Annotated in this window: 50 protein-coding genes (1 of these 50 only partly in view); 8 read left to right on the forward strand and 42 right to left on the reverse strand. The window is 44.0% G+C overall.

The window, feature by feature from the left end:
* Nucleotides 1–89: 89 nt before the first annotated feature.
* The 10 genes from EGM68_RS19240 to EGM68_RS19285 form a co-directional block, all read right to left on the reverse strand.
* Nucleotides 90–2,339: a methyl-accepting chemotaxis protein gene (locus EGM68_RS19240; protein ID WP_129549831.1), complete on the reverse strand. Its 2,250-nt coding sequence runs from the start codon at nt 2,337–2,339 to the stop codon at nt 90–92.
* Nucleotides 2,340–2,563: 224 nt separating this feature from the next.
* Nucleotides 2,564–3,895 carry a peptidase U32 family protein gene (locus EGM68_RS19245; protein WP_013372602.1) on the reverse strand — a complete coding sequence of 444 codons (1,332 nt, stop codon included), beginning with the start codon at nt 3,893–3,895 and terminating at the stop codon, nt 2,564–2,566.
* A gap of 32 nt (nt 3,896–3,927) precedes the next feature.
* Nucleotides 3,928–4,857 (reverse strand): peptidase U32 family protein, encoded by a 930-nt coding sequence (locus EGM68_RS19250; protein WP_129549832.1) that lies wholly within the window; start codon nt 4,855–4,857, stop codon nt 3,928–3,930.
* Between the two features lie 11 nt (nt 4,858–4,868).
* Nucleotides 4,869–5,897 (reverse strand): endolytic transglycosylase MltG, encoded by a 1,029-nt coding sequence (gene mltG, locus EGM68_RS19255; RefSeq protein ID WP_129550349.1) that lies wholly within the window; start codon nt 5,895–5,897, stop codon nt 4,869–4,871.
* A 94-nt stretch (nt 5,898–5,991) separates the two neighbouring features.
* Entirely contained in the window at nt 5,992–6,297 is a 306-nt protein-coding gene (locus EGM68_RS19260) for a DUF1292 domain-containing protein (protein ID WP_129549833.1), read from the reverse strand.
* Nucleotides 6,294–6,596, reverse strand: a complete 303-nt coding sequence (locus tag EGM68_RS19265; protein ID WP_013372606.1) for a DUF1292 domain-containing protein — start codon at nt 6,594–6,596, stop codon at nt 6,294–6,296. Before EGM68_RS19265 ends, EGM68_RS19260 begins: the two co-directional genes overlap by 4 nt.
* Nucleotides 6,597–6,609: 13 nt before the next feature.
* Nucleotides 6,610–7,026, reverse strand: coding sequence for a Holliday junction resolvase RuvX (gene ruvX, locus EGM68_RS19270; protein ID WP_016819084.1), 417 nt, complete (start codon nt 7,024–7,026; stop codon nt 6,610–6,612).
* A gap of 9 nt (nt 7,027–7,035) precedes the next feature.
* Nucleotides 7,036–7,296, reverse strand: a complete 261-nt coding sequence (locus EGM68_RS19275) for an IreB family regulatory phosphoprotein (RefSeq protein WP_007431624.1) — start codon at nt 7,294–7,296, stop codon at nt 7,036–7,038.
* A gap of 136 nt (nt 7,297–7,432) precedes the next feature.
* A complete protein-coding gene (gene alaS, locus EGM68_RS19280) occupies nt 7,433–10,066 on the reverse strand; it encodes an alanine--tRNA ligase (RefSeq protein ID WP_129549834.1) in 2,634 nt (877 codons plus the stop codon).
* A 350-nt stretch (nt 10,067–10,416) separates the two neighbouring features.
* On the reverse strand, nt 10,417–11,484 hold the full coding sequence (locus EGM68_RS19285) for an AI-2E family transporter (protein ID WP_129549835.1): 1,068 nt from the start codon (nt 11,482–11,484) through the stop codon (nt 10,417–10,419).
* Between the two features lie 211 nt (nt 11,485–11,695).
* Between EGM68_RS19285 and EGM68_RS19290 the strand changes: the two genes are divergently transcribed.
* Nucleotides 11,696–13,669: a methyl-accepting chemotaxis protein gene (locus tag EGM68_RS19290; protein ID WP_129549836.1), complete on the forward strand. Its 1,974-nt coding sequence runs from the start codon at nt 11,696–11,698 to the stop codon at nt 13,667–13,669.
* Between the two features lie 178 nt (nt 13,670–13,847).
* On the opposite strand, the gene EGM68_RS19295 is transcribed toward EGM68_RS19290, so the two are convergent.
* From EGM68_RS19295 to EGM68_RS19305, 3 genes are all read right to left on the reverse strand, one after another.
* Complete coding sequence (locus EGM68_RS19295; protein WP_013311529.1) at nt 13,848–14,060, reverse strand: hypothetical protein; 213 nt, start codon at nt 14,058–14,060, stop codon at nt 13,848–13,850.
* A gap of 10 nt (nt 14,061–14,070) precedes the next feature.
* Nucleotides 14,071–14,592: a PRC-barrel domain-containing protein gene (locus EGM68_RS19300; protein ID WP_013372611.1), complete on the reverse strand. Its 522-nt coding sequence runs from the start codon at nt 14,590–14,592 to the stop codon at nt 14,071–14,073.
* Between the two features lie 136 nt (nt 14,593–14,728).
* A complete protein-coding gene (locus EGM68_RS19305; protein ID WP_129549837.1) occupies nt 14,729–15,880 on the reverse strand; it encodes a cysteine desulfurase family protein in 1,152 nt (383 codons plus the stop codon).
* A 796-nt stretch (nt 15,881–16,676) separates the two neighbouring features.
* Here EGM68_RS19305 and EGM68_RS19315 point away from each other — a divergent pair.
* Together EGM68_RS19315 and EGM68_RS19320 are read left to right on the forward strand one after the other, a co-directional pair.
* Nucleotides 16,677–17,141, forward strand: coding sequence for a hypothetical protein (locus EGM68_RS19315; protein WP_058830116.1), 465 nt, complete (start codon nt 16,677–16,679; stop codon nt 17,139–17,141).
* 513 nt (nt 17,142–17,654) lie between these two features.
* Entirely contained in the window at nt 17,655–18,362 is a 708-nt protein-coding gene (locus EGM68_RS19320; protein WP_058830117.1) for a hypothetical protein, read from the forward strand.
* Between the two features lie 249 nt (nt 18,363–18,611).
* Here EGM68_RS19320 and cymR read toward each other — a convergent pair whose 3' ends face one another.
* Complete coding sequence (cymR, locus tag EGM68_RS19325; protein WP_013372613.1) at nt 18,612–19,031, reverse strand: cysteine metabolism transcriptional regulator CymR; 420 nt, start codon at nt 19,029–19,031, stop codon at nt 18,612–18,614.
* 304 nt (nt 19,032–19,335) lie between these two features.
* Between cymR and mnmA the strand changes: the two genes are divergently transcribed.
* On the forward strand, nt 19,336–20,457 hold the full coding sequence (gene mnmA, locus EGM68_RS19330) for a tRNA 2-thiouridine(34) synthase MnmA (protein ID WP_025676145.1): 1,122 nt from the start codon (nt 19,336–19,338) through the stop codon (nt 20,455–20,457).
* 92 nt (nt 20,458–20,549) lie between these two features.
* Here the strand turns inward: mnmA and EGM68_RS19335 are convergent.
* From EGM68_RS19335 to EGM68_RS19350, 4 genes are all read right to left on the reverse strand, one after another.
* Nucleotides 20,550–21,712 (reverse strand): IS3 family transposase gene (locus EGM68_RS19335; RefSeq protein ID WP_414056383.1). Its coding sequence is split into 2 segments (ribosomal slippage): nt 20,550–21,448 and nt 21,448–21,712, totalling 1,164 coding nucleotides; the frame shifts between segments, so codons are not numbered across the junction.
* Nucleotides 21,713–22,000: 288 nt separating this feature from the next.
* On the reverse strand, nt 22,001–22,330 hold the full coding sequence (locus EGM68_RS19340; protein ID WP_129549838.1) for a hypothetical protein: 330 nt from the start codon (nt 22,328–22,330) through the stop codon (nt 22,001–22,003).
* A complete protein-coding gene (locus EGM68_RS19345) occupies nt 22,331–23,590 on the reverse strand; it encodes a WXG100 family type VII secretion target (protein WP_129549839.1) in 1,260 nt (419 codons plus the stop codon).
* A 393-nt stretch (nt 23,591–23,983) separates the two neighbouring features.
* A complete protein-coding gene (locus tag EGM68_RS19350) occupies nt 23,984–24,538 on the reverse strand; it encodes a hypothetical protein (protein ID WP_129549840.1) in 555 nt (184 codons plus the stop codon).
* A 245-nt stretch (nt 24,539–24,783) separates the two neighbouring features.
* On the opposite strand from EGM68_RS19350, the gene EGM68_RS19355 reads away from it, so the two are divergent.
* A complete protein-coding gene (locus EGM68_RS19355; RefSeq protein WP_129549841.1) occupies nt 24,784–25,050 on the forward strand; it encodes a hypothetical protein in 267 nt (88 codons plus the stop codon).
* 159 nt (nt 25,051–25,209) lie between these two features.
* Here the strand turns inward: EGM68_RS19355 and EGM68_RS19360 are convergent, their stop codons facing one another.
* On the reverse strand, nt 25,210–25,527 hold the full coding sequence (locus tag EGM68_RS19360) for a contact-dependent growth inhibition system immunity protein (RefSeq protein ID WP_129549842.1): 318 nt from the start codon (nt 25,525–25,527) through the stop codon (nt 25,210–25,212).
* Between the two features lie 445 nt (nt 25,528–25,972).
* Here EGM68_RS19360 and EGM68_RS19365 point away from each other — a divergent pair, with 445 nt between their 5' ends.
* Nucleotides 25,973–26,632 carry a hypothetical protein gene (locus tag EGM68_RS19365; RefSeq protein ID WP_129549843.1) on the forward strand — a complete coding sequence of 220 codons (660 nt, stop codon included), beginning with the start codon at nt 25,973–25,975 and terminating at the stop codon, nt 26,630–26,632.
* Nucleotides 26,633–26,955: 323 nt separating this feature from the next.
* On the opposite strand, the gene EGM68_RS25805 is transcribed toward EGM68_RS19365, so the two are convergent.
* The 4 genes from EGM68_RS25805 to EGM68_RS19380 form a co-directional block, all read right to left on the reverse strand.
* Nucleotides 26,956–27,096 (reverse strand): hypothetical protein, encoded by a 141-nt coding sequence (locus tag EGM68_RS25805; RefSeq protein ID WP_165263977.1) that lies wholly within the window; start codon nt 27,094–27,096, stop codon nt 26,956–26,958.
* A gap of 207 nt (nt 27,097–27,303) precedes the next feature.
* Nucleotides 27,304–27,555, reverse strand: coding sequence for a hypothetical protein (locus EGM68_RS19370; RefSeq protein ID WP_129549844.1), 252 nt, complete (start codon nt 27,553–27,555; stop codon nt 27,304–27,306).
* 13 nt (nt 27,556–27,568) lie between these two features.
* On the reverse strand, nt 27,569–28,732 hold the full coding sequence (locus EGM68_RS19375; RefSeq protein WP_129549845.1) for a WXG100 family type VII secretion target: 1,164 nt from the start codon (nt 28,730–28,732) through the stop codon (nt 27,569–27,571).
* 495 nt (nt 28,733–29,227) lie between these two features.
* Nucleotides 29,228–30,646, reverse strand: a complete 1,419-nt coding sequence (locus EGM68_RS19380; RefSeq protein ID WP_129549846.1) for a helix-turn-helix domain-containing protein — start codon at nt 30,644–30,646, stop codon at nt 29,228–29,230.
* A gap of 705 nt (nt 30,647–31,351) precedes the next feature.
* Between EGM68_RS19380 and EGM68_RS19390 the strand changes: the two genes are divergently transcribed.
* Nucleotides 31,352–32,182: a PPK2 family polyphosphate kinase gene (locus tag EGM68_RS19390; protein ID WP_129549847.1), complete on the forward strand. Its 831-nt coding sequence runs from the start codon at nt 31,352–31,354 to the stop codon at nt 32,180–32,182.
* 106 nt (nt 32,183–32,288) lie between these two features.
* On the opposite strand, the gene crcB (EGM68_RS19395) is transcribed toward EGM68_RS19390, so the two are convergent.
* From crcB (EGM68_RS19395) to EGM68_RS19455, 14 genes are all read right to left on the reverse strand, one after another.
* Nucleotides 32,289–32,654, reverse strand: a complete 366-nt coding sequence (crcB, locus tag EGM68_RS19395; RefSeq protein WP_129549848.1) for a fluoride efflux transporter CrcB — start codon at nt 32,652–32,654, stop codon at nt 32,289–32,291.
* Nucleotides 32,651–33,052, reverse strand: coding sequence for a fluoride efflux transporter CrcB (gene crcB, locus EGM68_RS19400; RefSeq protein ID WP_129549849.1), 402 nt, complete (start codon nt 33,050–33,052; stop codon nt 32,651–32,653). Before crcB (EGM68_RS19400) ends, crcB (EGM68_RS19395) begins: the two co-directional genes overlap by 4 nt.
* 87 nt (nt 33,053–33,139) lie before the next feature.
* Nucleotides 33,140–34,450, reverse strand: coding sequence for a replication-associated recombination protein A (locus EGM68_RS19405; RefSeq protein WP_090738437.1), 1,311 nt, complete (start codon nt 34,448–34,450; stop codon nt 33,140–33,142).
* Nucleotides 34,451–34,729: 279 nt separating this feature from the next.
* Nucleotides 34,730–36,871, reverse strand: a complete 2,142-nt coding sequence (locus tag EGM68_RS19410) for a HelD family protein (RefSeq protein WP_129549850.1) — start codon at nt 36,869–36,871, stop codon at nt 34,730–34,732.
* Nucleotides 36,872–37,011: 140 nt separating this feature from the next.
* On the reverse strand, nt 37,012–38,829 hold the full coding sequence (locus EGM68_RS19415) for an ABC transporter ATP-binding protein (RefSeq protein ID WP_058710640.1): 1,818 nt from the start codon (nt 38,827–38,829) through the stop codon (nt 37,012–37,014).
* A gap of 98 nt (nt 38,830–38,927) precedes the next feature.
* Nucleotides 38,928–40,226 (reverse strand): NCS2 family permease, encoded by a 1,299-nt coding sequence (locus EGM68_RS19420; protein WP_013372625.1) that lies wholly within the window; start codon nt 40,224–40,226, stop codon nt 38,928–38,930.
* A 173-nt stretch (nt 40,227–40,399) separates the two neighbouring features.
* Nucleotides 40,400–41,149, reverse strand: a complete 750-nt coding sequence (locus tag EGM68_RS19425) for a tRNA threonylcarbamoyladenosine dehydratase (protein ID WP_013372626.1) — start codon at nt 41,147–41,149, stop codon at nt 40,400–40,402.
* Between the two features lie 152 nt (nt 41,150–41,301).
* Complete coding sequence (aspS, locus tag EGM68_RS19430) at nt 41,302–43,080, reverse strand: aspartate--tRNA ligase (protein ID WP_129549851.1); 1,779 nt, start codon at nt 43,078–43,080, stop codon at nt 41,302–41,304.
* An 85-nt stretch (nt 43,081–43,165) separates the two neighbouring features.
* On the reverse strand, nt 43,166–44,410 hold the full coding sequence (gene hisS, locus EGM68_RS19435; protein ID WP_013372628.1) for a histidine--tRNA ligase: 1,245 nt from the start codon (nt 44,408–44,410) through the stop codon (nt 43,166–43,168).
* A 691-nt stretch (nt 44,411–45,101) separates the two neighbouring features.
* Nucleotides 45,102–45,572, reverse strand: a complete 471-nt coding sequence (locus EGM68_RS19440) for a hypothetical protein (RefSeq protein ID WP_017427782.1) — start codon at nt 45,570–45,572, stop codon at nt 45,102–45,104.
* Nucleotides 45,573–45,633: 61 nt separating this feature from the next.
* Entirely contained in the window at nt 45,634–46,140 is a 507-nt protein-coding gene (locus EGM68_RS19445; RefSeq protein WP_019688324.1) for a type 1 glutamine amidotransferase domain-containing protein, read from the reverse strand.
* 229 nt (nt 46,141–46,369) lie between these two features.
* Nucleotides 46,370–46,531, reverse strand: coding sequence for a hypothetical protein (locus tag EGM68_RS25810; protein ID WP_013372632.1), 162 nt, complete (start codon nt 46,529–46,531; stop codon nt 46,370–46,372).
* A 130-nt stretch (nt 46,532–46,661) separates the two neighbouring features.
* Nucleotides 46,662–47,108 carry a D-aminoacyl-tRNA deacylase gene (gene dtd, locus EGM68_RS19450; protein ID WP_013372633.1) on the reverse strand — a complete coding sequence of 149 codons (447 nt, stop codon included), beginning with the start codon at nt 47,106–47,108 and terminating at the stop codon, nt 46,662–46,664.
* Nucleotides 47,109–47,244: 136 nt separating this feature from the next.
* Nucleotides 47,245–49,422 (reverse strand): RelA/SpoT family protein, encoded by a 2,178-nt coding sequence (locus EGM68_RS19455; protein WP_013372634.1) that lies wholly within the window; start codon nt 49,420–49,422, stop codon nt 47,245–47,247.
* 269 nt (nt 49,423–49,691) lie between these two features.
* On the opposite strand from EGM68_RS19455, the gene uraA reads away from it, so the two are divergent.
* A complete protein-coding gene (gene uraA / locus EGM68_RS19460) occupies nt 49,692–51,002 on the forward strand; it encodes a uracil permease (protein ID WP_058830125.1) in 1,311 nt (436 codons plus the stop codon).
* A 137-nt stretch (nt 51,003–51,139) separates the two neighbouring features.
* Here uraA and EGM68_RS19465 read toward each other — a convergent pair whose 3' ends face one another.
* From EGM68_RS19465 to secF, 5 genes are all read right to left on the reverse strand, one after another.
* Nucleotides 51,140–53,188, reverse strand: a complete 2,049-nt coding sequence (locus EGM68_RS19465) for a methyl-accepting chemotaxis protein (protein WP_129549852.1) — start codon at nt 53,186–53,188, stop codon at nt 51,140–51,142.
* Nucleotides 53,189–53,420: 232 nt separating this feature from the next.
* Nucleotides 53,421–53,933 carry an adenine phosphoribosyltransferase gene (locus tag EGM68_RS19470; RefSeq protein WP_013372637.1) on the reverse strand — a complete coding sequence of 171 codons (513 nt, stop codon included), beginning with the start codon at nt 53,931–53,933 and terminating at the stop codon, nt 53,421–53,423.
* A gap of 65 nt (nt 53,934–53,998) precedes the next feature.
* Nucleotides 53,999–56,395: a single-stranded-DNA-specific exonuclease RecJ gene (gene recJ, locus EGM68_RS19475; RefSeq protein ID WP_129549853.1), complete on the reverse strand. Its 2,397-nt coding sequence runs from the start codon at nt 56,393–56,395 to the stop codon at nt 53,999–54,001.
* Nucleotides 56,396–56,428: 33 nt separating this feature from the next.
* Nucleotides 56,429–57,385 (reverse strand): cation diffusion facilitator family transporter, encoded by a 957-nt coding sequence (locus tag EGM68_RS19480; protein ID WP_129549854.1) that lies wholly within the window; start codon nt 57,383–57,385, stop codon nt 56,429–56,431.
* Nucleotides 57,386–57,584: 199 nt separating this feature from the next.
* Nucleotides 57,585–57,671, reverse strand: the 3' end of a protein-coding gene (secF, locus tag EGM68_RS19485; protein WP_129549855.1) for a protein translocase subunit SecF. Its footprint extends 828 nt past the window's final position; only the last 87 of its 915 coding nucleotides appear in the window; the start codon falls outside the window, past its right edge; the stop codon is at nt 57,585–57,587.

Genomic DNA, 57,671 nt, shown 5'->3' on the forward strand with positions numbered 1-57,671 from the left:
TATAAAAATAGTAATGGCTAGAACCGCCCAAGCCAACTTTGTGTTTGTATTAATAATTTGCGCTCCTGATATCCCTGATTTTAGAACACCTACACTGTAAACCTCGAAAGCTGTTCTTTCAAATTCACCGATACTCCTTCCAGCTTATCAGACAAGCCTACCAGCTGATTACCGATATTGGCCTGCTCATTACTGAGAGAAGCAACTTCCTGCGAAGTAGCCGAGGATTGCTCAGCTACCGCACTTACATTGGTCATTGCCTCGGACAAAGTAGTCTGCGATTCACTCAGATGATGAATAGATGCGGTGACTGTTCCCAACCGAAGCGCGAACTCTCCCATTTGCTGCTGCACCGATTGGAAAATGTCCGTCGTTTCTTGTACGGCTCCCATCTGCTCCCGGAACAGCGGGTACACTTCAGATAACGCCTGTACCGTTTCATTCATCTCATTGACGATATTATTGGTAATACCTGTAGCCGTACGAATGGCTTGACGTGATTGCTCTGCCAACTGACGAACCTCATTGGCAACCACCATAAAACCACGCCCGGCTGTCCCAGCTCGTGCCGCTTCAATCGTCGCATTCAGTGATAGAATGTTCGTTTGTTTAGCAATATCCTGTAATACGTCCAGCACCTTAAAGACATCGGAAGTTGTCTGCTTCAGTTCATCTACTTTGCCTACCAAAGCATGCGTAGTTTCTTCCGTAACCTTAGTTTTGCTCAATAAATTTCTCAGCTGAACTGTCCCTTTTTCACTGGACTGTTCAACTTCTTGTGCGACCAGACTCATTTCATGATTAGAAGTCATAACCGTATCCATTTGCTGGGATATATTCCCGGTTAACCCGCTGCCACGTTCCGCCTCTGTTGCCAAACTGGTGGCACCATGAGCAATCTCTTCCGTTGCGGCTGCAATTTCTTTGGCTGAAACGGCTGTCTTCTTCGAGGCATCACTCAGTTCCGTCGCTGTATTCAGTACCTCCTGTGCTGATGCATTCGTCTGTTCTACCAGCAGTGTAATTTGTTCCATCATCGTATCAAAACTTTCAGACAACTGTCCAATCTCATCCTGTGCCTTATACTTCGTTCGGATTTGCAAGTTGCCTTTGGCGCCTTCAATCATTAAATCCTTCAGGTGTGTCAATGGACGAGCCACAAGACGTACCATCCACAGACCAATGAACAATGCAATGAGTGCCGCTACCGCAGCAAATACCCAGGTTGTGGTAAGTATTCCCCTGGCGTCTCTCACCAGTTCAGATACAGGCACTACACCCACGAGAATCCATTTGGAAGTTCCCAGTGTATTATGAACCGCAAGCACACTTTGCTCTTTTCCATCTGCTACCTGCTCCATAATTTGATTCCCTTCGATCCCTTCAAGCTTGGAAACGTAATCCAGCTTTGTCTTTCCTCCTGCCAAACTCTCATTGTTAGAGCCTACAAACTCACCCTTATCTGTCACAAGGCTAATCATACTGCCTGAGCCCAAATTAACACCTTTCAACTCGTCCTCCACCGCACTGGCCTTTAAATCCATAACCAGAACATAAGTCCCTCCCAACCCGGACATGCTGTTCATGGAGCGTGCCAGACGAAAGGTCTTGCTGCCATTGTCATTCACCTGCGTAGGTAGCCAAACCATTCCCTTGTTTTTCAAAATATCCTTAAACCATGCTTCCTGCCGTACATCCTTTTGTGTTCCGGTACCCATTGCAGCTAAACTGGTTTCTTCCGGGTATAGGTACAATGAATCAATCGCTTTATTTGTAAAAGCAATATTCGTTAATTTCTTGTTTACTTCGCCCATAGCAACAAAAGATGCAAAGGGATTTTTATCTTGCTTTACAGCCTTTTGCAACTGATCACTTAATTCAGTATCGAAAAATACCTGTGTCGATGTGTCTTGAAAGCGCTCTAAAATAATATCAAGCTTTTCCGAAGTTTGCTGAACTGTTTGTTGATACGCTGTAGCTGCATTTTGTTCAATCGTACTTTTAGCTTTGTAGTACGAGAGCATCCCCAGGCTGACCACGAATAACATAATGGCTGCAAAAAAGATCAGAAACAACTTCATTCCAACCGAACGGATCGGATTATAGTTTTTGACCAAATGCATAAAATCCTTACTGTATCTTTCAGGCTTAAGTAAACGCTTTAAATTGTATGTGCATTTACGTAAGGCCTTAGCTACCCAGGGAGTATCTTTCGAAGACATCACAACCGTCTCCTCCCCTTTATCCGTTGTTACTTTACTTCCTTTCAAGCCTTTCATTGGATCCGTTTTCTTAGGTTGCCTTTTTGCTGCATTTCTCTCTTTTTTCCGAAAACCCATTCCTCTCACCTACCACCATATAATTAGTTTCTTATTCCACGTCATCCTTTATGTATCTATTATCTATATAATCTCTATCGGAACTATTCGACAAGGAATGTAGCTTTCCTTTGAGTATCAACTAAATTTTGTGAAACTTTTTTCCTAGAAAACTATTCAAAAAAAAGCCTCTCCAACCGATAGGAGAGGCTTTTGAATCTTTTCACCTGTGACTTAAGGCTTATTTACTTCTTTTTACGCATCATATCAAAATACGATACAGGCTGATCTACCTTCATTTTGATTCGTTGAAGCGGATGACGTGCAGCATCTAATTCGTTGCCTTCCTCATCCCAGATCGTTCCGACCGTTTGCTTGAAAAACGTTCCGTTCGGCCCGAAAAATTCAATTTCATGCCCTGGTTTAAAATGGTTACGTTGTTGAATCGTTGCGATGCCACTTGCGGCATCGTAATCCATGACTAGTCCGGCAAAATCATAAGGGACTGCTTTTTCTTCCGGCTCATAAATATGATCCTCATGATCCGGTGTATCATAGAAGAATCCTGTATTTAACGGACGATTGGCTGCCTTGTTAATTTCTTCAATCCATTCTGGTTTGAGTACATAATTTTCCGGATCAGCCATATAAGAATCAATCGCTTGACGGTAGACATTCACGACCGTAGCTACATAGTGGATGGACTTCATACGTCCCTCCACTTTAAAGCTGTCTACACCCACATCAATCAGATCAGGAATATTTTCAATCATACACAGATCCTTGGAACCCATAGAAAAAGCATTATCGCTTTCTTCAAACAATGGAAGTTGGTTAACGCCAAGCTGGAACTGTTTTAGTACATTGTTGTCCTGTGCCTCTTCCTCAGATATCCAAACCTCACCTGGACGGGCATCCTCAAACAAATCATATTTCCAGCGGCAAGACTGACAACATCCTCCACGATTAGAATCGCGGTCTGTAAAATGATTGGATAACACGCAGCGACCGGAAAATGAAGAGCACATCGCACCATGGACAAAAGCTTCGATTTCGATGTCCACATGCTTTTTAATTTCTTCGATTTCCTCCAAGCTGGTTTCACGTCCAAGTACCACACGCGGCAGTCCCTCGTCTTTCCAGAACTTTACCGCTTGCCAATTCAGCGTGGACTGCTGTGTGCTCAAATGCACTTCCAATCCGGGAACTGCCCGCAATGCCACGGATACAATGGCCGGATCAGCGACGATAACGGCATGAATTCCTACTTCATACAGATTGCGCAAGTATTCCTCAATTCCGGCAATATCTTCATTGTGAGCATAGATATTAGTCGCCACAAGCACCTTAGCACCGTACTTGTTGGCGAATTCCACACCTTCACGCATTTCTTCAAAACTAAAATTATCGGCGTTAGAACGCAGACCGTATTTTTGTCCACCAATATATACAGCATCTGCGCCATAGTGAACGGCAAACTTCAGCTTTTCTAGATTTCCGGCAGGAGCCAACAGCTCTGGCTTATCCAGACGATTCCGTTTACCTGTATATTTTCTCGTTTTGGTGATCGTTCCCATGACGTTCCCCCCTCTGTAAATTCATTTTGTAATTAATAAACCTGCTCTTTGTAGAAAAATCCGAAGGAGAGTTCCCGTTCAGGGTCTTGAAGACGGCGGACCTCATCCAGCCAGCTTTCATCATAAACATAAGCATCTGGGTCGGCTGTATAACTGTCTATTGCTTTACGATAAGCACGGACAACTGCCTCATTGTAAGCGGTGGGTTTCAACAAGCCCTCGATCTTAAAGCTGTGCACACCCGCCTCCATCAGAATATGCAGGTCCTCCATGATACAAAAATCATCCGAACTCATAATATGTGTCCCGTTGATATCTTCGTAAATGGGGAACTTCTCTTCCTTCCGCTCTGCTTCAATCAGAAACAAGCCACGCCCTCTGCCGAGATCGCCTTCTACCGTGCGACCTTGGTGCAGCATATAGCTTTGAACAAGCTTACGCTTGGAGTGATAAATATTGGTCATTCCATGTACCTGAACCTGTGCTTCTATATTCAACTTTGGAATCATTTCCGTAATTTCATCCATACTGAGCTCACGAGCCAAGATGACACGTGACGCCCCTTTTTCACCCCAGTAGTTGGCGGTTGCGAAGTTGGTAGAAATCATCTCTCCGTTCCAGAAGAGTTTCAGATGAGGTGCATACTCCTTCACAGCCATAAGCACTGCTGGATCATTAAACTCAATGGCGTCTACGCCGCGTCCAGCTAGTGTCTGCACATATTCGGGAAGAAGTGGCAATAGCTCATTCGTCATCAAATTCGTCATAGATATATATACCTGCGCCGCATGCTTCCGTGCCTCTTCCACAACCTCACGGATTTGGTCCGGTGTAAAATGTCCTGGCAGTCGCATGCCAAAGCGGTCATCTCCAATAAGCAATGCAGTAGCTCCAGCCTCCAGCATATGGCGGGCATCCTCCGGAGAGCTGGCAGTTGCCAGCAGTTCGGGTTTGTAAGCCATAGGCTCACCTCCTAATTTGTCTTACGGTTACTTACCTGAATGTTATGCAAATGATCTTTATACGTTTTGGCAAACAAATGTTTATGTGTTCCATCTTTTTTGGTCACATAAAATAAATAATCTGTAGATTTCGGCTGTAGAGCCGCCACTACTGATTTCAGACTGGGACTTGCAATCGGTCCTGGTGGAAGTCCTTGATGTATATACGTATTATAAGGACTTTCTACAGCCAAATCCTTGTAATACAGTCGTTCCTTTTGCTTGTCCAGCATATATTGAACTGTAGCATCAATTTCCAGCTTTTTATCCTGTTGAAGACGGTTATAAATAACGCCAGCTACGATAGGCCGCTCATCGTCTACAACCACCTCACGCTCTACCAGAGAGGCAACTGTCAGCAGCTGATGCAGTGTTTCACTGCGTTGCTGCAGCCCGGCATCCAGGTCAGAAATGGTATCCAGACGTTTTTGCGTCTGCTCCAGCATCGTCTGAATGATATCCTTGGTTGTGCTTCCCTTTTTCAGTTCATAAGTTTCCGGGAAAAGATAGCCTTCCAGCGCATAGCGAAGCCCCGTCTGCTTTGGTATGTCCCGTACCAGCGGGACGTCAAAAGCGGACGGATCGTTGGCTAGCTGCAAAAATTGCTGCCGGTCTGCCAGTCCTTCCTTTTGCAGCTTCTCAGCCATCTGTCTAATCGTAAAACCCTCCGGGATTGTAAAACGGATCATTTCCTCTTTGACTACGTCCCCAGCCGATAGCTTGGCAATCAGCTGATCAAAGGTTGCGCCAGGCTGCGCTTCATATTTTCCAGCCTGAAATGCGTTTCCTTGCTGTTTGAATTTTACATAAGCCTTAAACACGAGCGCATTACGTATAAGTCCCTTTTGCTCAAGCGTATCTGCAATAGCCGATGTTCCCGTACCCCTTACCACCGTAAAAGCAACGGGTTGTGTTTTCGGCTGAACAGGCTGCATGGCATTCCATATATAGAGGATTGCACCTCCCGCTATACAAACAAGCACGAGAAGCAACGTAAGCATCCTTGTCCTTCGCTTCACATCCACCCAACTCCTTCACAGCCAAAAAGGGCGGACTGGTCCGCCCTTTCAGGTTTGATCTGCTCGTTATCCAGACTTACAGCTCTTCCGGCAACGTACATTCGTCGTACAGCTCAGAAATATCTTCCCACTCATCATCATCTTCAATGGTGGTGATGGAGATTTCGCCGTCTGTGGATGAGCTTACATGATATAATTCATGTTCGCCAGCAGCAGCACCAGGTCTACGCAATACGGCGTACCGTTGCCCGCCTACCTTGAACTCTGCTTCCAACTCCATGCGTATCGCATGACCCTGTTCATCCTGCAACTCTACATCGCCGTCAAATGCTTCCTTCAAATCAGAGGTCCAGCTCAGGTCTTCACGTGAGTAGCTCGTCATTTCCCGTCTTCCTCTTCTTCTTCCTCTACAAATGTATTAAAGGTCTCTTCGACGATTTCCCATTCGGCATCGTCTTGGATCACAAACAATTTAATATCATCGCCTTCTTCTTCGTAGCGGAAGGCGTACACATCGGACTCATCAGCTTCAGGGTCCACTGGCGCAACCATCATGTACTTTGCTTCGGAACCATCTACCTCAAACTTCATAATGACCTCGAACTCTTCCTCGTTGCCCTCGTCATCGGCAATATAAATAATTTCCGGCTCTTCTTCCATACCCAATTGATTTTCAGCCATTACGAAATCCCCCTCACCTTGTACTGTGTGCGTCCAAATAATTTTGCAAGATCAGGCTTGCGGCCAGTTTATCTACCACCTGCTTGCGTTTTTTGCGGCTGACGTCGGCCTCCAGAAGCGCACGCTCTGCCGAACGCGTCGTCAGCCGTTCATCCCAAAGGTGAACGGGTAAACCCAGTAACTCCTTGAGCCGGTTCGCAAACTCAATGCAAATCTCACCGCGTGGACCCACGGTTCCGTTCATATTTTTCGGCAAGCCTACAACAACCTCACCAATTTCATGTTCACGAACCAAATTTGCAATTTTACCGAACTCGCTGTCGTCACCGCGTCGTTCTATGACTTCCAATCCTTGGGCGGTCCAGCCGAAGGCATCACTTACGGCGACCCCAATTCGGCGATCCCCGTAATCCAATCCCATTACTTTCATGCCTGTCTCCTAACGATGCTTAGCGAGATAGAAACGAACCAGCTCTTCAATCAATTCATCGCGTTCTTTTTTACGCACCAGGCTTCTAGCATTATTATGCCGCGGCACATAAGCCGGATCACCGGATAGCAAATACCCGACGATTTGATTGATCGGATTGTATTCTTTTTCTACCAACGCATCATATACGGTCAACAAAATCTCCTGAGCAGAAGCTTCCTTCTCATCCGCCTTGACATTAAATTTGACCGTTTTGTCCATGGAATCCATTGTTGACACCTCGCTTCCACAAAACATGTGTACATGTTTATGCCAGCTTATTCTTTTATATCATACCATAAGCAAAGCCCTTCAAGGAAATGTCTAAGTCCGTTTTTTTCCAAAAATCCGCAAAAATTATCGAACTTTATCCTTGTGAGGCTGCTGACACCAATTCATGCGCACGTTGAAGTGCTTCGTCCAGCTTGCTGGCATCCTTACCCCCGGCTTGCGCCATGTCAGGTCGTCCGCCGCCACCGCCGCCGCATACGGCCGCAATTTCTTTCACGAGCTTACCTGCATGAAGTCCTGTCTTGGTAAGTTCAGCCGGGACAGCAACGACAAAATTAACTTTGTCGTCCATTGCAGCGCCTAGCGCCAGCACAGCTGCAGGGAGCTTACTTTTCAGCTCATCAGCAATCGCACGCAGCGCATCCATGCTGGAGGCCTGCACGCGTGCAGCCAACAACTGCACTCCGCCAGCTTGCACGACTTGATCAGTCAGCTGACCCGCCTCAATAGCGCTCAGCTTGCTTTGCAGTGATTCATTTTCACGACTGAGGTCTTTAATTTGTTGCTGCAAAGATTCGATGCGTTTTGGCACCTCGGACAGCTTGGATTTAACAAGCCCAGCCGACACCTTCAACAGCTCTAATTGACCTTCCATATACTCAAAACCAAAACGTCCGGTCACTGCTTCAATACGACGTACACCTGACCCGATGCCGCTCTCGCTGACAAGCTTGAACAAACCAATTTGCGAAGTATTGCTGACATGACATCCTCCGCACAGTTCGATGCTGTAATCGCCAACCTTAACGACCCGTACGATATCACCATATTTCTCACCAAACAGTGCCATCGCTCCAAGAGCTTTGGCTTCGTCAATCGGTTTCAGTTCAATCGTCACATTCAGTTGGCTCCAGATGGCACGGTTAACCCGCAGTTCAATATCCGCCAGCTCTTCTGGGGTAATGCTACCAAAATGGGAGAAGTCAAAACGCAGACGCCCAGGTTCTACCAAGGAACCCGCCTGATTGACATGGTCACCCAGCACTTCTTTAAGCGCTTTGTGAAGCAAATGCGTAGCTGTATGGTTTTTCTCAATTTCTCCACGTGAAGCTTGATCTACTTCAGCTTTTACCGTATCGCCTACGTTCAGCTCACCAGCCTCTACAACGACTTGATGCACATGCTGACCTTGCGGCGCCTTGAACAGCCCTTCAACCTTCGCGGTTACTGTTCCGCCACGCAGTAAGCCATGGTCACTGACTTGCCCGCCGCTTTCGGCATAGAAAGGAGTCACATCCAGCACGACCTGACAGGACTGTCCTTCACTAACACTCTCCACCAGCATATCATCATATACAATTGCCACAATTTTGGACTCAGTTACGAGGTCATTATATCCAACAAAATCACTTTTAACCGCCAGATCAGACAAAGCTCCGCCCTGAATCTTCATGCTGGCATTATCTTGATGAGCATCGCGCGCACGTTGACGCTGTTCCTGCATCGCTTCATCAAAGCCTTCACGGTCTACTTTCAAGCCCTGCTCGTCCGCATAATCCTCTGTGAGGTCGAATGGGAACCCGTACGTATCATACAGCTTGAAAGCATCTGCTCCGCTAATAACGTTGCGGCCTTCGGCCTTTGCCTGAGCACTGATATCAGCCAAAATAGCTAATCCGTCAGTCAATGTTTCATGGAAACGCTCTTCTTCTGTTTTAATCACCTTGATGATGAAATCACGCTTGTCTACGACCTCAGGATAGTATACGCCCATGATATCCCCAACGGTTTCCACCAGTTCAAACATAAATGGACGGTTCATGCCCAGCATTTTTCCATAACGAACAGCCCGGCGCAGCAAACGGCGAATGACGTAACCCCGTCCTTCATTGGAAGGAAGTACACCGTCACCAATCGCGAAAGCAACAGTACGAACATGGTCAGCAATGACCTTGAGAGCCACATCACTGTCCACATTGTCGTTATATTTAACGCCTGCCATCGCAGCCGTTTTCTGGATTAGTGGCTGGAAGATATCCGTATCAAAGTTGGAATCCACATTTTGTAAAATGGATGCGAAACGTTCCAAGCCAGCCCCTGTATCAATATTTTTATTAGGAAGCGGCGTGTAGCTACCATCTTTGTTATGGTTGAATTGCGAGAATACGAGGTTCCACACTTCCAGATAACGCTCATTTTCTCCGCCTGGATACATTTCAGGGTCCGTCATGTCGCTGCCGTAGGCTTCGCCACGATCATAAAAAATTTCCGTACAAGGTCCGCAAGGGCCTTCACCGATATCCCAGAAGTTATCTTCCAGTTTGATGATACGTTCAGCCGGAAGTCCAACTTTTTCGTTCCACAGCTTGTACGCTTCCTCATCCTCAGGATATACCGTTACAGCCAGACGTTCTGGATCAAAGCCGATCCATTGTGGGTCTGTCAGAAACTCCCATGCCCATGTGATGACTTCTTCCTTAAAATAGTCGCCAATGGAAAAGTTGCCGAGCATTTCGAAAAACGTGTGATGACGGCGGGTTTTACCGACATTTTCAATGTCGTTCGTCCGAATACATTTTTGCGAATTAGCGATACGTGGATTTTCTGGTTTTACACGTCCGTCAAAATAAGGCTTAAGCGGCGCCATACCCGCATTAATCCACAGCAGGGAAGGATCTTTATGCGGAACAAGCGGTGCGCTTGGTTCAATCACATGTCCTTTGCTTTCAAAAAACTCCAGCCATTTGGAGCGGATTTCACTAGCTTTCATATAAGTAGCCTCCTAATTATGGTGTCACTGGTTTCTGGCACAGGCCATAAAAAATAGAAAAACGCCCCTGAACGGATCAGGGACGATTGTATCGCGGTACCACCCTGGTTATCGCCGTCCCTTCTGTACGAAATGCTACATGTGCAAGCGCACACCAACATCTGCTTAACGGACGATCGATCGCCTTGTTTTCACTGGTAACGGGAGCATCCCGGCGGGTTCAGCCCGCACTCCGAAATGAGCTTTCCCTACTGGATAAACACATTTAAACATACTCAATTCAGTATATCCGTGTCATTTAGCCGTGTCAACGCGATTTCAGACAGCATGCAGCCGGGATATAGACGAAATCAGATCGTTTTTCGCTTCACGTAATATGCAAAAAAATGCTGAAGCCCTACCTTCAAAACAGCCATCACTGGAACTGCCAAGATCAAGCCAGCAATTCCCGCAATTTCCCCACCGACTAGCAGAGCGAAAATAATGGCTAGCGGATGCAGATGCAGCGTTCGTCCCACCACCTGAGGAGAGATTACATTACTTTCTAACACTTGAATACAGGCATTAACGACTACCACTAAAAGCACCATTTTTAAAGAAACCGTAGAAGCCATAATTACTGCCGGTGCAGCGCCCAAAAAGGGGCCCAAATATGGAACAATATTAAAAAGAGCCACAACTCCGGCCAGCAACAGCGCATAAGGCATGCCAATCAGCATATATCCAATATACGCCATTACGCCAATAATGACGCACACCAGCAATTGGCCCCTGACATAGTTGCCAAGCGCCTGATCAATTTCCTTAAGCACCGATACAATCGCCTTACGACGAGAACGCGGGAGATAAGAAACAATCGTCCGTTCAAACACGTCAAAATCCTTTAAAATATAAAAAATGAGAAAAGGTACGATGAACACATTGAACAGCATGTTGATCATCCCACCGATGTTGTCCATAAAGGTAGAAATCCCAGTAGCCATCCGATTCTCCAGTTGGAAAAACCATTGATTCATCCCCGTACGCACCCCTTGGGGTAAAATACCACTGTCCATATTCGTCATTAGTCCCTGTGCATGCATGGTCAGCTCTGGCAGATGCTCATTCAGCTCATCCAGTTGTTCAATGAACATCGGAATCAGATTCATCAGGATCACAATAAGACTGGCCAAAAACACAGCGTAAATAAGCAGTACAGCTACACTACGAGGCACCTTTCGACCGCCCAGCATACTCACTACAGGATTAAGTACATAGGAGATGATCATCGCTACCGCAAACGGAGCAATGATTGTTTTCAGAAATTCATACAAATGAAAAAACAAAGGTCTCAGCAGCCAGATAAAATATAGAATGACAAGTCCCAGCAGCGTCCATATGCCGTACCGGAACAGTCTACTTTTCGTTAATTGGTCCATTTTGTGCCCCCTTACCGGACTAGCCTCCTTTAAGTATATGCCTGTACCTCTAGTTTAATCCTTCCCGCCAGTCTAAGGTGTTCCATAAATAACCATTGTGAAAAATTGATGAAAATGGATGAAAACAATAAACAAAGTCATTCGATCTGACGATATAAGTACAAAGCACTATCCTAAGCTTTCACATTTCTGAAACATCGGGGGTCGTTACATGAACTTAAAAATGAAGCTTATTCTTCTTTTCACTTGCATTGTAATCGTTGCAGCCGGGCCTTTATCCGTCATTAGCATGACAAGCGTTAAAAATCAGGCCAATCATGATATCCAAGAGCTTATGAACAGCAAAGCTTCCGAAACCGTGAATCAGCTCAACGGATGGACAGGCGGCAAAGCTGAAATTATCGAAACATTAGCTGCGAGTCTGGAATCCAGTGATATTTCATCAGATGCCAAAATAGCATCTCTGAAAGCAGCTTTCCAAAACTATAAGGATCAAAATATTTCCAACATTTATGCAGGCTATGAGGATGGTTCTTACTGGGATGGATCTGGCTGGTTTGAAGCAAATTATGATCCTCGCGCTCGCCCGTGGTACAAGGATGCCAAAACCAAGGGAGAAATGTATTATTCATCACCTTACACTGACGCAGGCAGTAATGACTTCACCATTTCCATCGCTAAACCGCTCAAGGATGCGAACGGCTCTATCACCGGGGTAGTCAGCGAAGATATTATGCTCAACGATATGACAAGAATGATTCAAAGCATAAATCTGAACGGATTGGGCTACGCATTTCTGATTGACCAAAAGGGAGTCGTAATCGCGCATCCAGATAACAAGCTGGCTGGCAAAAACCTCAAGGAAACCCCCGAGTTAGGATCATCGACCGCGACCCTGCTCAGCGCAGCTTCGGGAAAAACAGACTATAGCTACAATGGCAGTGACCGTCAGCTTTATTTTAAAAAAATGCCTAGCACAGGCTGGATTGTAGGCCTATCTATTTCTAAAGATATTGCTTTTCAGGAATATTACTCCACTCGTAATCAGTTAATTATTACTGTTGCTATCATTTTAGTTGCTGCTATGCTGCTGGCGATCTGGGCGGCAAACAACTTTATCAAGCCGATTCGCAGACTCCAAGCAAATGTCAAACGGATAGCTGAAGGCGATATGACCGCTCGTGTGGATATTAAGGGTAAAGATGAAATTGCCAGTCTGGGGACAGATTTTAACCTCATGTCAGACAATCTCTCTCACCTGTTGCGCAAGGTATCAGATACAGCTAGCGATGTCAGTTCCGCTTCCCATGATATGCATCAACACGCCAAAGATACAGGAACCATTGCCTCACAAATCTCCAGTGCAGTACAGGAGCTGGCTCAAGGAGCGAGCGACCAAGCTGAGGCCGTATATTCCGGTTCTGAGAAGCTGACACATATGACAGGATCCATCAACCAGATTGGCGAAAGTGTCAAACGGACCCAAACTGCTGTATTCGAAACAGATTCTGCCGTGCTGGCCGGGTATGAAACAGCAGAGCGTCAAGCGAAACTCGCAGCCGAGTCCAGACAAACGACCACTGCGGCAGGAGAAGCAGTAGATTCACTCACGCTGAAAACCCAGGATATTGGACGGCTGGCTGGGGCCATCCACGATATCGCCGCACAAACAAACCTACTAGCCCTCAATGCATCCATCGAAGCGGCACGGGCCGGGGAACACGGACGAGGTTTTGCCGTCGTCGCGGGAGAAGTGAGAAAGCTGGCCGAACAAGCGGGCAACTCCAGTGACAGTATCATGAGTAAGCTGGAGGAAATTAAAATTGCGGGAGTACAAAGCGCAGAGGAAATGAAGAAGGCTCTTGCTGTAACTGTAGAACAGGAGCATGCTGCCATTGCAACGAGACAGGCGTTTGAATCCATACGTGGCGCTTCTCAGCATATGCTTGCCCAAATTGAGGATGTTTCCGCCGCCGCAGATCATCTCCGTGTGAATGCCGGACATATTTCCGATGTCATCTCCAGCGTTGTTGCTGTCTCTGAGCAAAGTGCAGCATCTACTGAGGAAGTAGCTTCCTCAGTACAAGAACAAGGTCATGCTATGAACAATATTGCCAACCTTTCTGCCAAACTTGATTCTCATGCAGATCTTCTATTGGAAGAGGTCAAACGCTTTAAATTGTAGAACTAGCCATCTTCACAAAATAGGATATACAAAAGAGGGTGCCCCCAGGCCAAAAGGCCTTTCGGGACACCCTCTCCATTTTTTATTAAGCATGATCCAACCCACTAAGCTGTATTTTAAGCAATAGGTGGGAGATCACACCTCTTCGTAAACAGCCTGTCCACTTTCCGAATCAAGCTTAGGAAGAAGCGTGAATTTGCGGCAAGTCCTGTTGTGCCATCTCATCTCCAAAGAATAAGTCGTCCAGCGAACTGAGCGTTCCATCCTCTTCCACTTGGTAGACAGACATTTTTTCACCATTCACTTGAAGTTCGATAAAGCATCCCCAGCAATAAAATTGATGGGAGCCAATTTTTCCGATATCTTTGGAATTACAATTCGGACATCTCAATAAACTCACCCTATCCATTAACAGAATATATGGCTTTTTCCAGACGCTGCTCGCTTAACGGGGGAACCATAACAGCATTTTCCCCGATGGACATATCTTCGGTGCAGGGCAGCCATTTCCGCCCTTCTATAATATCCGATACAAAACCATCGCTGATTTCCAAGCCTATTATGTTATTGCCCATTTCCTGGTCAAAATAAACATCCGAGATGTGTCCGAGCATAAGCCCTTCCTCTGTTAGCACGGATAAATCCTTCAGTTTACCGGGTCCAAGCAAGTACGTATGTTGTATATCATGGGCCTCTGTTTTACGGACGGCCTGCTGATTGCGAATCATGATCGCATCCTCACCATAGGCAACGATGTCATCCCAAGCCACCATTTTGACATGAGATGAAAAAAGCCCTTTACCTTCTAGCTCAATCCCTGTAATTCGCCAATCAGCTGTCAACATAAAGTCATGTATTTTACCAATCTGCTTCCCGTCCTCGACATCGAAAACAGCAAGTCCGATCATGTCTTGAAGCTTCATATATCGGGTCCCTCCTCATTCTGCAATCCGAACGAAGGTGCGGTCCTTTTCCTACATGCCTGTCAGACCTTGCTTTTCGTTCATGCAATGAAATGGAAAACCGCCCCTCCCTTCTTACTAAAATGCGGAGAAATCCCTAGTTCCTAGTACGCAGCCGCTTCCATATGGTTTCAATTTTCTTGGCCGTGTATTCCATTTCTTCCGTAGTATTACCCAAACCGAAGCTAAACCGAATCGCTGAATTCAAAACATCTTCAGGCAGATCCATCGCCTGCAATACATGCGATAGCTCTAGAGACCCCGAAGTGCAGGCTGATCCACTGGCCGCTGCGATTCCTTCCATATCGAGATTCATCAGCATGGTCTCTGTACCAATGGCCGGAAAGCTAATATTTAGCACATTAGGCACAAAATATTCAGGATCACCGTTAATTATAAACTCATGGCTACCCAGAGAGCCTTCCAACGCTTTTAGCAACGTTTGGCGAAGAGCCATATCGTGTGCTCCTCGCTCCTCAATGGAAGCATTGGCAAGAGTTGCGGCTTTAGCCAGCCCAGCAATGCCGGCGATATTTTCTGTTCCGGCACGCCGCTTCTTCTCCTGAAGTCCCCCATGCATTAGCGGCTGAATGCGTGTACCCTGACGGATATACAATGCACCCACCCCTTGTGGACCGTTAATCTTATGGCCAGACACACTAAGTAAGTCAATCGGGAGATTCTTGCAGTCGATGGATATATGCCCGAAGGCTTGAACTGCGTCTACATGAAATATAATTCCATTCTCTCTCGCAATCTGTCCTACTTCTTGAACCGGCTGAATGACGCCCACCTCATTGTTGGCATACATCATGCTGATCAAAAAAGTATCCGGGCGAATAGCTGCCTCAATATCCGCAGGATTCACACGCCCAAAACCATTGACCGGGACATAGGTTACCTGGTATCCCGCTTTTTCCAGCTCATCGCAAGCATGAAGCACGGCATGATGTTCAATCGCGGTTGTAATAATATGGCCGGAAGTACGACCATCTGCCGTAGCCGTCCCAAACAGGGCCAGATTATCACTCTCTGTCCCTCCGCTCGTAAATATAATTTCTTCAGGCTTGCAGCCCAAAGAGGCCGCAACGGCATCCCGCGCTGCGCTGACGGTGCGCTTGGCATCACGGCCAAAGGCATGAACGCTCGAAGCGTTGCCGAATTGACCGGTCATGATGTCCATCATAGTCTGCGCAACCTCAGGATGCATAGGAGTCGATGCGGCATGATCCAGATAAATTCTGTTCATGTTATCCACCTCAAATATAAAACATCTTGTTTTTAGTATTTGCCGAAGTTCCATTATATACTTCTTTCTTAACATAATGCACTGTAAAAGTTTTTGTAAGAGCATTTCAATCGCAGAAGTTTGTGAGTATTCGCCGAAATTGTAATTTTTTGTGATTCAAATGCCTTGTCCCACATACAAATCGGTCCCATCAAACAATTTCCTTACAATTGTATACCAAGGTGTACTGAGTAGCAACGATGCCCTCATTAGCTTCTAATATTCCCTATCGTTCTCCATCAACCAACTGTTTCGATGTATTTACCTAACTTAGCATATGTATCTGATATCAGCACCTGCGCCACCTTCTGCACACTTTGCCATAGGCCACTATCGGCTTACACCACGTGTTGGACCATCTTTAAGAGAGAGCTCACAGTTCATAATAATGTTCATACTGCCGATTTTCCGACTGCTGCAGGGTGTCACATGCTAATAAAGTTTCCTGTTGAATTCACATAACAATATAATAACTAGGTATTTTTCCCTATATAAATTTTACATTTTATTCTTCATAATTACAAATGTAGTTATAATAAATCAGAAGGTGGGATTTCTAATGAGGAATTAATGAGTTAGTGTTTAATAGCTGTTTAATAGCATAATTAGTAACCGTCGAGACACTGATTTGCCGTTTAAGACAGTGAAGTCTACTTATTTGTTCAGTTACGACGATTTAACCCGGTTGATAAACAGACACTTTTTTTAAAAACAACTAGATATCTATAATCGGGAACAACTTGAGAGGATGAATATAATGAGAAATAAATGGTTTTCAATTTTATTAATGGCACTCATTACTGTAGTCACCATTCTTCCTAGTTATCCTGAAACAGTTTCGGCAGATACCTACCATATTGGCCAAGTATGGGAAGCTAAAGCTGGAGGCATGTCTTACACCTTTGATCTGGGGGATCCTGGAGTTCCGCGAAGTATGTATAGCATTAAGAGTGTATTCAATGCAAAAACAGAAAATAGAGGAGACGATGCTGAGTGGGTTTCCCTGTACTATTCTCAGGATGGAGTAAAATGGTATTTAGAAGATTCAACACCGTTGCATTATGATAGATATGATGGTGTTTACACTATTCCTTGGACAATATTTAAGAGTAGAAACCCAGAAGTGAGCCATATCCGGTACGTTAAGGTAGAATCTACCCATACGCAGGTGTCTATTAGTAACGTTCGCTTAGAAGTAGTTGACAGATCTTCAGCTCACTAGTATTCAACATTGAGAAAAGATAGAAATACAGGTAGCCTAACAATCGAATAATAAAAAAATATAAATATAAAGCGCCTCTTTAATTCACTATGTAATGATCAGGAGGCGCTATATTTGCAAGGAAGCTTGCCCTCTGATATTAAATTAGGCAATTTACTAATTCTACTAATGGTTAAGAAAATTCAAGCTCGTCAGTGCCCGTAATTCCAACCGAATTCCCTTCCACACAAACCCTCTACCAAGATGTTCGAAGTCACCGCCTCCAATCTCCCAATTAGACCAGTTCTAGTTGCTTGGATTCTCATATTTGCTATCCGCTCCGAAAAAGTGAGCACAGCAGGTGCTCCACAATTCAGATGCTGCTGATCTGTTCTTGTTGTTTTTATTTCATGATAGAACAGCATGTAACAACCTACAGGTATTACAAATTTATTGTCAGTTTTCGATAATAAAATTAACAAGATAAAATAAGCAAATTCCCAGCCGATGGGGCATAAAAGGATGTAAAGAAAAATGTTTTATACATTTTTAGTTTTAATGACTTGCTTTGTGCTTTTTCTCCTTTGGGAAATATTCTTCTCATTTAGGCTCACTAAAAAGGCTAAGTGGAACTTTCTAATCTCACTTTTCAGCCTAGTAATACTTTGTATGGTTGCAACTAGCGATCAGTCTAGATCAGTATCCAAGGAAAGCTTTCCTCAAGAGCAAACTGATGTAGCTCCTAATGAAAGCAACGAAGGTGATGAGAGCACACCTTCATATAGTGACGCTGATAAGAAAAACGCTCTTCAAATTGAGAGTATCTTTAATAAATATGAAAAAGAAATGACTCCCTATGAGCAACAAGGCAATGGGGTTTTTGACATGTTGAAGGCTGATAAAATCGATAAGCCTGCCATTTGTGAGGAAATCCATCAAGTCAATGAGAAATATAAAGAAACAATCAAAAAAATTAATTCAATAGTAATTCCTGAGGAGTTACATAATGACCTAAAATACGATTTGGAGAACATGTTAAGAAGTTCAACTGGATACTATACTTCTCGCTTTATAGCATATGAACATTTATTAAAATACATTAAGGAGTCAGATGAAACACACATAGATACATTTAATCAGAAAATGATGAATGCAAAGGATTTTTCCCGAGAATATACAATATATGTGAATATGCTATTTAGAAAAACAGGCTTACCTGATGACATGAAAGACAAAGAATAAGAAGTATGCCACTTCCTACATATTCCGACATTCTAGTGAGTAGGATACTCTAAAATTATTCACAAACGTACAAAAAAATGCAGGAGAAACGCTGACCAGAAGAACAAAACCCATTTCCAACGTGTTCAAGTTCAGGTTTCTGCCGGAAATGTGAATTTTAATGTGTTTTATACAGCATAAAAGCCCCATAAAATGGGGCTTTTACGTTGGTACAACAAGTTTCTTTCTTGTTATAAGTAATATTGGAATTTAGATGTAAAACATGTAGTTATCCAATTCATCATGTTCTTGGTATGTGATCAAGTCCTTAAGTGTTGTAGAATCCAGCACTTCAGCAATGCTGTCACGAATTCGCAGCCAAAGCTGGCGTTTTGCCGGATCATCTTCTTCCGTGAAATCGACTGGAGAAATCGGACCTTCCAGCACACGAATGATGTCTCCTGCTGTTACGCCTGACGGTTCATTCGCCAAAATATAACCGCCATAAGCACCACGGATACTTTTTACCAAACCTGCATTACGCAAAGGCGCAATGAGCTGTTCCAGATAATGCTCTGATAGCTGATTTTTTTCGGCAATACTTTTCAAAGAAGTTGGACCTTCGCCAAACCTGGCTGCAAGCTCCATCATAATGGTCAGGCCGTAACGGCCTTTCGTTGATATTTTCAATTGTGGCACCTCGCTTATAGTAACAATTCCGTTAAACACGCGGAATAATTGGAGTTGTAAACCTCTCTATTCCGATCCTAACCCTCAGCTTATGTTAACATATTAGGGCAGGTAAAGGGAAACATTACGGTAACAATCTTAAAAAAAGTTGCTTTCGAGCGATTAGGAACAGATTTAGCCCGTTTTATGTAGCTTTCTTGCATCGTTCGCCGTGTCATTTGTTCGTCCAAACATCGTAACTTATTATCGTTTATGTTACAATAGGTGGGTTCTACAACAATATTGAAAGAATTGGGTGATGACCATGGCTAAAGCCAATCATGAAACCCGTGTCGTCGTCGGCATGTCCGGTGGCGTCGACTCATCCGTTACCGCGCTGCTGCTAAAGGAGCAGGGCTATGACGTAATCGGCATCTTCATGAAAAATTGGGATGACACGGATGAATTTGGCCGTTGTACGGCTGAAGAGGATGCGGAGGATGTGCGCCGCGTCTGTGAACAGATCGACATTCCTTACTATACAGTCAATTTTGAAAAAGAATACTTCGATAAAGTATTCTCCTATTTTCTTGATGAATATAAAGCTGGACGCACACCCAATCCGGATGTCATGTGCAACCGTGAAATTAAATTCGGCGAGTTTCTGAACAAAGCGCTGGATTTGGGAGCAGATTATGTTGCTACTGGACATTATGCACGGGTTGTGGAAGAAGACGGCCGCTTTACTTTGCTGCGAGGTGTGGACAGCAACAAGGATCAGACTTATTTCCTGAATGCATTAAGCCAAGCACAGTTGTCGCGCACCATGTTCCCGATCGGCCATCTGCCGAAACCAGAAGTACGCAAAATTGCAGAAGCTGCGGGACTTTATACAGCCAAGAAAAAAGACAGCACAGGTGTATGTTTTATCGGCGAACGCAATTTCAAGGAGTTTCTGAGTGGGTATCTGCCTGCAAAAGGTGGAGATATGGTGGATATCGCTACGGGTGAAGTCAAAGGACGTCACGATGGTCTGATGTACTATACACTGGGCCAACGACAAGGCTTGGGCATTGGCGGCTCAGGTTCAGGCGAACCATGGTTCGTAGCAGATAAAGATTTGGAGAAGAATATCCTGTATGTGGTACAAGGTGATCGTCACCACAGCCTGTATTCTACCAGCCTGATTGCCACGGATGTAAACTGGATTGAAGGCGCAGATGCACGTCCATCCGGCGAATTCCGCTGCACAGCCAAGTTCCGTTACCGCCAGCCTGATCAGCAAGTAACTTTACAATGGCTTCCGGATGGAACCGTGCATGTCGTATTCGATGTACATCAAAAGGCCATTACCCCTGGACAAGCTGTTGTATTTTATGACGGGGAACGTTGTCTGGGCGGCGGAACCATTGATAAGGTTGAAAAACTTCAGCCTGAAACAGTTTAAATAATGACCATTTTGCATTGATATAGCAGGAAATAAAAAAGTCGTCTCTCTGGTCATACCCCTGTCAAGTAGACAGAACTAAAAAGACATCTTTAAGCAGCAACCGTTTCTCGGTATTCAATCGGGGAACGGTTGTTTAATTTTTTCTGAAATCTATTTTCATTATAAAAAGAAATGTACTCCCGTACGTGTTGTTCTACCTCCGCTAGGGTTCCGGGTTTCGTTAAATAAATCTTCTCTGTTTTAAGATGGGAGAAGAAGGATTCTATACAGGCATTGTCTAGGCAATTTCCACGCCTTGAATGGCTCCCAAGCATGCCAAGCCGCTTAAGTTTGCGGTTAAACGGCTTGGAGGTATACTGAAAACCCTGGTCTGAATGGAGAATGACACCCTCCATGTTCACGTTCTTACTTAGAACGTCTAGCGTCTCGCTAACTAGAGCAAGATCATTTCGTTCCGAAAGACGCCAAGCCACGATTTCATTGTTAAACAGATCTTGAATGACAGAGAGATATACAAACCGCTCTCCAGCTCGTATGTATGTAATATCGGTAACCAGCTTGGATAAAGGAGAATCTGCCTGAAATTGTCGATCTAATCGGTTGGCATTTACCACAGATGCCTGTTTGCCAAAAAAGCGCCGCTTCTTTCGAATGACGGAACGGATCCCTAATTTCTTCATTAGGCGGTACACCTTTTTGTGATTGACCAAGATACCTTCTCTACGTAAAGCAACGGTCATCCGCAGATAACCAAAATAGGGATGGATCCGGTGGATCGACAACATATGCGATTCCAGAAGCTCTTCTTCTTGCTTACGCTGCTGGGTTGTTTGCTGAGTCTTTCTCCATTTATAATATCCTGCCCGAGAAACATGGGCTAATTCAAGTAACCATTTCAACGAATATCGTGTTCGCATTCCCTCAATAATTTCAAACCTCGCTTCTTTCCTCGTCACTCCTTGTGTAGATTTGGATACTGCTTTTTTAAATATTCAATCTCCGCCCGTAGATACGCCATCTCTTCTTCCATACTGGAAAATTTCGTTTTGGGTCGTCCCTGTCTTGTGGTCGTTGGCTGGAGGTTCTCCCCCGCTCGATATTTCGTCACCCAGCTTTGTACTTGGGATTTATTACGAATGTCTAAGTGTTTCGTCACTTCACGAATACTCATATGTTCTTCGTTCACCAACCGGATTGCCTCCATCTTTACATCTAAGGAGTATTGCCGGAATGATTGTCCCTTTTTAGCCATGAAAAATCCCCTCCGTTCAACAAGATTAAGTCCATCTTAACAGATGTCTTTTCTCTCTTGTCTACTAGAGGGGGATAATACCACTCCAGATTTATGGAGGGCGACTTTTTTTATAAAAGATGTTTTTAGTTTATAAGTTGTAAAGAATTCATAATCTGCTCTTTATGATGTCTGTCATTCTGTACAAACTTTACAATAATGGAATTAAAAGCTAGATTCGTACATTTTAAAATTGCACCGAAGAAAGGGTGTATCCAATTTGTGTACACCCTTTCTTCCAAATTATCACTACCCTATAAAAACAACTGCTTCCTTACGCTGAAACGCGCTAGGCAATTTTTCTATGAGTGTTATTACTCGTTCAACGAGTTTATTTTTGTGATCCTCCTCTAAATTTCTTTCTGCCCAATTCTGAAGTTGTCGAAGCTCAGACAAAATATTTGGTAAGTCTTCCTCCTCAACATCAATTCCTGTTGAAAACAAATCTAACCATTGTAATCCTAAAGATTCGATAGCTGGTTGCCAACATTCATTAAAAAATGATTCTGACGCAACGGGAAGAAAAAAACTTTTTTCAAACTCATTTTGTGGTTCGAGTATCATAACGCTAACTGACATTTATTTTCCTCCTCCAAACTGAACACTAAATTTATAATCTGGAAACTCCTTTTTAAGCTGATTTAGGCTGTTCTCGGCAGCTTTTCTCAATTCAGGTGTATCACCATCTAATCTAAATACAAATTCTCGAATATCTTTAATACTATCGAGATGGGGAATATCAGATGAACTATTTTTTGTTGCTCTTGTAGTAAATGCATTATTTTCTAGTTCATTGATTCGGTTTCGAGTCTTTTTTAATAATTGTTTATCCGTAAATTCTTGGGGCGTTTGAGCAGGTAAACCTGTCTTAGGATTTACTTTATCCAATCCTTTTGCAGATTTATCTTCGTAGAATATTTTCTTTTTCAAATCGATTTCATCGAATTCTCCTATAGATTCACCTTTTTTATTGACAATCTCCACTTCTTTTGGATTTTTAATCGTAGAAGGCGATTGACTTGTCACTTCATGATGTACGGTGGAACTTGAAGGCCTTGAATTTTTACCTCCACCTTCCCCTTTTACCATCTGCCACAGTTCTGCTGTTTTTTCCCCTACTCCATTTGCACTTTTAACCGCAGTTGTAGCTCCATGCGCCGCCAAAGCTGCCGATCCAATTAATCCGGGTACTCCAACGATACTCCCTACGCCTGTAGATGAAACAGCAACTGATAATCCTTCTCCACCTATTCCAGCTACTACCTCACCAGCCCCTTGCAATGTTGTAGCTACATTCCCGAGAATTTCTCCTACTTTAGCTGCCATGGGATGATCATAATCCCGTTCTTTATCTGGCAGCATCCCCAATGTCAAATTTCCCTGAATAGCTCCTTTTGCTCCCTGTGCAGTATCCCAAAGGATTTCTCCTTGAAGTTTGCTAGCTTCCAATTGAGCTTCAGCCTTGGTGATCTCAGCTTGTCCAATCTGTTCAAAGATTTTATGTAACCAACTTTCACCTGTGGATGCCGTTTTAACAGGGGTACCAAGCCACGGCACATCTAATACGACTTTCTCCCCGTCCACCTGTGTAAAGTTTTTTGAAATAAAAATAAGTTCTTGTGCTACTGTCGATAGTCGTTCAATCGTTACATTCATGGATTGTCGAGAAACCTGAAATTCTTGAAAAAATCTCTCCTGGGTAGCTCCAGACCAGCCTTGTTGGACAAAATCAATCCGTCCACTCAAAAAGTTCAGCATACGTTCCATTTCATGCTTTCCGTGTAAGAACTGATCAGCAACTTCCATCAGTTTGTCAGGTCGAACTAATATTCTCCCCATTTTACCACGCCCACTTTAATTTAGATGGAAATAATCTTATCAGAAGGAGATGTTTAGGGACATCTATCTATTATCCTGATATTTCCTTTTTATATTATGTGACCAATGGACTGAAATAAACAGGTTACTATGTCAAAAGTATTAACCCCCTTGTTTTAAGTTGCATGGATCAATGCAGCATTAGTTCGTTCCACAACCATATCCTGCAACTCAGGAATTTTTTATAGTTGTGTAGCTGCTGAGTTGTTATGTTTAAATCATTTGCAATATCCTCTTGAGTTTTGCCAAAAGCTAAAATCATTTGACTTTGCCTCTTATCAAGGCAACTGGGGGGGATATTTCACAAATATCAAAAAAGATGTAGTCATTAAGTTGACTACACCTAATTAAATATCATTTATCATTGTAAGTTAGAGAAACATGAAGATAGCCATCTCTTATACCAGGTAAACCATCCGTTTCTTTTATATCTAAAAAATCAAGTTTTTCTCTCCAAGCTTCTCTTTCTTTATCTTTATAAGTGTTACCGTATCTATCAAAAACATAAGCAATAACTGATGCTTTTATTTCAACGCTCCCCTTTGAAATACGTGTCCATTCTGTCGGTGCAACTATTTGGTTACTTAAAGGAGTTATTTCTTTCCCCGAGACATTCAATACAAACACTTTACCTTGATTTCCTACAAGCGCTACCTTCTTCTTAGCATCCCATGAAACTGAATCGACATAACCACCAAACAAATCTTTTATAGGTATATATCGGGACTTATAATTAAATTGTTTCCCTTTTTGTTTATATGAGATTGTTAAAGCAGTGTTTTTAAGGTTTGAGTTGTACGCATGGTCTGCTTTTTTAGCTATTGAATCACTAATACCTGCTGCTTGTATACTTGCTCCAAAAACAAAAAACAAAGAAAAAGACAACAAAAGAATTCCTATTTTTCTCATATCTTTCCCTCCTAATCCTTCCTTGATATAAATACTGACCAAGTCAAATTGTTATCGGAGCATGGTGAGTCAATTTTGACGCACCTTCGTTTGAAGTAAGGTGTACAACTTTAGAGTATATGTTACACTTTTAATTAATTATATATTTTGAATACCGAAATTTCTCTGCCATACTTTTTAATCGCACCTTTGTAAGTGGTAAAGTTGTACTATTATATCTTTATACCTTTATAAGGAGAAATATTATGAATTATAGAGTTACTGACACCCATGTTTATGTCTTGGATTCCCATGATACAATTCACGATGTACTGTGCTTCCCTAGATCAAAGCAAGGCTATATAAATTTAGTTGAATTAGTATATGACAGTGAAACACATGAGATAACAAACATTGACGATTTCAAAGTATTTGACCACAGTCGAGTGAATGTTCCTTCAAAGGGCGGTTTCTTTTATACCGAGGAGTTCCTAAACCCTATTTTAAAACTGGTAAATGAGAATAAGCTGTAAGATGAACACAAAAGGACTCTTCCAACATAATACATGGCTGGAGTCCTTTTGCTGAGGAATACTCATGATGGTGCTTTAAATTCCTCCGTGGTGACTTGTTAGTTCGTAATTAGAGACCTTTTCGTCACATTTTTATTCTATCGCTCTACAAAATAATTTTTATTTATCTCCATGTAATTTTGTCAGCAACAACTCAATGATGCACTCAATCTTTTTAATGTTCAAATTTCTTTGTCCATATAAATAAACAAATTCTTGTACATTATCCCAATTCTTTAGTTCATTTATTTCTTCGATCTCCTGAGTCAGACCTTCAACATAAGCAGGTAACTCCCTACTTTTAAACTCCTCAATTAAGTTCTCTAAATCAGCAAAATCCATACTCCAATTAAAGTAACTCTCTATAAAATACTTCAAATTTTCATAACTCACTTCTTGTTCCATATATTTGTGTTTTAGGCTCGCATTCTTTTTCATGTACTAGTAGCTCCTATACTCAATCCATAAGAATATGCCCCTAACCAGATCGCCGCAACTTTCTGACATGTATAGGGGCATTCATGTATGAACATATTCAATGAGCTGATAGCTAATTTTTTGAATTTTTCCATTTTAGGAATGTATTTAGGGCAACAACAATAATTAGAATGAAGAGTAAAACATTAGTTATAGTAAGAGTGCTATCTAAGTTGCTCAATCTAGTTTCAATGTCCTGTAAACCTGAACTCGTTTTGTCCCCTATTTCACTTATGCTAGAACTCATCCGATTTAAATACTGCACTAATTCACCTATATCCATCCAACACACCTCCAATCAATTGTTTACAATAACATATCATTTTTATTAATTGTTTACAATTATTTCAGATAGTACTATAATGAGATCGTTAGAAAATTCTATTTTCTGGATGTAATTGAAAAAATGTTCAAATCTAAAAAGGCATTACCCGCAGTTCTAATGAGTTTTGTTGTTTTTTTAGCGTGTTTCTCTGGAATACTAGGAGAACAAGCGAAAGCAAGCGAGGCACCCACACAGCATATTCAGCTCAATACTCTTTTTGTTGATCTACCTTACAGTTCTGATAAATATGATATTCAAAGAAGTGAAAATGAAAAAGAAGTAGAAATAAACGTTATTGAAAAAGAGTCAGGGAATGTGATTTACACTGTAGGCGAATTGAAAGAAAGTAAAACGATTAAACCACAGGATATTGCTACAAACGGCTACGAAACACGTACTGTATATCAAGATTATAAGGATGGATTTGTAACTGCTAGATTATATTCGGTAATGTCAGTATATAGTAGTGGTTCATTTGGTGAGATTTCGAATGTTCTGGAAACATATTGGGCACCAGTTAGTGATGGTTCTTGGAGTTTGGAGAATACACATGCTAATACCATTTCTACAACTGGTAAATTCCCTACTCAAAGAGTCCAAATTACTGGAACTGCTGTGGTTGATACTGTAGAAACACAATCCGGTGGAGTTTCTCTGGCGGTCTTGGGCTATAATCTAGGAGTTAATAACCATATGAGAAAAGCAATTAGCCAAGGCTTCACATTTAGTTATGGTAGATAACCAGTTCAAAATGTAACCTCACTTTAGATCCTAATACGCAGCGGTACCAATGACTAATTTTGTCATTATCGGTACCGCTGTTTTTTTCTACAACTTACAGACGTAACCCTAATTAAATAATTGCATTTCCTCGCACTTTCATCCCCCTAATCAATTCCAAACATGCAAAAAAGGCTAGACAGATAATCCCATCTAACCTTCACATAAATTTTTTATGGTTAATGATCTGCCTTGCTTCCCATTGACTCGTATTAGGAATGATTAAAAGCCTCTACGGTAACCTGTTGGGTTCGTAATTAGACCCATTTTCTTATATGAGATTGTTAAAGCGGTGTTTTTAAGGTTTGAGTTGTACGTATGGTCTGCTTTTTAGCTATTGAATCACTAACACCTGCTGCTTGTATGTTTACTCCAAAAACAAAAAATAATGAAAAAGACAATAAAAATATAACTGCTTTTCTCATAATTTTCCCTCCTACTCCTTCCTTGATATAAATACTGACCAAGTTCAAATTGATATTGGAGCAAGACAAGTTAAAGTTGACGCACTTGTTTTGAAGCAAGGTGTATGCAAATACCATCCCTCTTTATTCACATTGGGTAACTATAAAAAAGCTCACTCCCGTTTTATTGTTAAAGGAGTAAGCTCATTTCGTATTCTTGAAGCTACTTTATGATTCAAATGTCATCTTATCGGGAAATATACCACCTTCTTTGACGAAACAACGTGCCATCCGCTGTGCAGCCCTATCAAAATAAAATCTATTTGAATGATTGGGATCTGGTAAAGGTTCAATTTCAGAGAACAACTTAGTCTCCTTGTTCAATTGAATTTTCCCCATAGTGTGTTCATTTGGGCCATATCTATAAATAACTACTGTCTCATCCTCATGTTCTTTAAAAAGTAAAACAAATGCCCCCATTATAAAATCTCCTCTATTCTATTTCCCATGGACGCCCTGACCTTACCGCAGCTTTATGAGCAGTCTCATAGTCTGTTTTAAATATACCCTCAAATCTGGATTCAAACAATTCATGGTTAAGCAAATCCATATCTTTTTCTGTTTGTAATCCTTTTTGTAATCTGTCCCATGCTTGAGCTATTTCGTAATCAGAATGAAATCTGCCATAACCACTTGACTTTATGTGTTCGTTTATAAAAACGTGTTCTTTGATTCTTTGAACTCTACTTTCTTTCATTCCAGAATTTTCGGCTATTGCTCTTACATCACTATCAGAAGCTCTGATTTGATCATACATTTCATCTGCTTTAGCTTCTCTACGATAATATTCATCAATTGAAAGATCGTTTCTTCCACCTGTTTGTACTTCTGTTTTAGGTTCAGTTTCTATTGAATTACCCAATTTTGAATTTGTATTGTTCTTTGGAATCTCATACTTAATGGATGATTTCAATCCAAGTTTGGGTTTGATTACAGAACTAACTCCTCCAAACAATCCTGCTGTACCGATTATATTAGCCCAGTGTTCCTTTGACCAGGCATTGTTGGGATTGAACGCTCCCTGAATCATACCCGTTACTCCAAATGTACCAAAATTGAGCATGTCATTCCATGAATCGTTTTGTTTAGCTGCCCGTTCCATATACCCTTGATACATTCCCTTCGGAATGCCATAAGTCATGTAATCTAGAAAGCTCCAGACTGAATCAAACTTTTTCTCATAGCGTACTGAATTAGCGTCTACAAAATCCTGACCCAACCCTGTTAAGCTATCTATTGATTTCTGAAACGCATTCCGCGTATCTGGAGCAGGAACAGCACATGAATTCGGTGGAGGTGGTAAACAACTTGCATCAATGTTACCTGTTTCCATCAGATCTGCTAATTTGAATTTATCTGCATGGTGACGTAACTCTCTAGCAATAGAATCCGTCAGGGTAACAAAGTCATTCATATTCTTCTGAGAGGTCTGGAAGGAATAGTAAAAGTGCTCTTTAGTCACTCCATCCCACAATTGTCCCATAGATGAAATTTGTTGTACTAAATTACTATTCATTTGAGTTACCGTTTGCTGTGCAAGCTCAAATTGCTTGGATACAGACATAAGCTGTTCTGGTGTCACTTTAATGGTTGTCATAATATACCTCTAGTTTAAGTTCGTTATGACATAGTAACACTATTTAAATTTATGGAAAACCATCTTAATTCCTAATTGTTATGTGAAGGATTAACCTTTCCACCTATGTCTAAAGACCTTATAGTTGTAACGACAACCATATCCTGCAATTCAGGATTAAGAGTGAGAAGTTTTTTGTAGTTATGTAACTGCTGCTTCGTGATGCCAAGTTCCTGAGCAATATCGGTTTGTTTTTTAGCATAGGGATTAAATTATTTGACTCCCTGTCAGTATGCTGATTATTTCCATTTGTATATGGATTACTCAAATATAAAATGCACCCCCTATTTTTATTGGTTGAACTTGCTGGTTCTCTCCAATAACTGTTTTGGGAATGCATTCTTTGAACGTACTTTTAACCTGATTTGCGTTTAAGCTCCTCCATGTGTTGCGAAGATTTGAAATCCCTCATTATGGCTGTTCAGATAAATAGGCACAGCTAAGGTAAACAAAAAACTACTCGCAACGATCAGCATTACCACTTTTTTCAACATTGTTTAACCACACCTTTTCAATGAGATTGTAAAACTCTGTTTTAGTTTCAGCAACCGCATGGGCTTTGAAACGCACAAACAACCCCATACAATTTATAAAATATGTCTCATTATTTAGTATATGCGCTTTTACCATTGCACAAAACAAATGATTAAAGCCATCACTGAACATCCCATGATTTAAATAGTAATAAGCCAACTCATATCCACACAGTGCAGAGTATTCCGGTATCACTTGCTGTGTATACATATCATCTGATGATGGTCGCTGAGATAAAGACGCAATCTCTGTTACAAATCGTTTAAGTATATCGTTTAAATCAAGCTCATAACGGTTAGCCGCTATCAATATGTTAAGTAGTTGAGTAACCCTATCTTCTTGAATCGTATCTGATGATTCATCAATATAGTTTAGATATTCATGAAGCACACTCACATCACCAGATAAAAGCCTATAGGCAAGTATATTAGCTTGTGACCAATGTTTAAACAAACCAATCCAGTGCTGGGTATCCTCATCGGTCTCTCTAACCCAATCTAAATTGGAGTAGGCATATGTATAGTGTAATGCCTGCTCATAATTATCCTGCTCTTCACATGCATTAGCACAGAGCAAATCTGCATAAGCAATGTACACAAACAAGGGACGACTTAGCTTGTCGCTAGATTCGGTCTGTTCTCGGCTGTTCTGTTGATGTTTCATTGTATATTGGATCTCGGCTTTAGTTCTCATTTTCCTCGCTATCTCGTCAACCTTATCCCATTTACGCAAAGACCTGTATACGTTTGCCAAATCCTTTAATGCGTCAAGTTGGTCTATTTCATCTAGGCGTTCGACAAAAGCTTCAAATACGGCTGCCACCCCGACATTTTGGCTTTGATCGTCACTAACCTGAATTTTGAATATACGATATTGACAGATGGCTAGGCGTTCAGAGTGTTGATATCTCTCCGCTTCAGCCACTCCCTCATATAGTATCAATGCAGCCGCATGTCTTCCCTGCGCTAACAATTCTTCTGCAATGTCAAATAGTTTGGGTGAGTAGAGTAGATTGTCCATGATAGCTCCCACCACTCGACGGATCGCATCCAACTTTTCCAACTCCGCACAGCGATATAAAAACGGTTCAATTCGTCTCATATTAGGAGGATGGTCAATAATATAGTTATCTATAAACAGATCGTAAAAATACCCTTCTGGTAAACCCATAGCCTCAGTAATTCGATCAAGCTGATTAATAGACATAGATTTATTACCTGTTACAATGCTACTTATTATTCCCCTATTCATCCCTGCGATTTGTCCAAATTGCGATAATGTTAAGTCTTCTTGTTGTAGAAATTGTTCCAATTCTGCTCTAATCGTGGGTGTAATTTTCATCGATAAACCACCCTTTCAACGTAGACTAACAATACGATGCATAGTTAAAATTATTATGTAGTTGTGAAACAAGTAGTAAAATATCCTTCTTGATTGTACCATCTTTTGGTATAAAATCATATACCTTTCATATATGTACTTTAGATACCTTTTGGGATAGTTTTCGAGGATTTTATAATTAAAAGTATCGTCCTCATATTGATGTATAGTTTATTAGGTAAATCATAATACAACTCATCCAATACAAAGTTACCCCATTAAATAGTCATTTACGAATTCCCTTGTAATTAATCTATGAATTGAACTTAAATTGGATGTATGGCATATAAGCAAGCTTTACGATATTCGGGATTATATTGAGTTAAATTTCAAGCTGCGTCTAGGAGTGGAAGTGTAACCGTTTCTGTTGATACCCTCTTTCCGCATGACTGTGAGTAATGACAACTTGCTCATTGTGGGCAACTTACGTTGAAGAGATTCATTCATGCGCTCATCGGTTGTTAAATGGAATAACATTTTTCCTATAATAATAGATGCTTTAGGCAGGCTATCAAGGAAGTAGCAGAGCTTTTCTATTGTCAGGTCAGAGTGATATGGAATTCCCAAAAGAGTAGATTTTGACACTAAGGAATTTTTGATAACGTCCCCATTTGGGTATATGATGTAGACTAGATCATTACTTCAATTGAAAAGGAGCGTGCCTTTATGTCTGATTCATTAGGAATGCTGACACCGGGTAGAAAAGTTTCTTTGAAAGAATGGGACCCCAAGGATACGAAGAATATCAAAAACAAAGAAGAAATCCGACAGGAAACAGATCAATTGAAGGAACGCTTCGCGGAATTACAAAGCAAATTATTTACAGAGAAAAAACAAGCCGTTTTGTTTGTATTTCAGGGTATGGATTGCAGCGGAAAAGATGGCGTCATCAAGCAGGTGTTTTCTAATCTTAACCCTGCGGGGGTGACTGTACACAGCTTTAAATCACCTACGACGGAGGAATTAAGCCATGATTTCTTGTGGCGCGCCCATAGCGTAACTCCAGGACGAGGATATATTGCAGCGTTCAACCGTTCTTACTACGAGGATGTGCTGATTACACGTGTCCACGGGCAGGTATCCGATAAACAGGCCAAACGGAATATAAAACATATCAAGCATTTTGAACAGTTGTTGCTGGATAGTGGTGTAAAGGTGGTTAAAATCTTTTTACATATTTCGAAGCAATTCCAGTTGGAAAAGCTGATTGACCGGATTGAGAAGCCTCGCAAAAACTGGAAGCTTGATCCGAGTGATTTGCAGGAACGAAAATTTTGGAAGCAATATACCCAATACTATGAGGATGTACTAGAGCTAAGCGCAACCAAGCAAGCTCCTTGGTATATTGTTCCTTCAGACAATCGTTGGTATAGAGATTATACTGTACTGCGGATTGCTGTCCAAACGCTAGAGGAAATGAAGCTGTCTGACCCTGATCCACGACCTGAACTCAAAGCACTTTTACCTGAATTATACAAAGAACGAGATAAAAAATAGTTAAATAGGCACAGCACTGAGCTTCCACCCTCCTATTTACGGCTGATAACGCCTTGATTGAGGGTTTGGAAGCTTTTATTGTGTGCTCACATGTCATTTTGAAAATTTATAAGATATAACTGACCCTGTACCCGATAGCTGCAGCTATAACTCCTACTATTACAGAAGACAATACATATACAGCCATACGTCGGTATTTTTTATGTTCCATCAGTTGAATAGATTCATAGCCGAATGTGGAAAAGGTGGTGTAGCCGCCACAAAAACCTGTTCCCAGCAGCATCCAGAGTGCAGGCGACAGATTGTGTTGCGTAAACTCGCCATACAGCCACCCTAACAGTAATGAACCGCTGATATTAATGATCCAGGTCCCCCACGGGAATACAGTACCCAACCTTTTTCCGGCCCACATGCCAAGCCCGTATCTTGCTATTGTACCCACCATTCCGCCTGCCGCCGCCCACCAGATCATAAGCGTTCCCCCTTGGGGGCAGTCTGCGTCATTTTTGTGCCTAGACGGATACCTGCCCACGTTAAAAGTAAGCCTACGCCTACGCTCAGCAGTAGATACAACACAGCCGTCAGCATGCGATCATGAACCGTGAGGCGTACAGCATCCACTGCAAAGGTGGAAAAGGTGGTAAATCCCCCTGTAAAGCCTGTTCCGATGGCAAGTCGCAAATGTGGTTTGATCCGCCACGATCGCAAGGTTACCGTAAAGAACCAGCCTAGGAACAGACAGCCGAGCCAATTCATTAGCAACACGCCAAGCGGAAAATCGGCCCCAGCCGCAGGCAACAGTAATTGCAGGCTGTAACGAGCAGAGGTTCCGATCGCTCCACCCGCGGCGACGAATAGTACCTCTTTCATTTTTTATCCCCTTCTTCGCTCTTACCGGATCATGGTGTAACATGACAACAAATCGTACACACTCCGTATATTAAAGTCACCCATATATTAAGATTGTGAATCCCGCCAACGCTGATTTTGCCTGATTTTAGACTCATTTCCCTGCTCAGTGGCCTGGTAAAAGGTCTGATCTGCTATCGAATCGGGCAAATATTGCTGCCTTACATAGTGATTCGGAAAATTATGCGGATATTGATAGCCAACATGGCCGAGTTTTTCCGAGCCCTTGTAGTGTGCATCGCGCAGATGCAGCGGCACCTCGGCCGATTTCATATCGTCCATGGCCGACATGGCCCGTGAAATCGCCGTATATACGGCATTCGACTTGGGACTTTCCACAGCGAATAAAATGGCCTGTGCAATGTTCAGTTTGGCCTCAGGCCAGCCGTTATTGCGGTAGGCTTCAAGCGCACTCACTGCTTGGACCATCGCCTGCGGGTTCGCCAGGCCAATGTCCTCGCTGCTTGCTGCGATAAGGCGGCGAATAAAGGTCATCGGGTCCATACCGAGCTTCTCTACGGCATACAGGAACCAGAATAGCGCCGCGTCGCTGGAACCGCGAATGCTTTTGTGAAAGGCAGACAGCACGTCATACTGTGTAGACTCGTCTGCCTTGACAATCGGGCGGCGGATGGATTCCTCTGCCACTTCCAGCGTCACATGAATTGTGCCATCTGCTAGTGGAGGTGTCGTGAGCGCCGCCAGTTCCAGCGCGTTCAAAGCACGGCGGATATCGCCATTCGCCATGGACGCAATGTGATCCAGTGCAGCTTCGTCTACCTGAAGCTGCATATAGCCGAGCCCCTTGTCCGCATCGCTCAAGGCGCGGCGCATAGCGGCCAGCGAATGCTCCTGGGTTAGCGCTTCAAGCTGGAACAGTGTAGAACGGCTCATTAAAGCGCCGTTGACGTAATGAAAAGGGTTTTCCGTCGTGGCGCCAATAAACACGATCGTCCCCTTTTCCACCGCAGGCAGCAATGCATCCTGGCGTGAACTGTTAAAACGATGTACCTCGTCAAGAAACAGAATGGTCTTTTTGCCATACATTGATTTATTCGTCTGTGCACGGTCAATGACTTCTCTTACATCCTTCACAGAGGCTTCTACTGCATTTAGACGGACGAAATCGCCTTGTGTGTGTTGAGAAATAATATGTGCCAGTGTCGTTTTGCCGCAGCCCGGTGGCCCGTAGAGCAATATAGAAGAAACCTGATCAGCCTCTATAGCTCTTCGCAACAGCTTGCCCGGACCCACAACATGCTCCTGTCCAATATATTCATCCAGCGAAGTCGGACGCAGGCGGTCTGCAAGCAACCGATTGTTTGGCGTTGATTCCTGGGAATATGAAAATAAGTCCATTTCATTCACTTCCTTTTCATTTATGAACGAACACTTTCTTTTTTCATTGAAAACAAGTTCGCCCATACAGCTAAAAGACATGAAAATTCAATTTATCTACTGCATTAAAACGATGATAAACCGCCTCTTATTCTACCATATCGGTTAATAAGTTGCAGATAGCCTGGTCACGGTATAACTGTAGCCCTACACGTGATTCAACTAAAAAGAAAGAACAGCCTAGGACGAAAAATGAATTTCGTGGCTGTTCTTTGGTTGGCATGACATACAGCGTTCTAATTACTCCGTTTGCGCCTGTACGTAACTTGGAAGTGGACCGTCATGCAATAACCACAGCTCATGCAGCGCACGCGTACATCCTACATACAACAGCTTGGCATCCCATGTCCGTTCTCCATAATGATCCTGGTCGGCATCGGCCACAATAACTGCATCAAATTCCAGACCTTTGGACAGATATACAGGCAGCACAGACAAGCCGCCTTCATATTGCTTTTTACCACCGTCAATCAAATGGACATCCAATCCCGCACTTGTGAAAACCTCATGCAGCTCTACAGCTTCTTTTAAGGTACGTGTCAGCACAGAAACAGTACGATACTCCTTAGAGGAAAGCTCTTTTAAAGCGGTGAGCAAACTCTCCTCACGTACAGAGGAGTCGTAAGACACGGTACGCACCGGATCGCCGCTACGAAATACCGGAACCGCTGTAATGCCGCCACGTACTCCCTGCTCCAAAATTGTATTTGCAAATTCTATAATTTCCAAAGTTGATCTATAACTCCGTGTAAGTGCAAAATACTCCGTTTGTTCAGGCGCAAAAAGAGAACTCATTTCCTCCCATGCATGTACACCACGATATTCATGAATCCCCTGCGATAAATCGCCCAGTATCGTAAAGGAATGCCCTTTTACGAACAAATCCAGCAAAGCGATATGAAATGGTGAAAAATCCTGCGCTTCATCAATGACCACATGGTCAAAACGTTGAGATGATTCTACCTCATGAATCAGCACGTGAAGATATACTAACGCAGTTAGATCCTCTTCACGAATTATCTGACTTCGCAGGTCTGACTGTGTGGCCTTAAAGATGGGAGCCGGCAAAGAAGCCTTCATTTCCGCAGCGGTCTCTGCGGGTAACCCTTTAGCTGCCTGAAAAAGCTGCTTGTAGAGCGTCAGTGCGTCGTATTGGGGCCATTTTTTAGCATACGCCTTTTCCCGAGATCCGGCTTTTTTCTTCCGTTCCTTGAGCGCAGCCGCCGAAGGTGACTTTTTCAGTTCCATCTCAATCCAGCGATGGACTCTTGCCAGCACACGCTCCTTCCGCTTCGCGAGCGGATAGGGCTTATATTCCTCATTGAACCAATTCAAAATCTCAGTTCGGGACAGCACCGCACCATCCCAAGGTGAAAAGTCGCCCTCAGGCACCGAGATAGGCTCCAGTCGTTCCACAAAATCCTGAAGCAGCTTCATAAAATGAACCGACCCCTTAAATCTACCCGGCGCCTCATCCATAGATTCCGTTCTTAAGCCGCCACTTTCAAACCAATAAGATAACGTTTCAGTAGGATCTGCCAAAGATAAATCCAGCCCCAGTAAACCTAGCGCCCAATCTGCAAATGTACTTTGCTGAATATTTCCGACCCCCAGCTCTGGAAGTACATCTGAAATATAATCGAGAAACATATGGTTGGGTGCGAAAATAACCATTTTGTCTGCCGATACCTGATCCTTGTATTGATACAGCAAAAATGCGAGTCGATGCAGCGCTACGGTCGTCTTGCCACTACCCGCTACCCCCTGAATAACGAGGGCTGTATTTTTAGCCGCGCGGATGATCTGATCTTGCTCCGCTTGAATGGTAGATACGATATCCCGTAAACGGTTATCCTTGTTCTCTCCCAAACGATAAACGAGAAATTCATCAGAAACGGCAGGCTCGTCACTTTCACGATTGTACGTATCCGCTACCCGTTCCAGGATCCTTTTACGAATGACAACGTTACGTTTCAGATACACCAAGCCTTCGACAGTTCCCTCAGGAGCTTCATAGGACGCCGTTTCTTCACCACCTGTAAACGAATAAAACAAGCTAGCAATCGGTGCACGCCAATCAATCACCAGCGGATACGCTGACGTTTCTTCACGCTCCACCCCGATTTTACCGATATAAAGCGGCTTCCGCTGCCCTCTACCGCGCTCGTCAAAATCCATACGCCCAAAGTAAGGCTCTTGCGAGCTTTTGGCCAAAGCCTGGCGTTTTTCCTCCCGTGCCGATTCCAGTACTTGCTCCGTAAAGTCATGCCCGGTGTAAACCGGTGTATTGCGAAGCCGTTCCAGCCTCCGATCAATTTCCTCCATAGCAAGCGACAGCCTGTGCTGTTCTTCTTGATAGGCACTTTGAAACTCATTCTCCATTTCAGTTACCTCCTAAGAATATCAAGTCTCGATTTCTGCATCTTATCACTTGCTCCGACACAAAAAAAGGAAAGTAAGCGTAACACATTTGACCACAAAAATCCAACCTTATTTCCTAATACGCCCATTTCCCTGCCCTTTCACAAAGTATGGAGCTTTTCTCCCATCTCCACAAACTGCTTTTGAGCCAGCTCGCGGTACACCTGATGCGTCTCTAATAACTCGGTATGGGTCCCTGCACCAGTTACATTGCCCTTGTCCAACACAATAATTTGATCGGAGTGGACCACTGTAGACAATCGGTGTGCAATGACAATCGTTGTGCGTCCTTCCATCAAGTTCGCTAAGGCCTTCTGCACCTCATGCTCGGATGAGCTGTCCAGGCTAGAAGTAGCCTCATCCAGCATGAGGATGTCAGGGCTGCGAAGAAGCGCACGTGCAATGGCGATCCTTTGACGCTGCCCGCCGGAGAGCTTCATTCCCCGCTCCCCTACCTCCGTATCATAGCCTTGAGGTAGATCCATAATAAATGTATCCGCATACGCCATCATGGCAGCTCGTCTCACTTCTTCCAAATCAGCTTCGCGTCCTAAGCCATACGTAATATTATCTCTAATCGTTCCGGTCATCATTGAGCTTTCCTGTGATACATAACCAATTTTGGAGCGCCAGGAGGAAAGTGTATATGAAGATATCGATTCGTCTCCGTAACGAATTTCCCCTGTATCTGGCACATAAAAGCGTTCCAACAATGAAAACAAGGTGGACTTCCCACTTCCGCTCGGCCCCACGAATGCTGTCGTCCGGTTAGCCGGTATGACCAGGTTTGCATGATGAAGAACCTCCTCACCTTCGGTATAGGAAAAAGCAACATCACGAAATACAATATCTCTGCTCTCTTTTGCCGCTTCCTGCTTCAATTCAAGTGGTTCCTCTTCGTGATCTAAAATAGTCTGAATCCGTTCAGTGGCCCCAACCACCTTTTGCAGACGTGAATACAAGGTCGTGAATTGGGCCATCGGTGTAATCACCTGAAATAGTAGCAAAATAAAAGCCACCAAATCCCCCGCAGTCAGCACACCCGATGCGACGCGAACACCACCAACACCCAATATAATAACCAGCACCGCAGTTAGCAAAAAGGTAGAAATAGGACCTACAAGGGCCAATATACGTGACTCCTGCAACCCGAAGCGGAACATACGGTAAATGCGATCCTCCCCGGCCTGTGCCTCTCTGCTTTCCGTTCCGTAGGCCTTGACCAGCCTGATTTCGCCGATAACCTGACTCAGTACTGAGGTCAGATCTGCCATCTCATCCTGCTGTTTTTTGGAGATACGATACATTTTTCTGCCTACCGGAAATAAAATCAGGGCTGTTAGCGGAACAATGGTCATAATAATGAGCGTCATCACCCAATCCAGATAAAATAACAACGCAATACCACCAATAATTGCAATTACATTAGAGATCAGATTAACTAGATACTCGGTAATTAAGTTCATAATCAGGCTTGTATCATTGGTAACTCGACTCATCGTATCTCCTGACCGATTTCGATCAAAGTAAGGGATAGGTAGAGATAAGATTTTATGCCATAAACGTTTGCGCAAATTAGCCACAATCTTATGCCCGGCATAGTTCAACATATAGATCGAAACCGCCGAAGCTACCGCTTGAAGCACAAAAGCGCCAAGCAGACCAATAATGACCATACGGTTCAGTGAAGAAAAGGTTAAGCCATCAATTAACCCTTTGGTCATCATCGGTACGATTAAACCAGCAATCGTCTGAATCAGGGTCAGAATCAGGGCAAGGATCAGAATGGCCTTGGGCGGATGTGCACTCGCAATCAGTTTGATAAACCGACCCATACCAGCCTTATCCGGCCTTTTCCCCGGCTTTTCCTTCGTCCGATCCTCCTGCTCATCTTGTCGCCCATGATGTTCTTTTTCCATAAACCATCAACCTCGCTTCCTGTCTGACCATTTCTTGTTCAAACAACAACACCCGCGCTCTGCGCGGGTATGAACAGTACAACCTATCTTCGAGTTTACTACACCAGAGAATGAAGCACAAAGTTAGCCACAAACAGTACAGAAATGATATATAATGCGACAGGCACTTCCTTGCCCCGTCCTGCTGCCAGCTTGGCTACGGGGTATGCAATAAAACCAAATGCCATCCCATCTACAATACTGTAAGTAAAGGGCATCATCACCATGATCAGAAACGCAGGAAACGATTCGGTAAAATCACTGAAATCCATCTCTCGCACATTTTGCACCATTAGGCCCCCGATAATGATTAATACAGGCGCAATGGCACTGTCAGGAATATAAGCCAACAGTGGAATAAAGAAAAATGTCGCTCCGAATAAAATTGCTGTTACCAGCGGTGTCATTCCCGAACGTCCCCCTGCGGCGATACCAGCCGTCGATTCCGCAGCGGCTACTGCGGGACTGCTGCCCAGAATACCAGCAAAAATATTGGTCACAGCCAACACACGCAAGCTATTCTTAAAAGAATCCGGTCTTCCAATCATGTTGGTCTGTGCAGTAATCATTCCAACATTCTCGAACAGCACAATCAGTAACAGCAAAAAAACAGCGATCCAGAAGGCTACCGAGACGATGCCTGAAAAAGAAAGTTCTCCAAACAATTGCCCGTACTGTCGTACTGTTTCAGAGGTTCGCACCGTGCTTGCCGGCTCTACAGCCCCCAGTACGTATGCAAGCCCAGTTCCTGCTAAAATGCTGATCAGCAAACCTCCCTGAACGTTACGCACAAATAATACAATAGCAAGCAGTAATGTTACACAGGCTGTAATCACCTTAGGATCATTAAAATGACCAATAGCCACAAAAGTCGTTTGATGTGCAATCACGATCCCGCTTTTTTGCAAGCCGATAAAGGTTAAAAACAAACCAATGCCCACCGTAATTCCATGTTGCAAATTGTGGGGAATCGCCTGGCTTATCAGCTTGTACAATGATGTAAATGCCACAATGGCGAATATCACCCCTGTGACGGCAACTACCATCAACGCTTCCTGCCAGCTCAGCTTCATGGAATGTACGAGCGTGTAAGTGAAAAAGGCGTTAATCCCCATCCCTGGTACAACGACCATGGGAGACTTTCCGCCAAAAGCCATCAGTAGACAGCCGATCATCGATGTCAGCAGCGTCCCGAGCATTGCCCCTTGAAGAGGAATGCCCGCATCTGCCAAGATAGTTGCATTAACCATAATAATGTATACAACGGAAAAATAAGAAATGGCACCCGCGGCTAATTCCTTTTTCCAATGATGCTCGGGCTTGAAACCGAGACTTCTGGACCATAGCCCATCCTTCATACCAAAACCCTCCAGCAAGTTGTTCAATCTGTTTGCAGTAAGCTGCGTTTTTTCAAAACAAAAAGAGCTGTAGCCTACTGTGACACCAAGAAGTGGTGCACAGAACTACAGGTCTTAAAAGTGAATACATACTACTGTAATCTATAAATGTACTGTCATGCTACTTTTTCAGCTTACACACCAGCGCGCTCTAACAAATCCTTCACAGCCACACTTACCATGATCAAGCCTGCTACCGGAGGTACAAAAGCATTGCTTGCAGGCGGCTGTTTCGCCTTCCGGATTTCAGGTGCGTTGGCAGGTACAATTTTTTTGGTAATTTCTTCGCGCGGCTTCATTGGCTCCTCATCAGAGAATACAACCTTGACGCCTTTGGTAATGCCTTCCTTGCGCAGCTTGGTGCGGATGACACGGGCAATCGGGTCCATTCTTGTCTTGGAAATATCAGCTACTTGAAAACGACTTGGATCCATTTTATTCGCAGCGCCCATACTGGAGATCATCGGAATTCCACGCTTCAAGCATTCTTTAATCAAATGAACTTTGTAAATAATCGTATCTGAAGCATCCAGCACATAATCTAGATCGTACTTAAATAGCTCCTCATATGTTTCTTCTGTATAGAACATGTTCAGTGCAATTGCTTCACATTCAGGATTAATCAGCTTCACACGCTCTACCATCAGATCAGCCTTTTTTTGACCTACTGTTGTCGTCAGCGCATGAATTTGGCGATTAATATTGGTAATATCTACGACATCCTTATCAATCAAAATAATGCGTCCAACACCCGTTCGGGCCAGCGCTTCCACTGCAATCGAACCGACACCGCCGATACCCAATACAGCTACCGTGCTATTTTTCATAACCTCCAGACCTTCCGTCCCGATGGCCAGTTCCGTGCGTGAAAATTGATGCAGCATATGGTAATCCTCCCTCACTGGTTTAAACTCTATGCTGGAACTCCAGCATACAAACCACGAACCCATTATCCATAAAAGGTTAACGGGTTCACGGCATTCTATAATCTATTTACATGCCAACAGATGGCAATTTGCAAAATACAACGTTTGTCTTAAGCTTTAGGCGCAACAGGCTTCGGAGCAAGACGAATATGAAGCTGATCCAATTGAGCTTGATCCACTTCGGCTGGTGCATCCATAAGCAGGTCTGTCGCGCTGGCTGTTTTCGGGAATGCAATGGTTTCACGCAGATTTGTACGACCTGCAAGCAGCATGACAAGACGGTCAAAACCGAAGGCAATACCACCATGTGGAGGCGTACCATATTCAAATGCATCCAGCAAGTAACCGAATTTATCCTTCACTTCTTCAGGCGGCAGGTTGAGTGCTTTGAACATTTTCTCCTGAACTTCACGTTTGAAAATACGCATTGAGCCACCACCCACTTCGTAGCCGTTCAGCACGATGTCGTAAGCCTGAGCACGAACTTGACCTGGATCTGTGTCCAAGAGGGCCAGGTCTTCTTCCTTCGGACGAGTGAACGGATGGTGCTCCGCTACATAACGTTTTTGTTCTTCGTCATAGCCCAGAAGCGGGAAGTCTACGACCCAGGCAAATTTGAATTTGTTATCGTCGATGAGCCCCAAATGACGGCCAATTTTCAGACGAAGCGCGCCCAAAACATCAGCAACTACTTTTTTATTATCCGCAGAGAACAGCAACAGATCGCCTTCTTCGGCTCCCGTACGTTCTTTCAAGGCTTCGATTTCTTCTGGTGTGAAGAATTTAACGATAGGCCCCTTGAATTCGCCTTCTTTCACTTGGATCCAAGCCAAGCCCTTGGCTCCATAACGCGCTGCGAAAGGACCCAGGTCATCAATGTCCTTACGGCTCCACGTGCCACATCCTTTGGCATTAAGGACTTTAACTTCGCCACCCTTTTCAATGACGGAAGCAAATACTTTCACTCCACTGGTTGCCACGATATCATTAACATTTACCAGCTCAAGACCAAAACGCAGGTCAGGCTTGTCAGAACCATACTTGTCCATTGCCTCTGCATGTGTAATTCGTTGGAACGGTGTTTCCAGTTCTACCCCAACTGTTTCTTTGAACAATTTCACCATCAGACGCTCCATCATAGGCAGCAAGTCATCCTGTTGCATGAAGGAAGTCTCAATGTCGATCTGCGTAAATTCAGGCTGGCGGTCAGCACGCAAATCTTCATCACGGAAACAACGTGCAACTTGGTAGTAGCGCTCCAGGCCGCCCACCATCAGCAATTGCTTGTACAATTGTGGCGATTGCGGCAAGGCAAAAAATTCGCCTTCATGCACTCGGCTAGGCACCAGATAGTCACGTGCGCCCTCTGGGGAGCTTTTCGTCAAAATCGGTGTTTCCACTTCAATGAAATCTTCACCGTCCAGGAAGTCGCGGAATACTTTTGCTGCTTTGGAACGCAGTTTCAAAGTCTGATGCATTTCCGGACGACGCAGGTCCAGATAACGGTATTTCAAACGCAGCGACTCGTCAACTTCTACGCCATCTTCAATGAAGAACGGAGGTGTTTTGGATGCATTCAATACTTCGATTTCTGTGACACGCACTTCAATTTCACCTGTAGGCAAGTTCGAATTGATCGTTTCTGCATCACGTTTAACAACGGTACCAGTAACCTCTAGCACATATTCACTGCGAACACGGTCCGCAATTTGCAGTGCGTCACCGGAATAGGCCGGATTCAACACGATTTGTACAATTCCGCTACGGTCACGCAGGTCTATAAAAAGTACGCCCCCTAAGTCACGACGGGTCTGTACCCAACCGTTCAATGTAACTGTTTCTCCGATATGCGCATGAGTCAATGCGCCGCATTGATGACTCCTTTTCATAATACACACTCCTGTTAGGTTTAGTAGTTAATGCTATATGGACAGCCAGAGGGAAACTCCCCCTGACTGATGTTACTCATGTTATTTATCCTAATTCTTCCACCAACTGATCCAACTTAACGGTACGCTGCTCGCCGGTTTCCATGTTTTTCAGTGCAATTTCACCTTTAACCAGCTCATCGTCACCCAAAATCGCTGTATATCTTGCTTTAAAACGATCTGCTGATTTCATCTGCGCCTTCATTTTACGCCCCAGATAATCTCGCTCTGCGGAAAATCCAGCTTGACGCAACTTGAACAGTTGTTTGGTCACTTCCGTTTCTGCCGCCTCACCCAACGCCACCATATAGATATCCAATGGCTTGGCTTCGTTCAATTTGACACCCTGATGCTCCAAAATCAGCTGAATTCGCTCAAGCCCAATACCAAAACCAATGCCCGGCTGATCCGGTCCGCCCAGATCTCCAACCAATCCGTTGTATCGGCCTCCTCCGCCAATCGTGTCAATAGCACCAATTCCTTCGGCTTTGAACTCGAATGCTGTCAGCGTATAATAATCCAGCCCCCGTACCAAACGCGGGTTCACTGTATATTCCACGCCCATCGCATCCAAATTTTGCTTCACTTTCTCAAAGTGAGTGCTGGATTCCTCATCCAAACTATCCAAAATCGAAGGTGCCCCGCCAAATTTGTCTTGATCGTCTTTACTATCCAGCACTCGCAATGGATTACGCTCGATACGCGCTTGGCTCTCCTTGGTCAACGTATCCTTAATCGGCATCAGGAAGTCCACCAAATGCTGTCGATAAGCTGCACGGCTGGCAGCATTACCAACCGAGTTAATTTCTACCTGTACTCCTTTTAAGCCCAGCTCTCGGCAGAATTGATACCCGAAAGCAATAACTTCTGCATCCAGCGCCGGGTCCATCGCCCCGAATGCTTCAATGCCAAATTGATGAAACTGGCGCTGACGCCCAGCCTGTGGACGCTCATACCGGAACATTGGGCCAATGTAATACAGTTTGGTCACATCCGGTTCACCATACAGTTTGTTCTCCACATAAGAGCGGACAACCCCTGCTGTTCCTTCTGGACGCAAAGTCATGCTGCGCTTTCCTTTATCCTCAAAAGTGTACATTTCCTTTTCCACCACATCGGTCGTTTCACCCACACCCCGAACGAACAAATTCGTTTGTTCAAACATCGGTGTACGGATCTCACGATAATTAAAGCGGCGGCTAATTTCGCGGGCTTTTTCCTCGACCACTTGCCATTTTTCTACACTGCCTGGCAGCAAATCCTGTGTTCCCGTCGGTTTTTGAAAGGCCATTTACGTATCCCCCCGTCATTGTATTTCTTATTTGTGCGCTCTCTACTTACTCCACTTTCAATATAAAACAAAAAATCCCTCGTCCCTGTTATTATTAACAGGGACGAGGGATTGTCGTTTACAAATCACCCGTGGTACCACCCACATTCCGGAGTTTACCCAGACCACTAGCATACAAATGACTCAGTGTCCGTCAGCATTATACTGACTCCGCTCATACGTATAACGCCCGTAACGCGCAGTACGGCTATTATGCAGGATGGTCCGCTGTTTGGCATATGCCATGCATTACTCAGCAGAGATTCCTCATTGTTCGCCGCCTGTTCTCGGGGAGGTCATTCGTCCGCTCATCAAGGGAATTTTTACAGCCTGGAAATTCCTCTCTGCGCTTGTGGGTTCGGAGTACTTGGTCCCGTCATCAAATCATTTTTCATTATTTTATGATTTTAATGAACTGCTTCGACAAAGTCAAGACATTCCCCCTAGAATCAGACAAATAAGTCTTATAAAAAGAAAATAACCTGCGGAAACGGTCCGCAGGTTTAAAAAGATATATCAAAAGGGGGTCATGCTGTTATTATAAACAACGAATATTAAGGAATGATGTTTCGAATATTACAATTGTATTACAGCCACTCTAGTGTGACTAATTTCCTCGTGTATCGACATTTTTGTGACATTCGCTCCCTTTTTAATCCAGCTGCGCCACATATGCACGATTGGAACGAAGCTTATAAATGATCTCATCATAATCGGCATCATTCACCTTGGCGGACAATACATACCGTAATTCATCATGATCACCGTTAATATACACATCTGTCGCACGGAGCAAACCTCCGTCATGATTCGTTGTTCCGCTCCGATCCTCATTCAGATCCCTTTGGGCTGCACCAGAGTTAACCTCGTCATTCTTTGCATCGGGTAGAATATTCTCGCCATAAGCCCCTGCGGCTGGAATCGCCGCACCCGCAGAACCTCCTGTGCTCACAGAGCCAGTATTGTTATAAGGGACCAACGGAATTAAAACCCTCGTCTCCCGACCGAGCGTCTCATCCAGAGCACCTACTTCCAAATGTTCAGTTCTATAAGCCTGAAGCGAAGCTCTGGCGCCCTCAGCTTCATCTTCTGTGCGAAAATAAGCCTGAATCTGTTTAGCCATATCAAATCCTCCTCGTTTGGGAATTGTACTGGCATAAATCTAGGAAGCATTCACGGTTAAATTACAATGCCTTTAACAACTCACGCACAAAAGCGGGCTCATCCTTAGGAGTCCGAGACGTAATAAAGTTACCGTCCACCACCACCTCTTGATCCTCAAAATGAGCACCCGCATTAATCAAGTCATCTTTCAATGGAGGGTAAGCTGTAATCGTCCGGCCTTGTAACAAATCGGCACTCGCCAAAATTTGCGGCCCGTGACAGATAGCTCCGATCGTTTTTTTGGACTCATTTATTTCAGTTACAAACTTCAGAACATTGGCATCCAAACGCAGATTTTCCGGTGATGATCCACCAGGAATAACCACTGCATCATAGTCACTTGATTTCACATCTGCAATGGCTTTTTCAATAGTGTAGCTTGCTTTGCCTTGCTTACCGTTCACTTTTTCACCTTGTTTTAATCCAATAATATCTGCCTCATGTCCAGCCTTTTTCAGTTCATCATAAGGGACCTTCATTTCGGAATCCTCAAATTGGTCAGCCAACAAAAATGCAATTTTACTCATTATCGTTCAGATCTCCTTTCCGGTTATCCTTAAAGCGAGCTTAAAGTTAGGTTTGTTTGTTTACGCTTTGTTATTACCCGCTTGATCTGTGTTTATAACAATTCCAAGCAGTGAAAAAGAAAAAGGAGCCATTGGCTCCTCCTGATTTACTGCTACATAATTATTTTAGATCTCTTAATAGCCGCTTTAGGCAACACGTCGTTAATGCTTTACCAATGAATTCCCGTTGTTACCTTCGTGGCAGGGCACCGCGTCCTGGCTTGTCCATAGCTGTAGCAACATGCTGTAATAACGCATCTGCATTACGGGTAAGGCTGATTGCCTCTCGCATACTCCCAGGATAAAGCAACACCGCGCTTCGATATCCGTCCATTTTTGGGGTCTGACGCATAGCTTCGTCTCTCCTGTCACCCTTAAGGCTTTCCAGATGGCTACACCAACCGGGATGACATTAGGGTCCCTATAAACGGCTATTTTATTCTCTTCTGCTCAAGTTCTCAGATCATACCAAGAATGGATACCTAAGAACGCTCGCTATCCAAAATCAACGTCACTGGACCCCAGTTGGTCAAGGAAACATCCATCATAGCTCCAAAAATTCCGGTCTCGACCTCCAGGCCCTTGGCTCGAAGCTGACTGTTGAAGAAATCATACAGTTTCTCCGCTTCCTCAGGTTTGGCCGCTCCCATAAAGTTGGGCCTTCTTCCTTTACGGCAGTCACCATACAGCGTAAATTGGGAGACAGACAGAATGGCCCCGCCGACATCCAGAACACTGTCGTTCATTTTGCCTTCAGCATCTTCAAATATACGCAATCCCGCTGTTTTATCCGCCAAATAAACGGCATCGGCTGCCGTATCTCCCTGACCAATACCAACCAGCAGCATTAATCCAGTTCCGATTTTGCCGACCACCTTTTGATTCACCGTTACCTGAGCGTCTTTACAGCGCTGAATAATGATCTTCATCGCCTATCCGCTACTCCTTTACTTTTCCCCTTAAAAGTTGCTCACAGCCGTATCACGGCTTTTACAGCCATCTATGAGCCTTGTGCCCAAGATGTATTACAAAGGTTATACAAACCTGTGTGTACACCTAACAAATTTATTGCATAATCCGATGCACGGTGTATACATCCTTCACCCGTTTGATCCGTTCGACAACAGAATGCAAATGATCCGTGTTACGAATAAGAATTGTAATGTGAATCATTGCCATTTTATTTTTATCTGTACGTCCTGTCACGGCCGAGAAGCTAGTTTTGTTCTCAGAAATGGCCTGGAGCACCTCGTTCAGCAAACCATTGCGGTCATGTCCTGTAATCTCAATATCGACGCTATAATTGACCTCGGCTGCTTCTTCCCACTCAACTTCAATCACGCGCGCCTGATCTTCGCCCACACCCGAAGGAATATTCGGGCAATCGGTACGGTGCACAGATACGCCGCGCCCGCGTGTTACGTAGCCGATGATGTCATCACCCGGTACGGGATTACAACATCGTGCAAAGCGAACGAGCAAATTGTCGACGCCTCTGACGCTGACACCGTTGGTCGGTGTTTTTTTCCGTTCGCCCTGCGGTTTGTACTCCTTGACCTCGGTCGTCAGTTCAATTAGCCGTGCCTCTTCTTGTTCCTTGCGCAGCTTCTCTGTCAGACGTGTACAAACCTGCGCTGCGGTTATACCGCCAAAGCCAATCGCAGACAGCATATCTTCAGAATCATTAAAAGAGAACTTTTGTGCCACATCCTGAAGTTTGTCCTCGCTCATCCACACGGATGGCTCAATATCACGCTTTCTTAGCTCACGTTCCAGGCTTTCGCGGCCTTTTTCTACATTTTCCTCACGCTTTTCTTTCTTGAACCATTGCTTGATTTTACTGCGCGCGTGAGAGGACTGAGCAATTTTAAGCCAGTCCTGACTAGGTCCATAAGAGTGCTTGGACGTCATAATTTCCACGATATCGCCAGTTTTTAGACGATAATCCAAAGGAACAATTCTTCCATTAACCTTAGAGCCAATCGTTCGATTTCCAACTTCGGTATGGATACGGAAAGCAAAGTCCAGCGGAACCGATCCAGCCGGCAACTCAATGACTTCTCCCTTAGGTGTAAAGACAAACACAAGGTCTGAGAAAAAGTCCATTTTGAGTGATTCCACAAATTCCGAAGCATCCTTCGCCTCGTTTTGCAACTCCAGAATTTCTCGGAAAAAGGTGATTTTGTCCTCAAAGTTTGTGTTATTTGCCCCGTTGTTTTCTTTATAGGCCCAGTGGGCGGCAATCCCGAATTCAGCAGTGCGATGCATATCCACTGTGCGAATTTGTACTTCTGTAGGCTCTCCATTAGGACCTACTACGGTCGTATGGAGGGACTGATACATATTAGCCTTAGGCATGGCGATATAATCCTTAAACCGCCCTGGCATCGGTTTCCACAACGTATGGATAATCCCCAGTGTGGCATAACAATCTTTAATGTTATCCACAATAATTCGAATCGCCAGCAAATCGTATATTTCATTGAATTGCTTGTTTTTCGTCGTCATCTTTTTAAACACACTGTAAATATGTTTAGGACGTCCAGACAAATCAGCCTGAATACCCATCTCTTCAAGCTTCTCTCTGATACGCTGTATGACATTATCAATAAATTGCTCGCGCTCTGCCCGCTTCTTATGCATCAAATTAGCGATGCGGTAATACTGCTGAGGATTCAGATAGCGCAAAGCAATGTCTTCCATTTCCCATTTAATCGCTGAAATACCCAATCGGTTTGCAACCGGACAGAAAATTTCCAACGTTTCATAAGCGATTCGACGCTGGCTTTCTTCCGATTGATATTTCAGAGTACGCATGTTGTGCAGACGATCTGCCAGCTTAATGACGATGACACGAATGTCCTGCGCCATGGCAATAAACATTTTTCGATAATTTTCGTTCTGCTGTTCTTCCTTGGAACGGAACTGGATACGCTCCAGCTTCGTCAGACCATCAACAAGCATCGCACATGTATCGCCAAAATGCTCGCGAATCTGCGCCAAAGACACCGTCGTATCCTCCACAACGTCATGTAAAAGAGCGGCGATAATGGAGATGGTATCCATCTGCATATTAACGACGATATCAGCAACCGCAAGCGGATGCAGAATATAAGGTTCACCGGACTTACGAGTCTGGCCGGAATGGGCCTGCTCGGCAAAATCATAGGCGTCCCTGATGCGGATAAGATCTGCTTCTCTGGTATAGGCCCCGGCCTTTTTAAGTAATTGCTCTATCCCCATTCTGCTCTATTCCGTGTCCTTTCTATGCAAAATGGAACCCGCCGATCAATGTCGCGCAAAGGTTCCCTTTTAAAAGTGATTTCCTACAATTATGACGCTTAGCACGCCACACGTCAACTATTACAGGTTTGGCACTGTCGCATTATTTTGTCACACATGGATAAGTAAAATCAGAATTGTTGTCGAAATGAAACGAATTATATTGAAAAAATTACGAAAAGTAATTAATGTATATAAGAATAATTGAAAGAACTAAGGAGTGAACTGCGTTGCAACGCGAAATTCAAGTTAATGAAAAGCTTCCAGCAGGACCTGGGATCCTGCTCAGCGTACAGCATTTGTTTGCCATGTTTGGCAGCACCGTGCTGGTGCCCAATATTTTCGGCGTCGATCCCGGCATGATTTTGCTCATGAACGGTATCGGAACATTGTTGTACATATGGATCTGCCGTGGCAAAATTCCTGCCTATCTCGGCTCCAGCTTCGCTTTTATCGCTCCCGTCAGTCTTGTGCTTAAAAGTAATCCTGGCAGCAGTGGCTATGCAATGGCCCTGGGTGCTTTCATCGCTACAGGTATTATTTTCTGTCTCGTCGCACTGGTAATCAAGTATGCCGGGACACGTTGGCTGGATATCGTTTTTCCACCGGCTGTCATGGGATCAATCGTAGCCTTAATTGGTCTGGAACTAGTTCCGGTTGCTGCAGGCATGGCAGGCATTATTAATGCCGATCCTACTAAAGCCTGGATGCCAGATCCCAAAACGATCACCCTTTCCCTCGTTACGCTCGGTGTTACTGTTCTGGGTGCGGTGTTGTTTCGCGGGTTTGCCAAAATCATTCATATTCTAATCGGTATCGTGGTGGGCTATGTGCTTGCTTATTTCATGGGCATGGTCAATACACAGGCTATTGCGGACGCTCCTTTGTTTGCCCATCCCGCAATTACCACTCCAACCTTTAATGCCTCGGCTATGCTAACGATTCTTCCAGTTGCTCTGGTCGTCATTGTAGAGCACATTGGTCACTTGCTCGTGACTAGCAACATCGTCGGACGTGAGCTGTCCAAAGATCCTGGTCTCCATCGCTCTCTGCTGGGTAACGGGATTTCTACTGTCATTTCCGGTTTTGTAGGTTCTACACCTAATACGACTTATGGTGAAAATATCGGTGTTATGGCATTAACTAAAGTGTACTCTGTATGGGTTATTGGCGGAGCGGCTGTTATTGCCATCCTGTTGTCTTTCTCGGGTACGTTCTCAGCGATTGTTTCTAATATTCCATCTCCAGTTATGGGTGGCGTATCCTTACTATTATTCGGTGTGATCGCTGCCTCTGGTCTTAGAATCTTCGTTGAGCAAAAAGTTGATTTCGCCAAGCCAACCAACATGCTGCTCGCTACTATCGTGCTTGTTGTGGGAATCAGTGGTACTACGCTCACTTGGGGTGCTGTCACCTTGAAAGGTATGGCATTGGCGACAATCATCGGTATTATCCTGAGTTTGTTCTTCAAGCTGGTTGATGTGCTCGGCTGGTCGAACGATAAAACGCAGGAACCTTTAACTGAAAAAACACCAGATTGATATCTGTTTTTCAATTTTAAAACGCCGCTCCATGTTAGTTATGGATCAACACGCTCAGACTTCTAGACAAGCGTGTAAGTATCCTCTTACATGGAACGGCGTCTTTTTATGCACGGCTTTTATTTTAAAAGAAGATATCACACACGAAAACGGGATACGACCTGATTAAGCGTATCAGAGACACCTGTAAGCGACTTGGCGGAGCTGTCCAGACCCTCCAGATCCTCTAGCTGCCGTTCAGAGCGTTCCGAGGCTTGCCCTGCATGTACAGCTGAAGCTTTTGCAATGTCTGCAAGATAACCAATAGAAGCTGCAACTTCTTCTGAGCCTGCCGACATTTCTTCAGAGGCAGATGAAACTTCCTGCACCTCTATTGCCACCTGCTGAATATCCTGATTCATCGCTATAAAACGTTCTTCCACCTCACGTAAAATAGATACTCCTTCATCCATTTCCAGAGTCCCCTGTTGCATTCCTTCCAAAGCTAATTTGGTTTCTTCCTGCATGGTTCGGATTCGACTCGTAATTTGCTCAGCAGACTCGCTTACGTTAACAGCCAGCTTGCCGATTTCAGAAGCCACCACAGCGAACCCTCGGCCATGCTCCCCAGCACGTGCGGCTTCAATGGAAGCATTCAACGACAACAACTTGGTCTGCCCACTAATTTCCTGAATCATTCCAATAATACTGCCAATTTGGGCGGACCGCTCATTTAACGAGCTTACTACTCTGCCTGCCTCATCCATAGACATTTTCGCTTTATGCATTCCTTGGCTGACCACGTTCAACCGTTCATTCCCTTGTTGTGCTTTATGTTCAATCTCACTGGTAGCCTCGGATACATGCTGTATAGATTCAGCAATACGCTGTATGCCAACAGCCATTTCTTCCATCGCAGTCGCACTTTCCGCTGCTGCGGTCAACTGAAGCTCGGCTCCTTCCTTCACCTGTGCCAGTTCTCCTGCATTATGCTGCGCATCTTTAGTAGCTCCAGAAATCTCTTGGGATATTTTTGAAGATACGCCTGAGATCACATCTGACTCTTCGCTCAAGCGCAATGCCATTCCTCTGGTTGCAACAATCACCTTATTGATCCCATCAGCCATTTGGCCAAACTCATCTTTACGATGATGGGGTAGTTCAACGGTATAATCCCCAAGAGCCATACGGTTGGTCATCTGCCTAATTTTTTTAATCTCTTTGATCATACCTGAATTATTAATCAATAACGCTCCCATAATTAGCAAAATGCCTATAACACTAACAATTAGTAACAGTTTAAGCATTTCATTCGCAGAGCGATTCAAATCTGATTCTGGCAGTAATACGCCGATTTTCCATCCGGTTTGTGGTAGCGTTTCATACATTACCCGATAATTCTCTTGATCAATAGCTACGGAGACTTGTCCAGATGTACCTTTTTGAATAGCTTGTGCTGCTTCCGCATTTATCGTATTTGTTAACGACTCGCCTGATTTTAAGGACGGGAGACCGGATGACAGAATAGCTCCGTTCTTATCCATCAAGATCGCACTACCTTGAGTACCAAACTTCATTTTTTCAATATACGCTTGGATATTCGTCATGTTTAGGTCGCCTGTAATGACACCTAACAGTTTTCCCTCTCTGTTATAAAATGCTTTCCCCGCAGTAATCATATTGATTTTCAGCTTGCTATCGTAAAATGGCTCTGTGAAATTTATATCTTTACCACGTTCCACGGCTTCTGTATACCAAGGCTGCGTTAAATAGTCATATTGTGGATCGTCATATTCAGTCGATTGCTTGACTAACTCGCCATCTCTATGCACATATATTGAACGGTATGTCACTCCTGGATCATACGCATCTTTAGCAAAATAAATCCCTAACCCGTAAGTCATATCATTTAATGTCAGCTCTTGTTCAAAGAGTCGTCCATAATCTTCAATGTTCATTTCTGTTCCCACTTGTTCCGCACTCTTAGTCAGCATCGAAACAAGTAAAGCATGACGATCTACGTTAGCTGCAATATCTGCTTTAACCCTCGACAAGGAATGAGCAGCATTTTGGCTTATTTCCGCATCCAACTTCTGCTTGGCAAAAAAATAGGACAAAAAACTGATTAAAATCAGCGTTATAAGTACTAGTGGAACCAAGGTAGAAAATGTTCGTGCTTGTAAACTCTTAAATTGAAATATACCCAATATATATCCACCTCTGTTTCTTTTTTTAATCTTTATCGACATTTATTTTATTTTTTTATAACTCTTTTCCAATAAAATCCGTGGTAATTCGTGACAATAAGGAAATTCAATATAATCACTGCTAATCAAAATAGTCCGATGGAGCAACTCTTTAGAGAAAAGAGATGTTCCATCGGACTATTTAGGCAAACCATACATAAATATTTCCCGGGAAACCCCGGTTTTGAAATACTTAATACTTAATTAAGGTGAATACGTCTACGTCAGGCAGCTTTGCCCGTCCGTTGAGATCAGACAGCTCGATAAGAAAAGCAGCCCCTGCCACATTGCCACCAAGTTGGCGTACCAAGTTAACGGATGTAGCGATGGTTCCACCTGTAGCAAGCAGATCATCAGCAATCAGAACATTTTGCCCCGGCTCAATCGCATCCTTATGCATAGCCAGAGTATCCTTACCATATTCCAAACCGTATGCTTCCTCAATGGTTTCTCCAGGCAACTTACCACTCTTACGGATGGGAATAAAACCAACACCAAGCGCATAAGCCAGAGGTGCACCGACAACGAATCCACGTGCTTCCGGACCTGCAATCAAATCAATTTTTAAATCAGATACCAGTTCCTTCATATCGTTGATTGCCTTACGATACAGTTCACCATTTTTCATTAGGGTCGTAATGTCCTTAAAACTAATCCCTGGTTGTGGAAAATCGGAAATCACCCGAATATATTCTTTGTAGTCCAACTTAGTTCCTCCTACTGTAAACTTCTAATTAGTATATACATTTTACAAAACTGCAAGGTAGTATCTCAAGACGCACCCTTCATAAGCGACATGATCCAACTCGTCATCTGGGTGGTGTCTGCATCCAATAAGTACCGCTCCATCTCAGCCATATTATACAATTCCTGATAGCGCGGAGAAGCAGTTAAATCCCGCTTGGGCGGATTGGATACAAAACGAAATTGACCATCTGTACGCGTCAAAAACTCAAGATCCTCGAAGATATCCAGTACTTTGGATAACATGCGTACTGAACAGGAGCACTGCCGGCTAAGAGCAGGTAGCATTGCCTTTTCGTCAATTAGCTGTGTTCCCATTCGGGAAAGCACAATGTAAATACGCTTAAACAGCTCCCTATCGGGGCTTACGAGCCGGCCGCCACGCTCACTGATCGAATGAAGAAGAAATACATTCTCCACATTCTCAAAGGTAGACCATAAGGCATGAAACTGCTCGGGTGTATCTGGCGGCTCCAATACGAATAGCGACTTCACAAAGTGCTGTGTATCTTTTTGAGCCTCCCTGGGAGTAACGCTGCCATCTTTATCGTATAACCATAACGATTCAGCGCTCACGGAGCTCGATGGCCGAAGCCTGGATGACGGATGGATCAACACCGCAACATCATTCTTTCTTTCCTCTAAGCTTGGATGGAAGATCCTCAGCCCTCGCTCCAGTTCGGCAAGAGGGTCCGATACTCCACGATAATCAAATATTTGCGGAGCCTGTACACGGATATCCTGCATCATCAGCTGGAGTGAACGTTTACCGTTCCACTCGTTAATTGATAATTCGCCCAACAGATCTATGTCCGTTTGCTGCTGTAAAAAATCAGCCAAATCGCCACGTCGGAAGGCAATCGCATCCAGCGATAAACCGTTCTGCTCCAGCAATAGCTTCACATGGTTTTTCTCACGTCCCATTTTACGAGCTTCACGTAATTGAAGTCCCTGTAATACGAATCGTGGAGAAGGATTTCCCATCCCAAAAGGCTGGAGCAATTCCAGTTCTTCAACCACTTGTAAAGATATCTCATCCAGACGGCAGACCATATCGGCCTCAGCTATAGGGATAAAATCTTCCGGTGTCAGAATGGAACCTGCATAGCGGTTTAGCCGCTCTTCGAATAATTCCAGATGGTCACGGGACAGCGTCATCCCCGCTGCCGAAGGATGTCCACCAAAATGCTCCATAAGCTCATGACAATCTGTAAGAGCACTATAAATATCCAATGCAGGAATAGAACGAGCAGAGCCTTTGCACATGCCTGTCTCCGTATCTATGCCCAGAATAATGGTCGGACGATAATAACGATCCAATAGCTTGGATGCCACAATTCCGACGACACCAACATTCCAGCCCTCACCAGCCAGAACAATAACAGATGGAAGCTTGCCTCCATTTAGTTTGGATGCTAATTGCTGCTCGGCTTGCTCCACAATGCGTTCGACCACTTGTTGACGCTCACGATTGAGCAGGTCCAGTGCATGCGCAAGTTGGTCTGCCTCCTCCTCTTTTTCTGTCGTCAGCAGAGAAACCGCTCGACCCGCATGATCTAGACGCCCGCTCGCATTAATCCGCGGACCCAATGCAAATGCGATGTTGACCGAAGTCACTGTGGATATCTCCACGCCCGCTACATGAAGCAACGCTCGAATCCCTGGAAATGCGGAGTTTCTCATGGATTGAATCCCTCTACGTACTATCGTCCGATTCTCACCATGTAGTGGCATCAAATCAGCTACCGTACCAATAGCAGCGATTTCGAACCATTCCTCGGGTACTTCACTCAACAGCGCCTGAGCTAGCTTCAGGGCAACACCAACGCCTGCAAGACCTTTAAATGGGTAGGGACAATCCGGTAGCTTCGGATTGATCAAAGTATAAGCCTCGGGAAGCACAGCAGGCGGTTCATGATGGTCAGTCACAATCACATCGATCCCTAAGGAAGTCGCATAAGTAATTTGCTCTACTGCACTAATTCCCGTATCCACTGTAATGACCAGCGTAACTCCCTGCTGATGTGCCCAGTCCAGAGCATGATTGTGCAGACCATATCCCTCATTGGAACGATGGGGGATGTAAATATCATAAGATGCCTTCAGAAAACGCATAAGCTGAATCATCAATGATGTACTGGATACGCCGTCCGCATCATAATCGCCATAGATTAATATATGCTCGCCGCGCTCCAGAGCCTGGCGAATTCTCGGCACGGCCTCTTTCATGCCAAGAAGCAGAAATGGGTCGTGTACATCGTCCACACTTCCGTACAAAAAGCGGTTTGCTTCCCCGGCCGTAGTGACGCCCCGGTTCACTAAAAGCCGGGACAACAATGGTGAAATCCCCAGCTCTTCTGTTAACGGCTGAGCCGCTTCCAGGTTAACATCCGGGGTCTTCCATCTGTACTGCGAATGAAGCAATCCTATTCACCTTTCTTTCATAGTCGGCCTGCCTTATTGAAGCAAGGACGACGCATCATTATCAGGCAGTTCATGATTGGATTTATAAGGATACCCGGCTTGGTAAGAAATGAACTGCATTTGTACATGAGTCACCTGTGGAAAACGGGCTAACAGTAAATTTTTGGCTCGATCGGCAATTTCCTGCGCTTCCTGCACCGTAATCCGCGGGTTAACACTTATCGTTACATCCACTGTTATGAAATGGCCCGTTTCCTGAGCATGTAAGTGTTCAACCGTTACAATACCATATACTCGTTGAATCGTCTCCATAAAGCGCTGGGAGTCTTCCTCACGCAAGGGCTGTGCAGGTGCCCGATAAGCGGTATTCATCACCATCAGATATCCTTTACGCAGCACCAGACAGGCTACCAGCAAAGCTGCAGTTGGATCAAGATACAATAATGCAGGCCATTCCATTGCTTCGCCAGTCATTGCACCGATCATACCGATCAATGCAATCAGCGATGCATACAGCGAGTACCGTTCATGGTTAGCGTACCGATCTGCTTCCGCTTTATGGCCATGTTTAATCGAATAGCGATATTGAAACTGAAATAACGCTTCTCTCAACACCAGGGCAATTAACACGGTAATTAAAGCATACAGACCGGGAGCCTGCGGTTCCGAACTGCTTAATGAACGAACGGCAGAAATACCTAGCTGAAGTCCGCTCATCAGCACTAAAATAGCCAGCACCACAGATATGACCGTCCGAACTTTTTCACCGTTCCGCAATCGCGCCAGCATTCCGTGATCTGTACCACCCTTGGAAAACAGCATCTCCTGCAAACGGGAAGCACTATCCGCAGCCGTGTGCAGTGCATCCCCCATCAACGCCTTGCTGTTTGCCGCATAACCGACGGTTCCCTTTAGAACAGCCAGCGCGAGATTACCTACAATCCCGCTCAACGCCGCAGTTTCTAATGATCGGCTGCGTTCGCTATTCACAACGTTTCCCCCTCAATCCTGAACTAACCATTTCCCGATAAAGCTCCAATCTAATATAACCGAATTCTTAAAACTAAACCTTCTACAATCAGGTGTTTTACTATTAGCCACAGCATAAGGTAAATCTTAAAACCTTAGAAAACCGCGCCCAAGCAGACGCGGCTTTCTCTTTAATTTATACTACTGGTATTTGCGTAACTTAAGACTTTGCAGTTTTGGCTGCTCCACCAGCTGTCGGGGTCTTTTGTTTCCCCTTCAAAGCTACCCACAGCGGGCTGGCAATGAA

The organism is Paenibacillus sp. M-152 (assembly GCF_003856555.1).
Taxonomy (GTDB): Bacteria; Bacillota; Bacilli; order Paenibacillales; family Paenibacillaceae; genus Paenibacillus; species Paenibacillus polymyxa_C.

Excerpts from the sequence above, each read along its gene's own strand:
- EGM68_RS19240 (WP_129549831.1), bottom strand. The coding sequence starts at position 2,339 with ATGGGTTTTCGGAAAAAAGAGAGAAATGCAGCAAAAAGGCAACCTAAG.
- EGM68_RS19245 (WP_013372602.1), bottom strand. The coding sequence starts at position 3,895 with ATGGGAACGATCACCAAAACGAGAAAATATACAGGTAAACGGAATCGT.
- EGM68_RS19250 (WP_129549832.1), bottom strand. The coding sequence starts at position 4,857 with ATGGCTTACAAACCCGAACTGCTGGCAACTGCCAGCTCTCCGGAGGAT.
- mltG (WP_129550349.1), bottom strand. The coding sequence starts at position 5,897 with ATGCTTACGTTGCTTCTCGTGCTTGTTTGTATAGCGGGAGGTGCAATC.
- EGM68_RS19260 (WP_129549833.1), bottom strand. The coding sequence starts at position 6,297 with ATGACGAGCTACTCACGTGAAGACCTGAGCTGGACCTCTGATTTGAAG.
- EGM68_RS19265 (WP_013372606.1), bottom strand. The coding sequence starts at position 6,596 with ATGGCTGAAAATCAATTGGGTATGGAAGAAGAGCCGGAAATTATTTAT.
- ruvX (WP_016819084.1), bottom strand. The coding sequence starts at position 7,026 with ATGAAAGTAATGGGATTGGATTACGGGGATCGCCGAATTGGGGTCGCC.
- EGM68_RS19275 (WP_007431624.1), bottom strand. The coding sequence starts at position 7,296 with ATGGATTCCATGGACAAAACGGTCAAATTTAATGTCAAGGCGGATGAG.
- alaS (WP_129549834.1), bottom strand. The coding sequence starts at position 10,066 with ATGAAAGCTAGTGAAATCCGCTCCAAATGGCTGGAGTTTTTTGAAAGC.
- EGM68_RS19285 (WP_129549835.1), bottom strand. The coding sequence starts at position 11,484 with ATGGACCAATTAACGAAAAGTAGACTGTTCCGGTACGGCATATGGACG.
- EGM68_RS19290 (WP_129549836.1), top strand. The coding sequence starts at position 11,696 with ATGAACTTAAAAATGAAGCTTATTCTTCTTTTCACTTGCATTGTAATC.
- EGM68_RS19300 (WP_013372611.1), bottom strand. The coding sequence starts at position 14,592 with ATGAAGCTTCAAGACATGATCGGACTTGCTGTTTTCGATGTCGAGGAC.
- EGM68_RS19305 (WP_129549837.1), bottom strand. The coding sequence starts at position 15,880 with ATGAACAGAATTTATCTGGATCATGCCGCATCGACTCCTATGCATCCT.
- EGM68_RS19315 (WP_058830116.1), top strand. The coding sequence starts at position 16,677 with ATGAGAAATAAATGGTTTTCAATTTTATTAATGGCACTCATTACTGTA.
- EGM68_RS19320 (WP_058830117.1), top strand. The coding sequence starts at position 17,655 with ATGTTTTATACATTTTTAGTTTTAATGACTTGCTTTGTGCTTTTTCTC.
- mnmA (WP_025676145.1), top strand. The coding sequence starts at position 19,336 with ATGGCTAAAGCCAATCATGAAACCCGTGTCGTCGTCGGCATGTCCGGT.
- EGM68_RS19340 (WP_129549838.1), bottom strand. The coding sequence starts at position 22,330 with ATGTCAGTTAGCGTTATGATACTCGAACCACAAAATGAGTTTGAAAAA.
- EGM68_RS19345 (WP_129549839.1), bottom strand. The coding sequence starts at position 23,590 with ATGGGGAGAATATTAGTTCGACCTGACAAACTGATGGAAGTTGCTGAT.
- EGM68_RS19350 (WP_129549840.1), bottom strand. The coding sequence starts at position 24,538 with ATGAGAAAAATAGGAATTCTTTTGTTGTCTTTTTCTTTGTTTTTTGTT.
- EGM68_RS19355 (WP_129549841.1), top strand. The coding sequence starts at position 24,784 with ATGAATTATAGAGTTACTGACACCCATGTTTATGTCTTGGATTCCCAT.
- EGM68_RS19360 (WP_129549842.1), bottom strand. The coding sequence starts at position 25,527 with ATGAAAAAGAATGCGAGCCTAAAACACAAATATATGGAACAAGAAGTG.
- EGM68_RS19365 (WP_129549843.1), top strand. The coding sequence starts at position 25,973 with ATGTTCAAATCTAAAAAGGCATTACCCGCAGTTCTAATGAGTTTTGTT.
- EGM68_RS25805 (WP_165263977.1), bottom strand. The coding sequence starts at position 27,096 with ATGAGAAAAGCAGTTATATTTTTATTGTCTTTTTCATTATTTTTTGTT.
- EGM68_RS19370 (WP_129549844.1), bottom strand. The coding sequence starts at position 27,555 with ATGGGGGCATTTGTTTTACTTTTTAAAGAACATGAGGATGAGACAGTA.
- EGM68_RS19375 (WP_129549845.1), bottom strand. The coding sequence starts at position 28,732 with ATGACAACCATTAAAGTGACACCAGAACAGCTTATGTCTGTATCCAAG.
- EGM68_RS19380 (WP_129549846.1), bottom strand. The coding sequence starts at position 30,646 with ATGAAAATTACACCCACGATTAGAGCAGAATTGGAACAATTTCTACAA.
- EGM68_RS19390 (WP_129549847.1), top strand. The coding sequence starts at position 31,352 with ATGTCTGATTCATTAGGAATGCTGACACCGGGTAGAAAAGTTTCTTTG.
- crcB (WP_129549848.1), bottom strand. The coding sequence starts at position 32,654 with ATGATCTGGTGGGCGGCGGCAGGCGGAATGGTGGGTACAATAGCAAGA.
- crcB (WP_129549849.1), bottom strand. The coding sequence starts at position 33,052 with ATGAAAGAGGTACTATTCGTCGCCGCGGGTGGAGCGATCGGAACCTCT.
- EGM68_RS19405 (WP_090738437.1), bottom strand. The coding sequence starts at position 34,450 with ATGGACTTATTTTCATATTCCCAGGAATCAACGCCAAACAATCGGTTG.
- EGM68_RS19410 (WP_129549850.1), bottom strand. The coding sequence starts at position 36,871 with ATGGAGAATGAGTTTCAAAGTGCCTATCAAGAAGAACAGCACAGGCTG.
- EGM68_RS19415 (WP_058710640.1), bottom strand. The coding sequence starts at position 38,829 with ATGGAAAAAGAACATCATGGGCGACAAGATGAGCAGGAGGATCGGACG.
- EGM68_RS19420 (WP_013372625.1), bottom strand. The coding sequence starts at position 40,226 with ATGAAGGATGGGCTATGGTCCAGAAGTCTCGGTTTCAAGCCCGAGCAT.
- EGM68_RS19425 (WP_013372626.1), bottom strand. The coding sequence starts at position 41,149 with ATGCTGCATCAATTTTCACGCACGGAACTGGCCATCGGGACGGAAGGT.
- aspS (WP_129549851.1), bottom strand. The coding sequence starts at position 43,080 with ATGAAAAGGAGTCATCAATGCGGCGCATTGACTCATGCGCATATCGGA.
- hisS (WP_013372628.1), bottom strand. The coding sequence starts at position 44,410 with ATGGCCTTTCAAAAACCGACGGGAACACAGGATTTGCTGCCAGGCAGT.
- EGM68_RS19440 (WP_017427782.1), bottom strand. The coding sequence starts at position 45,572 with ATGGCTAAACAGATTCAGGCTTATTTTCGCACAGAAGATGAAGCTGAG.
- EGM68_RS19445 (WP_019688324.1), bottom strand. The coding sequence starts at position 46,140 with ATGAGTAAAATTGCATTTTTGTTGGCTGACCAATTTGAGGATTCCGAA.
- EGM68_RS25810 (WP_013372632.1), bottom strand. The coding sequence starts at position 46,531 with ATGCGTCAGACCCCAAAAATGGACGGATATCGAAGCGCGGTGTTGCTT.
- dtd (WP_013372633.1), bottom strand. The coding sequence starts at position 47,108 with ATGAAGATCATTATTCAGCGCTGTAAAGACGCTCAGGTAACGGTGAAT.
- EGM68_RS19455 (WP_013372634.1), bottom strand. The coding sequence starts at position 49,422 with ATGGGGATAGAGCAATTACTTAAAAAGGCCGGGGCCTATACCAGAGAA.